The organism is Burkholderia sp. AU39826, from assembly GCF_020419965.1.
Lineage (GTDB): Bacteria > Pseudomonadota > Gammaproteobacteria > Burkholderiales > Burkholderiaceae > Burkholderia > Burkholderia semiarida.
In genome coordinates, this window is sequence record NZ_JAIZQG010000013.1 from 112,610 (window position 1) to 169,442 (window position 56,833).

At 68.2% G+C, this 56,833-nt stretch carries 50 protein-coding genes, 1 tRNA gene and 1 pseudogene (1 of these 52 only partly in view); 23 read left to right on the plus strand and 29 right to left on the minus strand.

What is annotated here, in order from left to right; genetic code table 11:
* The 6 genes from LGM42_RS21500 to LGM42_RS21525 form a co-directional block, all read right to left on the minus strand.
* Positions 1–491 carry the 5' portion of a 50S ribosomal protein L25/general stress protein Ctc gene (locus LGM42_RS21500; protein ID WP_059575641.1) on the minus strand. 115 nt of this gene lie to the left of the window's left edge, so the window shows 491 of its 606 coding nt (coding positions 1–491); the start codon lies at positions 489–491; the stop codon falls past the left edge of the window.
* Between the two features lie 161 nt (positions 492–652).
* Positions 653–1,615 carry a ribose-phosphate pyrophosphokinase gene (locus LGM42_RS21505; protein ID WP_059575643.1) on the minus strand — a complete coding sequence of 321 codons (963 nt, stop codon included), beginning with the start codon at positions 1,613–1,615 and terminating at the stop codon, positions 653–655.
* Positions 1,616–1,659: 44 nt separating this feature from the next.
* A tRNA-Gln gene (locus tag LGM42_RS21510) sits at positions 1,660–1,736 on the minus strand.
* Positions 1,737–1,791: 55 nt separating this feature from the next.
* Positions 1,792–2,673: a 4-(cytidine 5'-diphospho)-2-C-methyl-D-erythritol kinase gene (gene ispE, locus LGM42_RS21515; RefSeq protein ID WP_226233127.1), complete on the minus strand. Its 882-nt coding sequence runs from the start codon at positions 2,671–2,673 to the stop codon at positions 1,792–1,794.
* A gap of 28 nt (positions 2,674–2,701) precedes the next feature.
* The gene (gene lolB, locus LGM42_RS21520; protein ID WP_226233128.1) at positions 2,702–3,322 is read right to left on the minus strand and encodes a lipoprotein insertase outer membrane protein LolB; all 621 of its coding nucleotides are present in this window, start codon (positions 3,320–3,322) and stop codon (positions 2,702–2,704) included.
* Positions 3,322–5,145, minus strand: a complete 1,824-nt coding sequence (locus LGM42_RS21525) for a tetratricopeptide repeat protein (RefSeq protein ID WP_059575650.1) — start codon at positions 5,143–5,145, stop codon at positions 3,322–3,324. The genes lolB and LGM42_RS21525 overlap by 1 nt, the downstream gene beginning before the upstream one ends.
* Before the next feature lie 246 nt (positions 5,146–5,391).
* On the opposite strand from LGM42_RS21525, the gene mutM reads away from it, so the two are divergent.
* Positions 5,392–6,219: a bifunctional DNA-formamidopyrimidine glycosylase/DNA-(apurinic or apyrimidinic site) lyase gene (mutM, locus tag LGM42_RS21530; RefSeq protein WP_059575651.1), complete on the plus strand. Its 828-nt coding sequence runs from the start codon at positions 5,392–5,394 to the stop codon at positions 6,217–6,219.
* 24 nt (positions 6,220–6,243) lie between these two features.
* On the plus strand, positions 6,244–7,350 hold the full coding sequence (mutY, locus tag LGM42_RS21535; protein ID WP_226233129.1) for an A/G-specific adenine glycosylase: 1,107 nt from the start codon (positions 6,244–6,246) through the stop codon (positions 7,348–7,350).
* Positions 7,351–7,469: 119 nt separating this feature from the next.
* On the opposite strand, the gene LGM42_RS21540 is transcribed toward mutY, so the two are convergent.
* The 11 genes from LGM42_RS21540 to kdsD form a co-directional block, all read right to left on the minus strand.
* Positions 7,470–8,105: an LON peptidase substrate-binding domain-containing protein gene (locus LGM42_RS21540; protein ID WP_011546241.1), complete on the minus strand. Its 636-nt coding sequence runs from the start codon at positions 8,103–8,105 to the stop codon at positions 7,470–7,472.
* A gap of 27 nt (positions 8,106–8,132) precedes the next feature.
* Complete coding sequence (rapZ, locus tag LGM42_RS21545) at positions 8,133–9,041, minus strand: RNase adapter RapZ (RefSeq protein ID WP_059575656.1); 909 nt, start codon at positions 9,039–9,041, stop codon at positions 8,133–8,135.
* 74 nt (positions 9,042–9,115) lie between these two features.
* The gene (hprK, locus tag LGM42_RS21550; RefSeq protein ID WP_006483133.1) at positions 9,116–10,084 is read right to left on the minus strand and encodes an HPr(Ser) kinase/phosphatase; all 969 of its coding nucleotides are present in this window, start codon (positions 10,082–10,084) and stop codon (positions 9,116–9,118) included.
* 129 nt (positions 10,085–10,213) lie between these two features.
* Positions 10,214–10,726, minus strand: a complete 513-nt coding sequence (locus tag LGM42_RS21555) for a PTS sugar transporter subunit IIA (protein WP_179231743.1) — start codon at positions 10,724–10,726, stop codon at positions 10,214–10,216.
* Between the two features lie 194 nt (positions 10,727–10,920).
* On the minus strand, positions 10,921–11,280 hold the full coding sequence (hpf, locus tag LGM42_RS21560) for a ribosome hibernation-promoting factor, HPF/YfiA family (RefSeq protein ID WP_006477786.1): 360 nt from the start codon (positions 11,278–11,280) through the stop codon (positions 10,921–10,923).
* Positions 11,281–11,439: 159 nt separating this feature from the next.
* Complete coding sequence (locus LGM42_RS21565; RefSeq protein WP_059575657.1) at positions 11,440–12,945, minus strand: RNA polymerase factor sigma-54; 1,506 nt, start codon at positions 12,943–12,945, stop codon at positions 11,440–11,442.
* 172 nt (positions 12,946–13,117) lie between these two features.
* On the minus strand, positions 13,118–13,894 hold the full coding sequence (gene lptB / locus LGM42_RS21570) for an LPS export ABC transporter ATP-binding protein (RefSeq protein ID WP_059575659.1): 777 nt from the start codon (positions 13,892–13,894) through the stop codon (positions 13,118–13,120).
* Positions 13,891–14,556: a lipopolysaccharide transport periplasmic protein LptA gene (gene lptA, locus LGM42_RS21575; protein WP_006483139.1), complete on the minus strand. Its 666-nt coding sequence runs from the start codon at positions 14,554–14,556 to the stop codon at positions 13,891–13,893. Before lptA ends, lptB begins: the two co-directional genes overlap by 4 nt.
* 20 nt (positions 14,557–14,576) lie before the next feature.
* Positions 14,577–15,191, minus strand: coding sequence for an LPS export ABC transporter periplasmic protein LptC (lptC, locus tag LGM42_RS21580; protein WP_226233130.1), 615 nt, complete (start codon positions 15,189–15,191; stop codon positions 14,577–14,579).
* Positions 15,192–15,194: 3 nt separating this feature from the next.
* Positions 15,195–15,731 carry a KdsC family phosphatase gene (locus LGM42_RS21585; RefSeq protein ID WP_059575662.1) on the minus strand — a complete coding sequence of 179 codons (537 nt, stop codon included), beginning with the start codon at positions 15,729–15,731 and terminating at the stop codon, positions 15,195–15,197.
* Positions 15,731–16,714, minus strand: a complete 984-nt coding sequence (kdsD, locus tag LGM42_RS21590) for an arabinose 5-phosphate isomerase KdsD (protein ID WP_059575664.1) — start codon at positions 16,712–16,714, stop codon at positions 15,731–15,733. The genes LGM42_RS21585 and kdsD overlap by 1 nt, the downstream gene beginning before the upstream one ends.
* A gap of 125 nt (positions 16,715–16,839) precedes the next feature.
* Between kdsD and LGM42_RS21595 the strand changes: the two genes are divergently transcribed.
* The 5 genes from LGM42_RS21595 (at position 16,840) to purU (ending at position 22,006) form a co-directional block, all read left to right on the plus strand.
* Positions 16,840–18,846 carry a monovalent cation:proton antiporter family protein gene (locus LGM42_RS21595; RefSeq protein WP_059575688.1) on the plus strand — a complete coding sequence of 669 codons (2,007 nt, stop codon included), beginning with the start codon at positions 16,840–16,842 and terminating at the stop codon, positions 18,844–18,846.
* Positions 18,847–18,923: 77 nt separating this feature from the next.
* Positions 18,924–19,490: an adenine phosphoribosyltransferase gene (locus LGM42_RS21600; RefSeq protein ID WP_059575666.1), complete on the plus strand. Its 567-nt coding sequence runs from the start codon at positions 18,924–18,926 to the stop codon at positions 19,488–19,490.
* A 76-nt stretch (positions 19,491–19,566) separates the two neighbouring features.
* Complete coding sequence (locus LGM42_RS21605) at positions 19,567–20,181, plus strand: LysE family translocator (RefSeq protein ID WP_059575668.1); 615 nt, start codon at positions 19,567–19,569, stop codon at positions 20,179–20,181.
* A gap of 5 nt (positions 20,182–20,186) precedes the next feature.
* Entirely contained in the window at positions 20,187–21,050 is an 864-nt protein-coding gene (locus LGM42_RS21610; RefSeq protein ID WP_059642785.1) for an NUDIX hydrolase, read from the plus strand.
* Positions 21,051–21,121: 71 nt separating this feature from the next.
* Entirely contained in the window at positions 21,122–22,006 is an 885-nt protein-coding gene (purU, locus tag LGM42_RS21615) for a formyltetrahydrofolate deformylase (protein ID WP_226233131.1), read from the plus strand.
* A gap of 93 nt (positions 22,007–22,099) precedes the next feature.
* Here purU and LGM42_RS21620 read toward each other — a convergent pair whose 3' ends face one another.
* The gene (locus tag LGM42_RS21620) at positions 22,100–23,182 is read right to left on the minus strand and encodes an AI-2E family transporter (RefSeq protein WP_059575670.1); all 1,083 of its coding nucleotides are present in this window, start codon (positions 23,180–23,182) and stop codon (positions 22,100–22,102) included.
* A 223-nt stretch (positions 23,183–23,405) separates the two neighbouring features.
* Positions 23,406–26,291, minus strand: a complete 2,886-nt coding sequence (uvrA, locus tag LGM42_RS21625; RefSeq protein WP_226233132.1) for an excinuclease ABC subunit UvrA — start codon at positions 26,289–26,291, stop codon at positions 23,406–23,408.
* A 264-nt stretch (positions 26,292–26,555) separates the two neighbouring features.
* Here uvrA and LGM42_RS21630 point away from each other — a divergent pair, with 264 nt between their 5' ends.
* The 9 genes from LGM42_RS21630 to LGM42_RS21670 all read left to right on the plus strand — a co-directional run bounded on the left by LGM42_RS21630 (position 26,556) and on the right by LGM42_RS21670 (position 39,241).
* Positions 26,556–27,749, plus strand: a complete 1,194-nt coding sequence (locus LGM42_RS21630; protein ID WP_059575675.1) for an MFS transporter — start codon at positions 26,556–26,558, stop codon at positions 27,747–27,749.
* Positions 27,750–27,846: 97 nt separating this feature from the next.
* The gene (locus LGM42_RS21635) at positions 27,847–28,398 is read left to right on the plus strand and encodes a single-stranded DNA-binding protein (RefSeq protein ID WP_124658692.1); all 552 of its coding nucleotides are present in this window, start codon (positions 27,847–27,849) and stop codon (positions 28,396–28,398) included.
* A 503-nt stretch (positions 28,399–28,901) separates the two neighbouring features.
* Complete coding sequence (locus LGM42_RS21640; protein WP_081066387.1) at positions 28,902–30,677, plus strand: ShlB/FhaC/HecB family hemolysin secretion/activation protein; 1,776 nt, start codon at positions 28,902–28,904, stop codon at positions 30,675–30,677.
* Between the two features lie 62 nt (positions 30,678–30,739).
* Positions 30,740–34,267 (plus strand): GLUG motif-containing protein, encoded by a 3,528-nt coding sequence (locus LGM42_RS21645; RefSeq protein ID WP_060312557.1) that lies wholly within the window; start codon positions 30,740–30,742, stop codon positions 34,265–34,267.
* A gap of 351 nt (positions 34,268–34,618) precedes the next feature.
* Positions 34,619–35,383 (plus strand): ParA family protein, encoded by a 765-nt coding sequence (locus LGM42_RS21650; RefSeq protein ID WP_060312559.1) that lies wholly within the window; start codon positions 34,619–34,621, stop codon positions 35,381–35,383.
* Between the two features lie 497 nt (positions 35,384–35,880).
* Positions 35,881–36,465: a TIGR01841 family phasin gene (gene phaP, locus LGM42_RS21655; RefSeq protein WP_059575684.1), complete on the plus strand. Its 585-nt coding sequence runs from the start codon at positions 35,881–35,883 to the stop codon at positions 36,463–36,465.
* A gap of 289 nt (positions 36,466–36,754) precedes the next feature.
* Positions 36,755–37,936 carry an acetyl-CoA C-acetyltransferase gene (locus tag LGM42_RS21660; RefSeq protein ID WP_060966968.1) on the plus strand — a complete coding sequence of 394 codons (1,182 nt, stop codon included), beginning with the start codon at positions 36,755–36,757 and terminating at the stop codon, positions 37,934–37,936.
* Positions 37,937–38,155: 219 nt separating this feature from the next.
* Positions 38,156–38,899 (plus strand): acetoacetyl-CoA reductase, encoded by a 744-nt coding sequence (gene phbB, locus LGM42_RS21665; RefSeq protein ID WP_226233133.1) that lies wholly within the window; start codon positions 38,156–38,158, stop codon positions 38,897–38,899.
* 108 nt (positions 38,900–39,007) lie between these two features.
* The gene (locus LGM42_RS21670) at positions 39,008–39,241 is read left to right on the plus strand and encodes a hypothetical protein (RefSeq protein ID WP_226233134.1); all 234 of its coding nucleotides are present in this window, start codon (positions 39,008–39,010) and stop codon (positions 39,239–39,241) included.
* A 58-nt stretch (positions 39,242–39,299) separates the two neighbouring features.
* On the opposite strand, the gene LGM42_RS21675 is transcribed toward LGM42_RS21670, so the two are convergent.
* From LGM42_RS21675 to LGM42_RS21720, 10 genes are all read right to left on the minus strand, one after another.
* Positions 39,300–39,629, minus strand: coding sequence for a hypothetical protein (locus tag LGM42_RS21675; protein ID WP_089465150.1), 330 nt, complete (start codon positions 39,627–39,629; stop codon positions 39,300–39,302).
* Entirely contained in the window at positions 39,626–40,129 is a 504-nt protein-coding gene (locus tag LGM42_RS21680) for a hotdog family protein (RefSeq protein WP_226233135.1), read from the minus strand. The genes LGM42_RS21675 and LGM42_RS21680 overlap by 4 nt, the downstream gene beginning before the upstream one ends.
* Entirely contained in the window at positions 40,129–40,944 is an 816-nt protein-coding gene (locus tag LGM42_RS21685; RefSeq protein ID WP_226233136.1) for a beta-ketoacyl synthase chain length factor, read from the minus strand. Before LGM42_RS21685 ends, LGM42_RS21680 begins: the two co-directional genes overlap by 1 nt.
* Positions 40,945–40,952: 8 nt before the next feature.
* On the minus strand, positions 40,953–42,164 hold the full coding sequence (locus tag LGM42_RS21690) for a beta-ketoacyl-[acyl-carrier-protein] synthase family protein (RefSeq protein WP_060317995.1): 1,212 nt from the start codon (positions 42,162–42,164) through the stop codon (positions 40,953–40,955).
* A gap of 73 nt (positions 42,165–42,237) precedes the next feature.
* The gene (locus LGM42_RS21695) at positions 42,238–43,113 is read right to left on the minus strand and encodes a polysaccharide deacetylase family protein (protein WP_226233137.1); all 876 of its coding nucleotides are present in this window, start codon (positions 43,111–43,113) and stop codon (positions 42,238–42,240) included.
* Positions 43,110–45,578, minus strand: a complete 2,469-nt coding sequence (locus LGM42_RS21700; protein ID WP_226233138.1) for an MMPL family transporter — start codon at positions 45,576–45,578, stop codon at positions 43,110–43,112. The genes LGM42_RS21695 and LGM42_RS21700 overlap by 4 nt, the downstream gene beginning before the upstream one ends.
* Positions 45,578–46,222, minus strand: coding sequence for an outer membrane lipoprotein carrier protein LolA (locus LGM42_RS21705; RefSeq protein WP_226233139.1), 645 nt, complete (start codon positions 46,220–46,222; stop codon positions 45,578–45,580). The genes LGM42_RS21700 and LGM42_RS21705 overlap by 1 nt, the downstream gene beginning before the upstream one ends.
* Positions 46,219–47,196, minus strand: coding sequence for an acyl-CoA synthetase (locus LGM42_RS21710; RefSeq protein WP_226233140.1), 978 nt, complete (start codon positions 47,194–47,196; stop codon positions 46,219–46,221). Before LGM42_RS21710 ends, LGM42_RS21705 begins: the two co-directional genes overlap by 4 nt.
* A complete protein-coding gene (locus tag LGM42_RS21715; RefSeq protein WP_226233141.1) occupies positions 47,193–48,968 on the minus strand; it encodes an acyl-CoA synthetase family protein in 1,776 nt (591 codons plus the stop codon). The genes LGM42_RS21710 and LGM42_RS21715 overlap by 4 nt, the downstream gene beginning before the upstream one ends.
* A 59-nt stretch (positions 48,969–49,027) precedes the next feature.
* On the minus strand, positions 49,028–49,681 hold the full coding sequence (locus LGM42_RS21720) for a hypothetical protein (RefSeq protein WP_226233142.1): 654 nt from the start codon (positions 49,679–49,681) through the stop codon (positions 49,028–49,030).
* Positions 49,682–50,227: 546 nt separating this feature from the next.
* Here LGM42_RS21720 and LGM42_RS21725 point away from each other — a divergent pair.
* The 7 genes and pseudogenes from LGM42_RS21725 (at position 50,228) to LGM42_RS21755 (ending at position 56,783) form a co-directional block, all read left to right on the plus strand.
* Positions 50,228–50,512: a phosphopantetheine-binding protein gene (locus tag LGM42_RS21725; protein WP_081066508.1), complete on the plus strand. Its 285-nt coding sequence runs from the start codon at positions 50,228–50,230 to the stop codon at positions 50,510–50,512.
* Positions 50,513–50,636: 124 nt separating this feature from the next.
* On the plus strand, positions 50,637–51,353 hold the full coding sequence (gene fabG, locus LGM42_RS21730; protein WP_059580749.1) for a 3-oxoacyl-ACP reductase FabG: 717 nt from the start codon (positions 50,637–50,639) through the stop codon (positions 51,351–51,353).
* 103 nt (positions 51,354–51,456) lie between these two features.
* The gene (locus tag LGM42_RS21735; protein ID WP_226224950.1) at positions 51,457–52,698 is read left to right on the plus strand and encodes an endoribonuclease L-PSP; all 1,242 of its coding nucleotides are present in this window, start codon (positions 51,457–51,459) and stop codon (positions 52,696–52,698) included.
* Positions 52,699–52,823: 125 nt separating this feature from the next.
* Positions 52,824–53,603, plus strand: coding sequence for a glycosyltransferase family 2 protein (locus LGM42_RS21740; protein WP_226233143.1), 780 nt, complete (start codon positions 52,824–52,826; stop codon positions 53,601–53,603).
* 202 nt (positions 53,604–53,805) lie between these two features.
* On the plus strand, positions 53,806–54,567 hold the full coding sequence (locus LGM42_RS21745) for a M48 family metalloprotease (RefSeq protein WP_226233144.1): 762 nt from the start codon (positions 53,806–53,808) through the stop codon (positions 54,565–54,567).
* 130 nt (positions 54,568–54,697) lie between these two features.
* Positions 54,698–55,061, plus strand: a pseudogene (locus LGM42_RS21750) (hypothetical protein); the annotation flags it as partial.
* A gap of 99 nt (positions 55,062–55,160) precedes the next feature.
* On the plus strand, positions 55,161–56,783 hold the full coding sequence (locus LGM42_RS21755; RefSeq protein ID WP_226233145.1) for a phospholipase D family protein: 1,623 nt from the start codon (positions 55,161–55,163) through the stop codon (positions 56,781–56,783).
* The last annotated feature ends 50 nt before the right edge of the window (positions 56,784–56,833 follow it).

Sequence of the window (56,833 nt, forward strand, 5' to 3'; positions counted from 1 at the left end):
GGCAGTGCGATGTCCTTCGCGTGCAGCGACTGACCGGCTTCGATCTTCGACAGGTCGACTTCGAGGAACTCCGGCAGGGCAGCCGGCAGGCACTCGACTTCGATTTCCGTCGCGACGTGCGAAACGACCGCGCTCGACAGCTTGACGGCCGGGCTGACTTCGGCGTTCAGGAAGTGCAGCGGCACCTTCGTGTGCAGCTTTTTCTTCGCGTCGACGCGCTGGAAGTCCACGTGCAGCACCAGTTGCTTGAACGGGTGGTATTGCACGTCGCGCAGCAGAACCTGTTGCGACTGGCCGGCCACTTCGAGATCGAGGATCGACGAGTGGAAAGCTTCCTTCTTCAGGGCGTGCCACAGGGCGTTGTGATCGAGTTCGATCTTTTGCGGGGCGGCTTCGCCACCGTAAACGATACCCGTGGTCTTACCGGCGTTGCGCAGGCGGCGGCTCGCACCCGTACCTTGCTGTTGGCGCTCGAAAGCGACGACTTTCATGTGATTCTCCAATGGCTGCCCGCGACCAGGCAGTAAAACGGGGCCATCAAATGGCGGCCCCCGATGAAACGGCCGGGGTTTCGTCTATCCCGTCCGATTGTGCAAAAAGCGAAGCGTTGCCGCTTCGCTTTTCGCGCATGCTTTGTTGCGTCGATTCGCGATCAGGATTCCGCGAACAGCGACATCACCGAATCGCCGCGGCGAATCCGCGAGAACGTCTCGGCCAGCAGGCTCGCGCTCGTCAGCGAGCGGATCTTCGAGCACGCCAGCGATTCGGCCGACAGCGGGATCGTATCGGTGACGACCAGCTCGTCGAGTGCCGATGCGGCGATGCGGTCCGCGGCGCCGCCCGACAGCACCGGGTGCGTCGCGTAGGCGAACACCTGCTTCGCGCCGCGGTCCTTCAGCACTTGCGCGGCCTTGCAGAGCGTGCCGGCCGTATCGACCATGTCGTCCATGATCACGCAGGTGCGGCCTTCGACTTCACCGATGATGTTCATCACTTCGGCGACGTTCGCCTTCGGGCGACGCTTGTCGATGATCGCGAGATCGCAGTTGAGCTGCTTCGCGAGCGCCCGGGCACGCACCACGCCGCCGACGTCCGGCGACACGACGAGCAGATCCGAGTAGTTCTGCTTGCGCAGGTCGCCCAGCAGGATCGGCGTCGCGTAGATGTTGTCGACCGGGATGTCGAAGAAGCCTTGAATCTGGTCGGCGTGCAGATCCATCGTGATGATCCGCTCGACGCCGGCGATTTCCAGCATGTTCGCGACGACCTTCGCCGAGATCGCGACGCGCGCCGAACGCGGGCGGCGATCCTGACGGGCATAGCCGAAGTAGGGGATGGCAGCGGTGATCCGGCCGGCGGATGCGCGCTTGAGCGCATCGACCATGATCATCAGTTCCATCAGGTTGTCGTTCGCCGGTGCGCACGTGGATTGCAGGACGAAGACATCCTTGCCGCGCACGTTTTCCTGGATCTCGACCTGGATCTCGCCGTCGGAGAAACGGCTGACCATTGCTTTGCCGAGGGGAATACCAAGGATACTGACGACTTCCTGGGCGAGCGCGGGATTCGCGTTGCCAGTAAAGACCATCAGGCCATCATGGCTGTGGCTGCTCATCGTGCACCTGCTTCAGGCTTGGGCGGGAAATGCGGGAAAATTTTTGGCAGGGGAGGAAGGACTCGAACCCTCGCATGCCGGAATCAAAATCCGGTGCCTTGACCAACTTGGCGACTCCCCTACACTTAACTGACAACTTCACCGAACTCGTGTAGGCCGTTCGGCAAAGTAAAACTTCATGACGCGAAAGCGAAGAGCGGATGCTCGTTCAGGCTCTCGGCAACTGCGCCATTCCAACTGGCGGGCAGTTTGGCTTTCGCCGCTTCTGCCTCGTGCTTGCTGCGAAACGCTGCAAACACGCTTGCTCCGGAGCCGGTCATCCTCGCGGGGGTCACATCATACAACCATTTGACCACCTGTGCAACTTCCGCGTACTTCCTTGTTACAACTTCCTGCATATCGTTCCGGCCGAAGCTATCTGGCCATCCCGCATCGCTGGTTTGCTGTGCAAGAAAGTCAGCAATTGTGACGGGCTTCGTATCTCTTGTCAACAACTCATCTGAAAATATTTCAGCGGTCGGGACATGAACGCGTGGCGTCACAACCAGGAACCAGCGAGTCGGCAATTCTACCTCAGCTAATTCTTCTCCGATACCCTCCGCGAACGCATTTTTTCCGAAAATAAAAAACGGGACGTCGGCGCCGAGTTTGACCGCGAGCGACTGGAGTTCCGCGCGCGGCAGATCCAGTTGCCACAGGCGGTTCAGCGCGAGCAGCGTCGTCGCCGCGTCGGAGCTGCCGCCGCCGAGGCCGGCGCCCATCGGCAGGATCTTGTCGATCTCGATGTCGACGCCGTGCGCCGCGCCCGTATGCGCTTTCAGCAGATTGGCCGCGCGCACGACGAGATCGCTTTCCTCGGGCACGCCGGGCACGTCGGTCACGCGTGCGACGCGGCCGTCGTCGCGGCGCGTGAAGTGCAGCGTGTCGCCCCAGTTCAGCAGCTGGAATACGCTCTGCAGATCGTGATAGCCGTTCGGACGGCGGCCGGTGATGTGCAGGAACAGGTTGAGTTTCGCGGGCGCCAGGCAGTTGCGCAGCGAGCGGGTCGAATCGGTCATGCGGGTATCGAGGCTTAAGCGCGCGTGCTCACTGATCGAGCACGAGCTTGATGTCGAGCGGCGGCGTCGCGCGCACGAGGTTGACGCGTTTGACGCCCGTGGCCGGGGCATCCGCGTAGGCAAGGTAGTCGATCGTCCAGCCGTCCTGGCGGAGCTGCTTGATGCGCGTGCCGTCGGCCGGGTCGCGCACCGTTTCCGCGGGCGTCGCCGGGGCGGCGGTAGGCAGCAGCCAGTAGCGCAGGCCCGCGAGCGGCAGCTCGAAGCCGAGCGCTTTCTGCATCAGGTCGCCGACGTCCGGCGCATATTGGGTCGGGCGGTTCGGCAATTCGAGCGACGCCGCGCGCGGCGTCGATTTCACGACCGCGAGCGTCTGGCCGAGCGGGCTGCGCAGTTCGAGCGACACGTCGTCGCCGTGCTCTTGCCAGTCGAAGTTGCCGTACACGTTCTGCGGGTTGCCGAGACGATCGTCGTACCGCACCGCGAAGCGGCCGTGGTACGCATGGGTCGCAGCCGTCTGCAGCGCGGCGCCCGTCGGCGCGTTGGCCGACGGCGGCGTGCTCGCGCAGCCGGCGAGCGCGAGCGCCGCGCCGGCCGCGGCCAGCGTGCGCTGCGCGCGCGAGGGCAGGGAAAACATCGGGAACATCCGCATCAAAGGTCGTTGATCTGCAGGCGTTTCAGCGTCTGCACGAGCGTTTCGTTGTCGGGTTCGAGCTTCCGCGCGGCACGCCACGCGTTGCGCGCGTCGTCCTGCGCGCCGCTCTTCCACAGCACTTCGCCGAGATGCGCGCCGATTTCGGCGTTCGGCTGCAGTTCGTATGCGCGCTGCAGCACCTTCGTCGCGCCGGCCGTGTCGCCCATCCGGTACTTCACCCAGCCGAGGCTGTCCATGATGTATGCGTCGTTCGGCGCGAGCGACATCGCCTTGTCGATCAGCTTGCTGGCCTCGGGCAGGCGCTGGTTGCGGTCGGCGAGCGAATAGCCGAGCGCGTTGTAGGCCTGCGGGTTGTCGGGCTGCGTACGGATCAGCTCGCGCAACTGCTTTTCCATCGTCGCGTAGTGGCCCGTCTTTTCGGCCGCCATCGCGTAGTCGTAGCGCAGGTCGGGATCGTCCGGGAAGTCCTGGACGGCCTGTCCGAGCCGCGCTTCCGCTTCCGGATAGCGCTTCGCGGTGAACAGGATCGACGCATCGGTGCGCGCCACCACGGCCGCGTCGCGCGGATCCGTGATCGGCAGGTTGTCGAGCACCTTGCGCGCCTCGTCGGTCTTGCCCTGTTTCTGCAGCAGTTGCGCGCGCGTGATCTGCGCGGGCAGGTAATGCTGGCTCGTCTGGTCGACCTTGTCGAGCCATTGCGACGCCTGCGCGTCGTTGTTCTGGTCGATCGCGATCTGCGCGAGGTAGATGTAGCCCTGGCCGACGTCGAGGTTCGGCTGCTTGTCGCCGAGCTGCACGTACTGCTTCAGGTAGCCGGTCGCCTCGTCGAGTTTCTTCTGCTGGATCTTGATCAGCGCGAGCGCCATCAGCGGCGTCGGATCCTTCGCGTCGAGCTTGCGCATCGTCTCGAACTGCTTCTGCGCGTCGTCGAGGCGGTCGTCGGCGAGATAGAGCTGCGACAGCGCGAGCCGTGCGTCGCGCGACTTCGGATTCTGCTGAACATACTTCTCGAACGACGCGATGCCCGCCGCGCGTTCCGCCGGCCCCATCTGCGACAGCATCAGCGCGGCCGGCAGGTAGTCGGGACGAATCTGCAGCGCCTGCTTCAGCGACTGCGCGGCGCCGTCCTTGTCGTCGACCGCGAGCTGCTGGCGTGCGATCGCGAGCTGCGCCTCGGGGCGGCTCAGGTCGTTCTTCAGCATGTCCTTCAGCACCGCGAGGCCGCCGACGCGGTCGGGGCCGCGCACGAGCAGCGCCTGCAGCGCGAGGATCGCCGGGCCGCGCGTTTCGCCGGTCGCGCGGGCCAGCTCGCGCGCGAGCATCGGCTGCGCGTCGGCCGGCTTGCCGGCAAGCACCAGCAGCGCGGCGTCGACCTGCGACGCGCGGTTCGAATCCGGCGCGTACTGACGCCACAGATTCGCGGCGGACAGCGCGTCGGCCGGGCTCTGCGCGCCGAGCGCGATTTCGGTCGCGCGCTGCGCCATGCGCGGATCGCGCGTGTCGCGGGCAAGCGCGAGGTAGGTCTGGTAGGCCGGCGCCGGCTGGTTGCGCTGGAGCGCGACCTCGGCGGCGAGCACCTGGTAGACGATCTGGCTCGTCAGCGGCACGCCGGGGAGATTCTTCTGCTCGTCCGGCATCACATGCTCGAACGCACCCTGCGGCTGCGCGTCGTCCGATGCCGGATCCTGCGCGTGGGCCGGGAAGGCGGTGAGGGTCCAGGCGGCAAACAGCGCGGCGCCGAGTGCACGACGGACCGGGAAGGCGCGCGCGCCGCGCACGGCGGCGGGGCGCTTCTGAAGCAGCTTCGAGGGCAGAGTCATGGAAATCCGTTCGATGTTTCAACCGATTGTAACGCGCTCGCTACAATACACGCACGATCGTGATAGGGTCCGCTTGCCTGTGGAATCCCCATGCGAATGCCCGAAATCGCGCGCCTCGCGTGCTGCCGGGCGGGCGATTTCGGGCATTCCCGTGTTTCATTCGGGGGAGTCGCGAGAGCGGCCGCTCGCGCGGCGGCGCATGCGCGTTCCCCATGCAAGCAGACCGTAGCCTCAGACCCGCAAAACATGCCAGAGTTGCCAGAAGTCGAAGTCACGCGCCGGGGCATCGAGCCCTTTGTCGCGGGCCGCCGCGTCGAGCGTGTCGACGTCCGTACCGCGATGCTGCGCTGGCCCGTGCCGGCGGGGCTCGCCGAGCAGTTGCGCGCGCGAGAGGTGCTCGCCGTCGAGCGCCGCGGCAAGTACCTGCTGTTCGAAGTCGATGCCGGTTGGTTCATCGTCCATCTCGGGATGACCGGCACGCTGCGTGTGCTGCCCGCGGCCGGCGTGCCGGTCGCCGCGAAGCACGACCACATCGACTGGATCTTCGACGAGTTCGTGCTGCGGTTTCGCGACCCGCGCCGTTTCGGCGCCGTGTTGTGGCACCCGCGCGAAGCAGGCGACGTGCATGCGCATCCGCTCCTCGCGAGCCTCGGCGTCGAGCCGTTCTCGCCGGCGTTCACCGGCGCGCTGCTGCACGCGCGCACGCGCGGCCGCACGGTATCGGTCAAGCAGGCGCTGCTCGCGGGCGACATGGTCGTCGGCGTCGGGAACATCTATGCGTCGGAGAGCCTGTTTCGCGCCGGCATCCGGCCGACGACGGCCGCCGGCAAGGTTTCGCTGGCGCGCTACGAGCGGCTGGCCGACGCGGTGCGCGCGACGCTCGCCGACGCGATCGAGCGCGGCGGCAGCACGTTGCGCGATTTCGTCGGCAGCAACGGCGAAAGCGGCTACTTCCAGCTCGACTGCTTCGTCTATGATCGTGCGGGCCAGCCGTGCCGCGTCTGCGGCACGTCGGTTCGCCAGATCGTGCAGGGCCAGCGGTCGACCTATTTCTGCCCGACGTGCCAGCGTTGAAACCCTTTTCCACGATCAGATAACTTGAAGCCGCCCCGCATCGCCCCCGCTCCGTTCCCCGTCACGCCGCTGCACCGCACGTTCGCCACGCGTCTCGTCGCGTGGCAGCGCGAGCATGGTCGCCATGACCTGCCATGGCAGAACACCCGCGATCCGTACCGGATCTGGCTGTCGGAAATCATGCTGCAGCAGACGCAGGTATCGACCGTCATTCCGTATTACACGCGTTTTCTCGACCGCTACCCCGACGTCGCCGCGCTCGCGGCCGCTCCGAGCGACGACGTGATGGCGCTGTGGGCGGGGCTCGGCTACTACTCGCGCGCGCGCAACCTGCACCGCTGCGCGCAGGTCGTCGTCGCCGAGCACGGCGGCGCGTTTCCGGCGACGCCCGACGCACTGGCCGAACTGCCGGGCATCGGCCGCTCGACGGCCGCCGCGATCGCGTCGTTTGCATACGGCGCGCGCGCGACGATCCTCGACGGCAACGTGAAGCGCGTGCTCGCGCGGGTATTCGGCGTCGAGGGCTTTCCGGGCGAGAAGCGTGTCGAGAACGACATGTGGGCGCTCGCCGAATCGCTGGTGCCCGATGCCGCGAACGCGGCCGACGTGAGCGCGTATACGCAGGGGCTGATGGATCTGGGCGCGACGCTGTGCGTGCGCGGCAAGCCCGACTGCGCGCGCTGCCCGTTCGCGGGCGACTGCGTCGCGCAATCGACCGGCCGCCAGCGCGAACTGCCGGCCGCGCGGCCGAAGAAGGCCGTGCCGACGCGCAAGACCTGGATGCTCGTGCTGCGCGACGGCGACGCCGTGCTGCTGGAGCGACGGCCGCCGACCGGCATCTGGGGCGGGCTGTGGAGCCTGCCGCAAGCGGACGGCGATGCCGCGCTGGCCGATCTCGCGCGCGGCTTCGGCGGCGGCGGCACGGTGCCGCTCGCGCCGCTCACGCACACGTTCACGCATTTCCGGCTCGAGATCGAGCCGCGGCTGAGCGATGTGGCGGACGGCGGCGGCCTGCCGTCGCAGGCGCGGGACGCGGACACCGCGTGGGTGCCGCTGAGCCGGCTCGACGCGTACGGCGTGCCGGCGCCCGTGCGCAAGCTGCTCGACGCGCTGAGCGGGCCGCTGCTGTAACGAGCGGGAAGGGCGCGGCGCGGGCCGCGTGCGGGAAGGCGCCGGGTGCCGCGCGCAGGAGAGGTTTTCGGGCGGGCGCGACGCGCGACGCGTGATGCGCGACGGAGCGGGCGCGGGCGTTACAGCCAGCCGTGCCGGTCGAGCACGTGGTGCACGGCGTCGATGCGCGCGCCGACGTCCGGAAACTCCATCAGCTTCTGCCGCGCGCGCAGGTCGAGCGGCAGCAGTTCCGCGAGACGGTTCGATACCCAGCTCGGATCGTCGAGGCGGAACGGTTCGCCGAACGGCATTTTCTCCGGATCGGACTTCTTCAGCGCGTCGATGATGCGCTCGAGCACCTCGGCGCACGAGCCGAACTGCGCGAGCGCCTGTTCGCCTTCGAGCGGGATGTCGTCGGGCAGCGGCTCCGCGATGCCGACCAGCAGCCCGTTGCCTTCGACGCGATACGACAGCAGCTCGAAACGCTGCGTGCCGACCGCCTGCAGATACAGCATCCCGAATTCGCCGGTATCGCACTCGGTGATGCGCGCCATGCAGCCGATGGTTTCGGGCACCGACACCGCGCCGTCCTGCGCGACTTCGGGCCCGCTCTTGAGCAGGCACACGCCGAACGGTGCGTCGTCGCGCAGGCAGGCGCGCGACATGTCGAGATAGCGCGCCTCGAACACCTTGAGCGGGAGCAGCCCTCCCGGAAACAGCACCGTGTGCAGCGGAAACAGTGGCAGGTCGATCAGGGTGGTCGATAGGGAGGACATGGCGCGCGGGCGTGGGGGCGGGTGTCGCTAGGGTCGGTCGACCTCGGAGACGAGCCGCGACGACGCGTCGACATCCACTGGCGCGTCACGATGCCGCACGATCACGTTCGCCTCGCGCGCCAGGCGCGCGGCGAGCGTTTCCGCGATGAACACCGAGCGATGCTGGCCGCCCGTGCAGCCGATGGCGACGGTCAGGTAGCTGCGGTTGTCATCGCGGAAGTGCGGCAGCCATTTCATCAGGAACGCATGGATGTCGTCGATCATCTGGTGGACGATCGGCAGTGCGTCGAGAAAGGCGATGACCGGCTGGTCGAGCCCGGTGAGCGGGCGCAGCTCATGGTCGTAGTACGGATTCGGCAGCGCGCGCACGTCGAACATCAGGTCGGCGTCGAGCGGCACGCCGCGCTTGAAGCCGAACGATTCGAACATCACCATCAGGTCGTTGTTCTTTTGCTCGATGAAGCGCTTGACCCAGGTGCGCAGCGCGTTCGCGCGCAGCGTGCTGGTATCGATCTGATGGCCGAATTCGGCGAGCGGCGCGACGAGCTCGCGCTCGCGCTCGATTGCCTCCTCGAGCGACGACAGCAGGCCGACGTCCGCATCGTGCGACCGCGAGCCGGACAGCGGATGGCGGCGACGCGTTTCGGAGAAGCGCTGGATCAGCGCCTGCGTGCTGGCGTTGAGGAACAGCACGCGCACGTCGTGCTCGCGGGACAGCTCGCGGATCAGGCCGGGCATTTCATCGAGCGACGCGCTCGAGCGCGCGTCGATCGCGACCGCGAGCCGGCGCTGGCCGTCCTGCGCAAGGTAGCGGGCGAGTTCGGGGAGCACGTGCGGCGGCAGGTTGTCGACGCAGTAATAGCCTGCGTCCTCGAGCGCGTTCAGCGCGACGGACTTGCCTGAGCCGGAGATGCCGGTGATGAGGACGATGCGCATGGGAGCAGAGAATCCTGACGTTTCATCATAGCACCGGCTCGACGCGTCGGCGTTGCGCGGCCGGCGCGTGCGGGTTACACCAGTTTGCCGGGGAACTGACTGTCGGGATCTTGCATCGCGAGTCGTTGCCGATCCATGAAATCGCGCAACGTGTCGATTCCGCGCAACTGCAGGATCGTGTTCCGGACGGCCGCCTCGACGAGCACCGCGAGGTTGCGGCCGGCCGCGACCTGGATCGTGACCTTGCTGATCGGCAAGCCGAGCACGTCGACGGTCTGGCTTTCGAGCGGCAGGCGCTGGAATTCGCCGTCGGGGCGCCGCACGAGCTGGACGATCAGCTTCAGCTTCATTTTCCGCCGCACCGCGGTTTCACCGAAGATCGTCTTGATGTCGAGCAGGCCGAGGCCGCGCACTTCGAGCAGGTTCTGCAGCAGCGGCGGGCAGCGCCCTTCGACGAAATCGGGGCCAAGACGGACGAAATCGACCGCGTCGTCGGCGACGAGGCCGTGGCCGCGGCTGATCAGCTCGAGGCCGAGCTCGCTCTTGCCGAGGCCCGAATCGCCGGTCAGCAGCACGCCCATCCCGAGGATGTCGAGGAACACGCCGTGCAGCGTCGCGCGCGGCGCGAGGATGCGCGACATGTAGAGCCGCAGGCTGTCGATCACCGCGGCGGCCGACATCGGCGTCGTGAACAGCGGCGTGGACGAGCGCGTGCAGCGCAGCACCAGTTCGGGCGGCGCCGCCGCGCCGCCGGCGACGACGAGGAACGGCGGCTCGAGCGCGATCAGCTCGGCCATGTGGCGCGAGCGGTCTTCGTCGGTCTGACGCTGGTAGTAGTCGATTTCGGCTTCGCCGAGCACCTGGATCCGGTTCGGGTGGATCAGGTTCAGGTGGCCGACGAGGTCGGCGCTCGACGTTGCATTGCCGACCGTGTCGGCCGAAAAGCCGCGTTCCCAGCCTTCATGCCCCGTCAGCCAGCTCAGTTTCAGCGTGGCTGCGTTGTCGTCGAAGATGCTCTGGGCGTTGATGCTGGACGTATCCATGACTCTCGTCACTCCAATGGGCCGGTGCGGGCGCGCGGCGACGGACGTCGCCATGCCGGGCCGGCGCCGGGCGGCCCTGGACGGCGGCATGCGCCGCCTCGTACGGGGAAATATTCCGCCCGGAACAACTCAAGGTTGCCACTGAGTGAGCAGGCGATGCAACTCGGCGATATCCGTTTCGTTGTGCAGACGCTCGCGCGCGTCGCGATCGGACAGCAGTTGCGCGATCTCCGACAGGATCTCGAGGTGCTGCTGCGTGGCTTGCTCGGGGACGAGCAGGAAGATCAGGAGGCTGACCGGCTGGCCGTCGGGCGCTTCGAACGGAATCGCGTCGGCGAGGCGGACGAACGCGGCGAGCGGATGCTTGAGGCCCTTGATGCGGCCGTGCGGAATCGCGACACCTTCGCCGAGCCCGGTCGAACCGAGGCGCTCGCGCGCGAACAGGTTGTCCGTGACGGTGCTGCGGCCGATGCCGTTCTGATTCTCGAACATCAGCCCGGCTTGTTCGAAGACGCGTTTCTTGCTGGTGACCGAGAGGTCGATGACGACGTTCTCTATGGGCAGGATTTTGGCTAGGCGATTCATGTTGGCAGGCGATTGGGCGGCCTGGGGTCTCCTTGCGGCGGCGGACTGATTTTCCATGTTCGGCGATATCAAGGCATGTGGCATGGCAACCTGCAACGCCGCTACCGCATCCAACACCCCCCGGCGATAACCGGGACATTATAGAGCACAGCCGCGCGCGTGGCGCAGCACGGTCGGACCGGTTGCACCTGCGCTCGGAGTGGCAAAAAAAACGCCCGGCGAACCGGGCGGCGTGCGTGTTGCGGTGATGATCACTGCGGCGGCAGTTCGATCTGGTCGATCGACGGTTGAAGCTTGATCGGGTCGTGCGCGTGCGTTTGCAGGCGCTCCATGTGCTTGACGACCTGGCGATCCAGCTTGTCGATCAGCAGATCGATCGCGGCGTACAGGTTGCCGTTCGCGCTTTCGACGAAGATGTCCTTGCCCTTCAGGTGCAGGTTGATTTCCGCGCGCTGCTGCTTGTCCTTTTCCTTGTGGTTGTCGACCGAGAGGATCACAGTGCCATCGATCACCTGATCGCTATGCCGTAGCACCCGGTCCAGCTTGGTGATCACGTATTCGCGAATTGCAGGGGTGACTTCGAGATGATGTCCACTGATCTTCAGGTTCATAGTGCTTCTCCAAGCGAGTGACCACCCGGCCGCATCGAGGCGGCGCTCCGGTCGACTTGCCCGTACCGCACGAAGGCGGCGTATCGCGGACAGGTCGCCCGGCCTGTTCCCCGTGTGCGCGGTGGTCGGGACACGCCTGCCGCCGGGCAGGCAGCAGGCTTAAAGAGACTTGCGCAGATTCACTGCCGGGATCTTGAGGGCTTCGCGATATTTCGCAACCGTGCGGCGCGCGACCACGAAACCCTGTTCTGCCAGCAGCTCGGCAATGCGGCTGTCCGAAAGTGGCGATTTTGGGTCTTCAGCTCCTATCAGTTGCTTGATGAGGGCTCGGATGGCGGTCGACGAGGCGGCGCCACCAGTGTCGGTCGAGACGTGAGATCCGAAGAAGTACTTAAATTCAAGCGTCCCGAACGGGGTCAGCATGTACTTCCCGGTTGTCACACGGCTGACAGTCGACTCGTGTAGGCCCAGCGTATCAGCTATTTCCCGCAAAACCAAGGGGCGCATGGCAATTTCACCGTGCGCGAAGAAATTCTTCTGACGCTCGACAATAGCCTGCGCGACACGCAGGATCGTGTCGAAACGCTGCTGGATGTTCTTGATCAGCCAGCGCGCTTCCTGGAGCTGCTGTTTCAACGATCCGGCCGACGGGTCGCCGCGGCTGTTGCGCAGGATGTTCGCGTACAGGTTGTTGATCCGCAGGCGCGGCACGACCTCCGGATTGAGCTCCGCGAGCCAGCCCTGGCCGGCCTTCTTCACGATGATGTCGGGCACGACGTAGTCGGCCTCGGCCTTCCCGTAAGCGGCGCCGGGGAACGGCTCCAGCGAGCGGATCAGCGCGTGCGCGTCGCGCAGCGCGTCGTCGGTCGCCTTCAGGTGCTTGCGCAACCGTGTGAAGTCGCGTGCGGCGAGCAGTTCGAGATGCTGCGACACGATCTCGAGCGCGAGCGTGCGCGTGGGGGACGGATCGAGACGCAGCAACTGCAGCTTCAGGCATTCGGAGGCCGAGCGCGCGCCGACGCCGGCCGGGTCGAAGCTGTGCAGCAGCGCGAGCGCCGCGTTCAGTTCGTCGCAGTCGATTTCCAGCTCGGGCGGCAGATCGGCGAGCACTTCGTCGAGCGTGGCGGTCAGATAGCCGTCGTCGTCGAGCGATTCGATCAGGAACATCACGAGCGCGCGATCGCGCGGGCCGGCCTGCGTGACGCGCAACTGCGCGGACAGGTGGTCGCGCAGCGACGTCGCGGCTTCCTGCACCTGCAGCGGCGGCAGATCGTCGTCGTCGGACGCGCCGCTCGAGCGGCCGTATTCGTCGAGATTCCACTGCGGGCCGTCGTTGCCGTCGCCGGACGCATAGCCGTCGTATTCGTCGGCGCCTGCCGGCTCGTCGCGTTCCGCGCGATCGCTGGACGTACTGGTGCCGTTGGCCGCGGCGGGTTCGGTGTTCGATGCGGGTGGCGTCTGCGCGATCAGCGATCCGTCCGCGGCGACGCGCAGCGGGCTCGCGATCCATTCGTCGTCGTTCTCGAGCAGCGGGTTCTGCGCGACGGCCATCGCGACTTCCTGCTGCAATTCGAGCGTCGACAACTGCAGGAGCCGGATCGACTGCTGCAGCTGGGGCGTCAGCGCAAGATGTTGCGACAGGCGGAGTTGAAGGCTGGCTTTCATGGCAAGGAGGGAGTCATACCGGCAGTTTGCCACGACCCAGGCGCGTTGAGCCATCCGCGATTACGCGTGGCGCGCCGCCCGGCCGCGGGCATGCCCGCGGGCGTGGATGCAAAGCGGGGCGCAGCCCCGCGCGGCGCTGCCGGGCGGGGTGCAGCCAGCCACGAGGAGGACGTTACATGCGGAAGTGCTCGCCGAGGTACACGCGGCGCACGCTTTCGTTTTCGATGATTTCGCTCGGCGCGCCGGCGGCCAGCACCGAACCGTCGCTGATGATGTAAGCGTGGTCGCAGATGCCGAGCGTTTCGCGGACGTTGTGGTCCGTGATCAGCACGCCGATGTTGCGCTGTTTCAGGAACTTGACGATCTTCTGGATCTCGAGCACGGCGATCGGGTCGACGCCGGCGAACGGTTCGTCGAGCAGGATGAAGCTCGGGTTGGTCGCGAGCGCGCGCGCGATTTCGACGCGGCGCCGTTCGCCGCCCGACAGCGACAGCGCGGGGTTCTCGCGCAGGTGGCCGATCTGCAGCTCGTCGAGCAGCGCTTCGGTGCGCGCCGAGATCGCGTCCTTCGACAGCCGCTTGCCGTCTTCGCCGTGCTGCAGCTCGAGCACCGCGCGGATGTTTTCCTCGACGGTCAGCTTGCGGAACACGGACGCTTCCTGCGGCAGGTACGACAGGCCGAGCGACGCGCGCTTGTGGATCGGCAGCAGGCCGATCGAGCTGCCGTTCAGCGAGATTTCGCCCGCGTCCGTCGGCACGAGGCCGACGATCATGTAGAACGACGTCGTCTTGCCGGCGCCGTTCGGGCCGAGCAGGCCGACGACTTCGCCGCTCTTCACGTCGAGCGACACGTCCTTGACGACCGTGCGCGAGCCGTAGCGCTTCTTCAGGTTGCGAACGACGAGCGAGCTCGTGGTGCCGGCCGGCTGGCGGTTGGGGAGCGCGTTCATTGGCCCGGCGCTCCCTGGATCGTGGTCGACGGCGACAGCTTGGCCGGCGCCCCGTTCAGCGGCGCGGGGCCGCCGTTCTTCGGCGACAGCATCGCGCGCACGCGGCCGTTCGGGTTGCCCGGCGCGGCGACGTCCTTGCCGCCCTTCGCGGTGTAGAAGTCGCGCTGGCCGTCGTACGTGATCACGCTGCCGTGCACGGTGTCGGCGACCGTCGACGTGCCCTGCAGGCGGCGCACGGTCGCGGCGGTGGTCAGCGTGGTCAGGTCCTGCTTGCCGTCGTAGTCGATGCGCTCGGCGTCGCCGTCGATGTACTCGTCGAGGCCTTCGCGCTTCTGGCGGAACGTCGCGTGCTTCTTGCCGCTGCCGAACGACGTCGCGTACTGATAGCCTTCCGGGTCCTGGCGCACTTCGACGCGATCGCCCTTGATGATGATCGTGCCCTTCGTGATCACGACGTTGCCGGTCGCGACCGTGACCTGCTTCAGATCGTCATAGGTCAGGTTGTCGGCCTCGACGTTGATCGGCTTGTTCTGGTCGGCCTTCTCGGCATGGGCGAGCGGCGCCAGCCCGACGAGCGGGAGCGCCACGAGCGTCGCGGCGAGCGCGGCGCGGACGGCGCGCGCAGCGCCGCCGGAAATCTGTCGAGGGAACGGTTCGTTCATGCAGTCACGTGAGGGATGCGTCACTTGGGTTGACCTTTCGAGCCGCCGGACGTGTCCTCCGCGGCGATCGTGCCGCGCACGTTGCCGTAAAGCTCGATGACCCGGGTGACGTTGTTGTACTTCATGCCGTCGGTCGCGTTGACGAGCGACAGGCCGCGCTGAAGTTTAACCGGCTTTTCGGTCTGGATCACATCGTCATTGACGAAGATCCGGAAATGCTGGGAATCGGCCTGCATCTGCGGATCGCCGCCGCCGGCCGCGCGCAGGATGCGCGCGTCGTCGTACAAGTCGACGATCGACACGTCGCCGTTGACGGTGCCGCGCTTCGCGGTGGTCGTCACGACCGGCTTGCCGGGCTGGAACGCGCGCATGGCCGGATCGGTCAGGTCGCTGCTTTCGGTATCTTCGTAATGGACCAGCTTCGCGGCCGTCAGCCGGTACTGGGTCGTGCCGGACTGGTCGAGCTCGGTGACCGAGAAGTTATCCGCGAAATAGTCGGGCGTGTGGCGCTTCGGCTGCGCGGCGCCCTCGCCGGGCGGCGGCAGCGTGGCCTGCAGCAGCCACCACGTGACGCCCGCGAGCGCGGCGACCGCGGCGAGCGGCAGCATCTGGGTCCAGCGGAAATGCGTGCTCATCGGTCAGGCTCCGCAGGCGGCGGCGAGCAGCGCGTCGTAGCGGCGCTGCGCGCGCAGGACCGCGTCGCAGACTTCGCGCACGGCGCCGTGGCCGCCACGGGCCTCGGCGACCCAGTGCGCGCGGGCGATCACCTCGGGGTGCGCGTTCGCCGGGGCCGCGGCGAAGCCGCAGCGCAGCATCACCGGCAGGTCGGGCCAGTCGTCGCCCATGTAGCCGCATGCGTCGGCCGTCAGGCCGAGCGATGCGATCAGGTCGGCGAACACGGCGAGCTTGTTCTCGACGCCCTGGAACAGGTGCGCGATCTTCATTTCCTTCGCGCGCGCCGCGACGATGTCGGAGCGGCGGCCCGTGATGATCGCGGTCGCGATGCCGGCCTCGCCGAGCAGCTTCACGCCGTGGCCGTCGAGCGAATTGAACGACTTCATCGTGTCGCCGGCCGCGGTAAACAGCAGGCCGCCGTCGGTCAGTACGCCGTCGACATCGAAAATCATCAGCTTCACGCGGCTCGCGCGTTCGGCCGCAGTCAGCGCTGCGCTCATCAGATCACCTTCTTCGAAAACAGGTCGTGCATGTTCAGCGCGCCGATCAGCGCGCCGTCGGCATCGACGACCAGCATCTGGTTGATCCGGTGGCGCTCCATCAGTTCAACGGCCTCGACCGCCAGATGATCCGGCGCGATCGTGCGCGGCTCGCGCGTCATGACTTCGGTGATCGGCAGCGTGCGGAAATCGCCGTCGCGCGCGAGCACGCGGCGCAGGTCGCCGTCCGTGAAGATGCCGGCGACCTTGCCGTCGGCGTCGACCACGGCCGTCATGCCGAGGCGCTTCGCGGTGATCTGGAACAGCGCATCCGACAGCGTCGCGTCGAGCCCGACGGCCGGGACGTCGTCGCCCGAGCGCATCACGTCGCGCACGTAGGTGAGCAGGCGCCGGCCGAGCGCGCCGCCCGGATGCGAGCGCGCGAAATCTTCCGAGCCGAAGCCGCGCGCGTCGAGCACGGCGACGGCGAGCGCGTCGCCGAGCGCGAGCGCGGCGGTCGTGCTCGCGGTGGGCGCGAGGTTCAGCGGGCACGCTTCCTTCGAGACCGCGGCGTTCAGGTTCACGTCGGCGAGCGTGCCGAGGCTCGACTCCGCGCGGCCCGTGATCGCGATCAGCTTCGCGCCGATCCGCTTCACGAGCGGCAGGATCGCGACGAGTTCTTCCGATTCGCCGGAATAGGAGATGCCGATGAAGACGTCGTCGGAGGTGACCATCCCGAGGTCGCCGTGGCTGGCCTCGGCAGGGTGGACGAAGAAGGCCGGCGTGCCGGTGCTGGCCAGCGTGGCCGCGATCTTGCGGGCGATATGCCCCGATTTGCCGATGCCCGAGACCACGACGCGGCCGCGGCAGCCGAGCAGCAGCGCCACGGCCTGGACGAAGCCGCCGTCGAGCTGGTCGCGCAGCGCGCGCACGGCGTCCGCCTCGATGTCGAGCACGTCGCGGGCGAGCGCGAGCGCCCGGTCATCATTGATTTTCGCTATCATGCGCGGAGTATAGCAAAGGCGTTTGTTCGCCGCGCCGCGCCTTCGGACTCGTCCGATGTCGCGTGTCCACCGCCACCACCCGCGCCCGCATTGCCGTGGCCCCGACGAACGAGGACGCTTCGCCCGTGATTTCCCCGCTCGAAATGACCCTGCTGCTGCTGCTGGCCTCGGTGGTGGGCGTCGTCGTATTCCGCTCGTTGAACCTGCCGCCGATGCTCGGCTACCTGACCGTCGGCATCCTGGTCGGCCCGCACGCGTTCGGCGTCGCGGCGGATCTCGAACGGGCCGAGCATCTCGCGGAGTTCGGCGTGGTGTTCCTGATGTTCTCGATCGGCCTCGAATTCTCGCTGGCGAAGCTGAGGGCGATGCAGCGGCTCGTGTTCGGGCTCGGCCTGCTGCAGGTCGTCGCGACGCTCCTGCTCGCGCTCGTGCTGGGCGCGCTGTTCGAGCACTGGGTGCACATCACGTGGCAGGGCAGCATCGCGCTCGGCGGCGCGCTCGCAATGTCGTCGACGGCGATCGTGTCGAAGATGCTCGCCGAGCGGCTCGAGATCGAGACGGAGCACGGCCGCAACATCTTCGGCGTGCTGCTGTTCCAGGATCTCGCGGTCGTGCCGCTGCTGATCGTGATCGCCGCGTTCGGCGCCGAATCGTCGAAGGATCTCGCGCTCACGCTCGGCTTCGCGGCGGTCAAGATCGTGATCGCGCTCGCGCTGCTGCTGGTCATCGGCCAGCGCTTCATGACGCGCTGGCTCAACGTGGTCGCGCGGCGCCGCTCGCAGGAGCTGTTCGTGCTGAACCTGCTGCTCGTCACGCTCGGCGCGGCGTTCATCACCGATCGCTTCGGGCTGTCGCTCGCGCTCGGCGCGTTCATCGCCGGGATGCTCATTTCCGAGACGCCGTTCCGCCATCAGGTGGAGGAAGACATCAAGCCGTTTCGCGACGTGCTGCTCGGGCTGTTCTTCGTGACGACGGGGATGCTGCTCGATCCACGCGTGATCTGGGAGCATCCGTTGATCGTGCTCGGCTTCTTCGTCGGGCAGATCCTATTCAAGGCGACGATGATCGCCGGGCTCGCGCGGCTGTTCGGCGCGACGCCGGGCGTCGCGATGCGCACGGGCATCGGCCTCGCGCAGGCCGGCGAATTCGGCTTCGTGCTGCTGAACCTGATCCTCGACCGGCATCTCGTCGACTCGACGCTGCTGCAGGCGATCCTCGCGTCGATGCTGCTGTCGATGCTCGCCGCGCCGTTCCTGATCCAGAACGCCGACCGCATCGTGATGCGGCTGTCGTCGACCGAATGGATGCAGCAGTCGCTGCAGATGACGCGGATCGCGACGCAAAGCCTCAAGCAGCGCGGCCACGTGATCATCTGCGGCTACGGCCGCGCGGGCCAGAACCTCGCGCGCATGCTCGAGCAGGAAGGCATTTCGTACGTCGCGCTCGACCTCGACCCCGATCGCGTGAGCGCGGCCGCGACGGCCGGCGAATCGGTCGTGTTCGGCGACGCGGCGCGCCGCGAGTCGCTGCTCGCGGCCGGTATCCACCGGGCGGCGGCCGTCGCGATCACCTACGCGAACACGCCGTCCGCGCTGCGCGTGCTGCATCACGTGCACGAGCTGGAGCCGACGCTGCCGGCGATCGTGCGCACCGTCGACGATGCCGATCTCGAAAAGCTGCTGGCGGCCGGCGCGACCGAGGTGATTCCGGAGATCGTCGAGGGCAGCCTGATGCTCGCGTCGCACACGCTGGTGCTGGTCGGCGTGCCGATGCGCAAGGTCGTGCGGCGCGTCGAGGAGATGCGCGACGAGCGCTACAGCCTGCTGCGCGGCTATTTCCGCGGCGCCGATGACGCGGACGACGACGATCACGAGCAGGTGCGGCTACAATCGGTGCCGGTCGATGCGCGCGCGGACGCGGTCGGGCGGTCGCTGGAAGAACTCGGGCTGTACGCGCTCGGGCTGGAGGTCACGGCGATCCGCCGGCACGGCATCCGCGGCGTCGAACCCGATCCGCAGACCAAGCTGCGCGCGAGCGACATCGTGGTGCTGCGCGGGCTGCCCGAGGCGCTCGCGCTCGCGGAGGAGCGGTTGTCGCGCCATCGGCGCGATCCGCCGGCCGCGGCTGCGTGAGCCGCGATTCGCAACCCGACCCGTATTGATCAGAAACGGTGCCCGATCTTCGCGCACCGTTTTTTTCGGAGAGTTTCATGCCGCATTCGTCGCCGGGCGCACCGCTCGATCCGGTCGCCTTCATCCACAGCCAGATCCGCACGGTGCCGGACTGGCCGCAGCCGGGCGTGCAGTTCCGCGACATCACGACGCTGCTGCAGAGCCCGAAGGCGCTGCGCATCCTCGTCGACCTGTTCGTCGAACGCTATGTCGATGCGAAGCTCGACTACGTCGCGGGCCTCGACGCGCGCGGCTTCATCATCGCGCCGATCGTCGCGTACGAGCTGAGCGTCGGTTTCGTGCCGATCCGCAAGGTCGGCAAGCTGCCGTACAAGACGCGTTCGGAATCGTACGACCTCGAATACGGCAGCGCGACGGTCGAGATCCACGAAGATGCGTGCCGCCCCGGCGACCGCGTGATCATCATGGACGACCTGATCGCGACCGGCGGCACGATGATGGCGGGGCGCAACCTGCTGCAGCGGCTCGGCGCGGTGGTCGTCGAAGGTGCGTCGATCATCGATCTGCCCGATCTCGGCGGCTCGGCGCTGCTGCGCAACGCCGGGTTGCCCGTCTATACCGTTACCGAATTCTCCGGCCACTGAACGCCGGTCCGTCGGGGCCGGACGCCCCGGTTTGCGCTGGTTCGCGCCAGGTTCAGCTTTCGCAGCGAGGTTCACGATGCCCAACTTCATGCTGTTTCTCGCCACGTCGATCGCGATCACGTTCGCGCCGGGTCCCGACAACCTGCAGGTGCTCGCACGCGGCATCTCGCAGGGCCGCGCGGCCGGCTTCGTCGCCGCGCTCGGCTTCACGGCGGGGATCCTGTTCCACACGACGCTCGCGGCGCTCGGCGTCGCGGCCGTGCTGCGTTCGTCGCCGGTCGCGTTCCAGATCCTGAAGCTCGCGGGCGCCGCGTACCTCGTGTGGATCGGCATCAAGGCGCTGCGCAGCCAGGGCCTCGCGAACGCGCATGCGCGCCCGCCGCAGCCGCTCGGCACGATCTTCCGGCAGAGCGTGATCGGCAACCTGATGAACCCGAAGGTCACGCTGTTCTTCGTCGTGTTCCTGCCGCAGTTCGTCGATCCGCACGGCGCGCAGGGCGTGACGCTGCAGATGTTCGAGCTCGGCGCGCTGTTCATGCTGCAGACGGCCGCGGTCTTCTCGCTGTTCGGCGTCGGCGCGGGCATGATCGGCGCATGGCTGAAGCGCCGCCCGAAGGCCGGCGTGTGGCTCGACCGGATCGCCGGCGCGACGTTCATCGCGATCGGCATCCGCGTCGCGCTGAAGGATTGAGCGCGATGACGTTTCCGTGCATCGCGGCCGCGCGCCGCTTCGATCCGGCCGCGCACCTGCGTTTCGAGATCGCCGGCCAGGCGGTGGGCTGGGTGCGCCGCCAGGACGTCGCGAAGCTCGCGCGCTGGCCCGACGTGTTCGAGCTGACCGGCGAGCGCGTCGTGCTGTCGGCGCGCTACGATTCGGTCGATGCGCGCAGCATGGCGCTGGCCGGCGCGATCGGCGCGCTCGCGGCGGAAGGCGCGATTCCCGGCTGGCGCGACGAGATCTACGCGATCCGCAACCGCTTCGACGATCCGCCGCTCGCGTACATCGAGCGCGCGGCGTCGCGCTTCTTCGGCACGCAGACCTATGCGGTGCACGTGAACGGCATCGTAGAATATGCGGTTACGCCCGGCGAGCCCGCCGCGGCCGCGCCGAAGATGTGGCTCGGCCGCCGCAGCGAGACGAAGGCCACCGACCCCGGCATGCTCGACAACGTCGTCGCGGGGGGGATCGGCTGGGGGCTGGGCGTTCACGAGACGCTCGCGAAGGAGTGCTGGGAAGAAGCCGGGATTCCGGCCGACCTGGCGGCGCGCGCGATCGCGGGCCGCACGGTGCAGGTGCTGAACTCGCTGCCGGAAGGCACGCAGTCGGAACTGATCTTCGTGTACGACCTGCCGCTGCCGCACGACTTCGCGCCGCGCAACCAGGACGGCGAAGTGGCCGAGCACCTGCTGGCCGGCGTGCCCGAGGTGATCGGCTGGCTGCGCGAAGGCCGCGCGACGATGGATGCGAGCCTCGCGACGCTCGATACGCTGCTGCGCCACCGCTGGCTTGCGGCGGCCGACGCGGCCGGCATCGACGCGCTGTTCGTGCCGGGCGCATGACGCGCGCCGCGCGCGGCCTGGCGGCGCGAACGGGCAATTTGACGAATACGGAAACAATGGGAGTCGCGGTCATGCCGACCGATCACAGCTTTATCTTGAAACTGTCGTGCCCCGACCGGCACGGCATCGTCCATGCGGTCTCGGGCTTCCTGTTCGAGCGCAGCAACAACATCCTCGATTCCGCGCAGTTCGGCGACAGCCGCACCGGCGAGTTCTTCATGCGCGTGCACTTCGAGCAGGACGGCGGCGGCGTGGATGCCGCGTCGGCGCTCGACACGCTTCGCAACCAATTCGCGCCGCTCGCCGAGCAGTTCTCGATGCGCTGGGAATTGCACGATGCGGCCGTGAAACCGCGCGTCGTGATCATGGTGTCGAAGATCGGCCACTGCCTGAACGACCTGCTGTTCCGCTATCGCACCGGCCAGTTGCCGATCGAGATCCCGGCGATCGTGTCGAACCACAAGGAGTTCTACCAGCTCGCCGCGAGCTACAACATTCCGTTCCATCACTTCCCGCTCGTCGGCGGTTCGTCCGATGCCGCGAAGGCCGCGCAGGAAGCACGCGTGCTGGAAGTGATCGACGAGCACCAGGCCGATCTCGTCGTGCTCGCGCGCTACATGCAGATCCTGTCGCCGAACATGTGCGAGCAGCTCGCCGGCCGCGCGATCAACATCCATCATTCGTTCCTGCCGAGCTTCAAGGGCGCGAAGCCTTACTACCAGGCATTCGACCGCGGCGTGAAGCTGATCGGCGCGACCGCGCACTACGTGACGACCGATCTCGACGAAGGCCCGATCATCGAGCAGGAAGTCGAGCGCGTCGACCACAGCATGACGCCCGACCAGCTGACCGCGATCGGCCGCGACGTCGAGTGCGTGACGCTCGCGCGGGCGGTGAAGTGGCACGTCGAGCACCGGATCGTGCTGAACGGGACGAAGACGGTCGTGTTCCGCTGATCCGTCGGCCGTGGAAGGCTGGCTCCACAAGCGAAAACGCCGCGCCCTTCACGGGGCGCGGCGTTTTCGTTTGCCGTTGGCGAGCGGGCGGCGTCAGATCAGCCGCAGCAGGTACAGCTCGCGTTTCAGGTACGCATAGAAGATCGGTGCGGCGATCACGCCCGGCAGCCCGAACGCGGCTTCCATGATCAGCATCGCAAGCAGCAGCTCCCACGCGCGCGACTCGATCTGGCCGCCGATGATCTTCGCGTTCAGGAAGTATTCGAGCTTGTGGATGACCACGAGAAACGCGAGCGACGCGATCGCGGTGCCCATGCTGACCGACAGCGACACCGCGACGATCAGCGTGTTCGAGATCAGATTGCCGATCACCGGCAGCAGGCCGACGATGAACGTGATGAGCACGAGGGTCTTCGACAGCGGCAGCCGCTGGTGGAAGATCGGCAGCGCGACGAGCAGGTAGATGCCGGTGAAGGCCGCATTGATCGCCGAGATCTTGATCTGCGCGAACACGATCCGGCGGAACGCGTCGGCGAAGCGCGACACGCGCGTGACGAGCGCGGTCGACAGCGGCCGGCGCACCTTGCCCTGCTCGACGCCGATCGCGATCATCGCGCCGATGATCATCCCGAACAGCACGTGGCCGAAGCCGCGCGCGACGCTCTTGCCGCTTTGCTGGAGCTGGTCCATGTGCGAATGCATGAGCACGGCCGCCTTCGTCTTCATCTGTTCGACGTCGACCGGCAGCAGGTTCGCGATCCAGGCCGGCGTGCGCGCGCGGGTTTGCTCGACGATCTGCATCAGCTGGCCGAGCAGGCTCTGCAGGTTCGGCACCGTGTGCTCGAAGTGCTCGATGATGCCGAGCGTCAGGCCGGTGAGCGCGCCGACGATCGCGATCGACAGCAGCACGACGGCGACCCAGCGCGCGCGCATGCTGGTGGTATGGCGTTCGATCACGGGCGCGATCGTGTGGATCAGCTGATAGACGAGCAGGCCGGCCAGCATTCCGCCGAGCAGCCGCAGCTCGAGGACGAGCCACATCATGACGAGCGCGAAGAGATAGCTGCCGATCTCGAGTGCCGACAGCTTCGGCAGGCTCAAGTCGCTGGTCAGCCGCACGCTGCGCAGGTGCGGCTCGCGGTTCTGCGTGTCGCGCGACTCTTGTTGCTTCTCCATCGTGGATTCCTGTCGTCCGTGTGTCGTGCCGCGGAGCGCGCGGCAGAGCGCGGGCCGCCCGGCGCCGCACCGGATTGGTGCGGATGGCGAACCTTACGACCGTAAAGTATAGCTGCCATTATGGTCCGCAAACGGGCCGTTTGGCGCGTGGTGTAAACGCAGAAGGGAAAACGAGGGGGCGCGCGGCCGGGCGGCCGCGCGCGGGAACGGCGGAACGGAGGCGTCAGCCGGCCGCGACCTTGCGGGTGGGACGCTTCAGCAGCGGCGCGAGGTACTTGCCGGTGAAGCTCGCCTTCGTCTTCGCGACCTGCTCGGGCGTGCCCTGCGCGATGATCTGGCCGCCGCCGGCGCCGCCTTCGGGGCCGAGGTCGATCACCCAGTCGGCGGTCTTGATCACGTCGAGGTTGTGCTCGATGATCACGACCGTGTTGCCCTGGTCGCGCAGCCGGTGAATCACTTCCAGCAGCAGCGCGATGTCGTGGAAGTGCAGGCCGGTGGTCGGTTCGTCGAGGATGTACAGCGTGCGGCCGGTGTCGCGCTTCGACAGCTCCAGCGACAGCTTCACGCGCTGCGCCTCGCCGCCCGACAGCGTCGTGGCCGACTGGCCGAGACGGATGTAGCCGAGGCCGACGTCGAGCAGCGTCTTCAGCTTGCGCGCGATGACCGGCACCGCGCTGAAGAACTCGTACGCGTGCTCGACCGTCATGTCGAGCACTTCGCTGATGTTCTTGCCCTTGTACTGCACTTCGAGCGTTTCGCGGTTGTAGCGCTTGCCGTGGCACACGTCGCACGGCACGTAGACGTCCGGCAAAAAGTGCATCTCGACCTTCAGCACGCCGTCGCCCTGGCACGATTCGCAGCGGCCGCCCTTCACGTTGAACGAGAAGCGGCCGGGATCGTAGCCGCGCTCCTTCGACGTCGGCACGCCCGAGAACAGCTCGCGGATCGGCGTGAACAGGCCCGTGTAGGTGGCCGGGTTCGAGCGCGGCGTGCGGCCGATCGGCGACTGGTCGACGTTGATCACCTTGTCGAAGTGCTCGAGGCCCTCGATCGCCTCGTGCGGCGCCGGCTCGGCGGCCGAGCCGTACAGGTGGCGCGCGACCGCGTGATACAGCGTGTCGTTGATCAGCGTCGACTTGCCGGAGCCCGATACGCCGGTGATGCAGGTCAGGAGGCCGACCGGCAGATCGAGATCGACGTGCTTCAGGTTGTTGCCGTGCGCGTCGACGATGCGCAGCATCCGCTCCGGATCGGGCGCGAGCCGCTCGTCCGGGTACTCGATCACGCGCTTGCCGACGAGGTACTGGCCCGTCAGCGACTGCGGGTTCGACTGCACCTGCTTCGGCGTGCCTTCGGCGACCACCACGCCGCCGTGCTCGCCGGCGCCGGGGCCCATGTCGACGACGTAGTCGGCCGTGCGGATCATGTCCTCGTCGTGCTCGACGACGATCACCGAGTTGCCGAGGTCGCGCAGATGCTTGAGCGTCGCGATCAGGCGGTCGTTGTCGCGCTGGTGCAGGCCGATCGACGGCTCGTCGAGCACGTACATCACGCCCGTGAGGCCCGAGCCGATCTGCGACGCGAGCCGGATGCGCTGCGCCTCGCCGCCCGACAAGGTCTCGGCGCTGCGCTCGAGCGACAGGTAGTCGAGCCCGACGTTGTTCAGGAACGTCAGGCGCGCGACGATTTCCTTGATCACCTTGTCGGCGATCTCGCGCTTCGCGCCGTCGAGCGTCAGCCCGTCGAAATAGCCGAGCGCGTCGCGCAGCGGCCAGCCGCTGATCTCATAGATGCCGCGTGCATGGTCGCCGGTGCCGATCCGCACGTGGCGCGCCTCGCGGCGCAGGCGCGTGCCGTCGCACGACGGACACGGCTGGTTGTTCTGGTACTTCGACAGCTCTTCGCGCACCGCGACCGAATCGGTCTCGCGGTAGCGGCGTTCGAGGTTCGGGATGATCCCTTCGAACACGTGCTCGCGGATCGTCGTGCGGCCGCGCTCGTTGATGTACGAGAACGGAATCGTCTGCTTGCCCGAGCCGAACAGCAGCACCTTGCGGATCTTTTCGGGGAGATCCTCGAACGCGGCGTCGATGTCGAATTCGTAGAACGCCGCGAGGCTCTGCAGCATCTGGAAGTAGAACTGGTTGCGGCGGTCCCAGCCCTTCACCGCGCCGGCGGCAAGCGACAGCGACGGGTGCGCGACGACCCGCTTCGGGTCGAAGAACGTGATCTGGCCAAGGCCGTCGCATTCCGGGCACGCGCCCATCGGGTTGTTGAACGAGAACAGGCGCGGCTCGAGCTCCTGCAGCGAGTACGAGCAGATCGGGCACGCGAACTTCGAGCTGAACAGGTGCTCCTTGTCGGTATCCATCTCGAGCGCGATCGCGCGGCCGTCGGCGAGGCGCAGCGCGGTTTCGAACGATTCGGCGAGCCGCTGCTTCATGTCCGGGCGCACCTTCAGGCGATCGACGACGACGTCGATCGTGTGCTTGTCGTTCTTTTTCAGCTTCGGCAGCGACTCGACCTCGTAGATCTTCGCGGCGCCTTCGTTCGCGGCGCCGCCGCCCGAGCGCACGCGAAAGCGCACGAAGCCCTGCGCCTGCATGTCCTCGAACAGCTCGACATGCTCGCCCTTGCGATCCACGACGACGGGCGCGAGGATCATCAGCTTGGTTTCCTCGGGCAGCGCGAGCGCCGCGTCGACCATCTGCGACACGCTCTGCGCCTCGAGCGGGATGTCGTGATCGGGGCAGTACGGCGTGCCGACACGTGCGTACAAAAGTCGCAGGTAGTCGTGGATTTCCGTGACCGTGCCGACGGTCGAACGCGGGTTGTGGGACGTCGCCTTCTGCTCGATCGAGATCGCCGGCGACAGCCCCTCGATCAGGTCGACGTCGGGCTTCTCCATCAGCTGCAGGAACTGGCGGGCATAGGCGGACAGGCTCTCGACGTAGCGGCGCTGGCCCTCGGCATAAAGGGTGTCGAACGCGAGCGACGACTTGCCCGACCCGGACAACCCGGTAATCACGACCAGCTTGTGGCGCGGCAGGTCGAGATTGACGTTTTTCAGGTTGTGGGTGCGTGCCCCACGGATACGGATCTGTTCCATGAACCTGGCGAAAATGGAGGAAACCAAACCTGCTACTATAACGGCTTTTCGAGACCGTCGTTTACGGCCCCCAGCCCTTGCGGCAGGTGGCAGCAAGGCGACACCTGCGCCGGGGAAAGCGGTCGCGCCGCACGGTTCCGGGCGGCCCGCAGGCCATCCGCATCCGGCCCCGACGTGTCGCCCGAAAGGCCGCCAGGCCGCCGGCCCTGATCTTCCGCCGCCCGCTGCCGGGCGGACATTCCGATCATTCGAAATTCATTCCCGATGTCCAATCCGTCTGCCACGTCTTCCCGCATGACTGCGCCCGAACTGCGCGCGACCACGTCGCTCGCGGCGATTTTCGCGTTGCGCATGCTCGGCCTGTTCATGATCATGCCGGTGTTTTCGGTCTACGCGAAAACCATCCCGGGCGGCGACAACGTGCTGCTCGTCGGGATCGCGCTCGGGGCCTACGGCGTCACGCAGTCGCTGTTCTACATCTTCTACGGCTGGGCGTCCGACAAGTTCGGCCGCAAGCCGGTGATCGCCGCGGGTCTCGTGATCTTCGCGCTCGGCAGCTTCGTCGCCGCGTTCGCGCACGACATCACGTGGATCATCGTCGGCCGCGTGATCCAGGGCATGGGCGCCGTGTCGTCGGCGGTGCTCGCGTTCATCGCCGACCTGACCTCCGAGCAGAACCGCACGAAGGCGATGGCGATGGTCGGCGGCTCGATCGGCGTGTCGTTCGCGGTCGCGATCGTCGGCGCGCCGATCGTGTTCCACTGGGTCGGGATGAGCGGGCTGTTCGCGATCGTCGGCGTGCTGTCGATCCTCGCGATCGGCGTCGTGCTGTGGATCGTGCCCGATGCGGCGAAGCCCGTGCACGTGCCGGCGCCGTTCGCCGAGGTGCTGCACAACGTCGAGCTGCTGCGCCTGAACTTCGGCGTGCTGGTGCTGCATGCGACGCAGACGGCGCTGTTCCTCGTCGTGCCGCGCCTGCTGGTCGACGGCGGGCTGCCGGTCGCCGCGCACTGGAAGGTGTACCTGCCGGTGATGGGGCTCGCGTTCGTGATGATGGTGCCGGCGATCATCGTCGCGGAAAAACGGGGCAAGATGAAGCCGGTGCTGCTCGGCGGCATTCTGGCTATCCTGATCGGTCAATTGCTGCTGGGCAGCGCGCCGCATACCATCCTGATTGTGGCGGCGATTCTTTTCGTCTACTTCCTCGGGTTCAACATCCTGGAAGCGTCGCAGCCGTCGCTCGTGTCGAAGCTCGCGCCGGGTTCGCGCAAGGGCGCGGCCACGGGCGTCTACAACACCACGCAGTCGATCGGGCTCGCGCTCGGCGGCATCGTGGGCGGCTGGCTGCTGAAGCACGGCGGCGCGAACACCGTGTTCTACACGTGTTCGGGGCTCGTGGCCGCGTGGCTTATAATCGCGGCCAATATGAAAGCGCCGCCGCGCAAGGCCGGAACCTGATTGTCGGGTAGGCGCCGGCGGCGTTCGCCGGCTCCCCCGGCGGGCTGCTCCGACGGCTGTCGCGGGCGGCCCGGCATCGAATTTACTGGAGAAACACATGGCATCCGTCAACAAGGTCATCCTCGTCGGCAACCTCGGCGCCGATCCTGAAGTCCGTTACCTGCCGAGCGGCGACGCGGTTGCGAACATCCGCCTCGCGACGACCGACCGCTACAAGGACAAGGCAAGCGGCGATTTCAAGGAAATGACCGAGTGGCATCGCGTCGCGTTCTTTGGCCGTCTGGCGGAAATCGTCAGCGAATACCTGAAGAAGGGGTCGTCGGTCTATATCGAAGGCCGCATCCGCACGCGCAAGTGGCAGGGCCAGGACGGCCAGGACCGTTACTCGACCGAAATCGTCGCCGAACAGATGCAGATGCTCGGCGGCCGCGGCGGTTCGGGCGGCGGCGGTGGCGGCGGTGACGAAGGCGGTTATGGCGGCGGCTACGGCGGTGGTGGCGGTCGCGGCGAGCAGATGGAGCGCGGCGGTGGCGGCGGCGGTCGTGCCGGCGGCGCGGCGCGCGGCGGGGCAAGTGGCGGCGGCCAGAGCCGTCCGAGCGCGCCGGCAGGCGGCGGCTTCGACGAGATGGACGACGATATTCCGTTCTGACTTCCCGTAACCAAAAACTGTAAAGATCAACCCCGCCTTTTGGTGGGGTTTTTTTTAGCCTTTTTAGCCCATGGCGGATCAAATCTGATTCGATTTTCAGCGGCGATTTTTATTTTGCTTCGGGACCCTTCGCCCCGAGTGGCGGCGGCAGGTAGCGCTTTCGCGCTGGGCCACGTCTCCGGCTGATCAATTGTCCGGACGGCCTGTACGCGGTCCGCATTCCTTCACTTTCGCATGCCCGATCGACGCTAGAGGACCTTGTTGCGCCAGTATCGTTAGGACCCCGTCTGAGTTCGATGGCCGGCGCGGTCATGTCGGTGATGGAATCGGGCGGTGGGAGTCGACAAGAAAGCCGAATGATGCGCAGTTTTTTCGGGGAGTATTAGGAATTTATCGAAGGATTTCGTTTTTATAAAAATAAATCGTACTTGTATTATTTATCTTGATAGGACTGAAAATTATGATTCGGTAGCGAATGCAAATGGTGGTTTACCGAATTGATAATGGATCGTTACGGCCGAGGCTTCTGGTATTTTCTTGCGACCCGGCATCCAGGCGTCACGCATCATCGAGACGCACGGCCAGCGGCGGCGCGCGCGCCCGTTGCCGGCCTCGGCGGCGGTGTTCCATACGCGCTGGGCTGTTGCGCGGCGATGGGGCTGTTCCTGCCCGGTATCGCGTTTTCGCAGTTGCCGAACGCGGGCCAGTCGATGCGCGAAATCGAGTCCGTGCGCCCGGCGCTCCCGGCCGCGTCCGCGCCCGAGTTGAGCATCGAGCGTACGGAGCAGGCCGCACCCGCGCCAGAGGGCGTCGATGCGGGGCCGCGCGTGACGGTCCGCGCGTTCGCGATCGGCGGCAACCGGGTGTTCACGTCGGCGCAGCTCGAGCCGCTCCTCCAGGACCTGACCGGGCGGGAGCTGAGTTTTGGCGAGCTGCAGGCGGCTGCGGCTCGCATCACTTCCTACTACCGCGAGCACGGCTATGTGCTCGCGCGTGCCTATCTGCCGCGTCAGGACATCGACGACGGCGTCGTCCGGATCGACGTGCTGGAAGGCCGCTACGATCGGATCGAACTCCATAACCGCTCGCGCGTGCTGGACGGCGTGGTGCGCCAGCCGCTGTCCGCGCTGCGTCCGGGCGAGGCGGTGCGCGGTGTCGATCTGGCGCGCAGCCTGCTGCTCGTCGGCGACCTGCCCGGCGTCGACGCCAAGGGCACGTTGCGCTCGGGGCGCACGCAGGGCTCGACCGATCTGGTGATCGACGCCGATCCCGGGCCGATCGCGACGGGAACGCTGGAGGCGGACAACTACGGCAACCTGTCGACGGGGCGCTACCGGCTTACCGGCAGCGTCGCCGTGAACTCGCCGCTGCGCATCGGCGATCGGCTCACGTTGCGCGGCATGGGAAGCGACACGCTGCAGCGCTACTACAGCGCGTCGTACCAGTTGCCCGTCGGGCCGTGGTCGACGCGCGTCGGCGTCGGCTACTCGAATCTGCATTCGAAGGTCGGCGAAGGCTTCGAGGAACTCGATCTTCACAGCCGCGCCAACATCCAGAGCGCATTTGTCGTTCAGCCGCTGCTGCGCGGCCGCGCGTTCAACCTGAACGCGCAACTCCAATACGAGAACAAGAACCTTCACGACGACTATCGCGCGTTCCAGATACAGGACGACAAGAACGTCGGTCTATGGACTTTCACGCTGAGCGGCAACGGCGACGACGCATTGCTCGGCGGCGGCACCACCGCCTTCTCCGTGTCGGCCGGCGCGGGCCGCCTGCGCACGGCCGACGTGCTTGGCGCGCAGGGGTTCGTCAAGACGCGCGGCACCTTCAAGAAACTCGGCGTCAGCGTGATGCGCCTCCAGGCGCTCGGCTCGCGTTTCCAGTTCTACACACAGTTCAGCGGCCAGTTGTCGTCGGGCAATCTCGACGCGTCCGAGCAGTTCAGCCTCGGCGGCCCTTACGGCGTGCGCGCCTACACGCTCGGCTCGGGCAGCGGCGATCAGGGGTGGCAGGCGAGCGCGGAATTGCGGTATGCGGTGGCGCCCGGCTGGCGGGTCAGCACGTTCGTCGACGCCGGCCGGGTCGGCATCAACAAGCATCGCGTGTTCAAGGACACCAACATCATCCGCATGCAGGCCGCGGGGTTCGGCGCGGGCTGGTACGGGAAGGGGCATCAAGTCACGGTGGCGGCCGCCTGGCCGTTCGCCTCAAGCGAAGGGCTGGCGTCGTCCGCCGGCTCTCCGCGAATCTGGTTTCAGGCGACTCAGTATTTCTGAGCGTCTGGACGGGCGCCTGCATTACGCAGGGTTTGGCAGTCAATACAACAAGGAAACCAAAGATGAACAAGGCTTATGCATTGGTCTGGAATCAAGCGAACGGATGCTGGAGCGTGGCGGGCGAGAACGCGCGTCGGCGCGGCAAGGCGGGCGGCCGCCGGGTAATCGCGGCGGCCGTGTCGCTGCTGGGCTTCGCGGCGTCGAGCGCATATGCGCTGCCCACGGGCGCCGAGATCGTGTCGGGCAAGGGCGACTTCGCGACGTCGGCCGACAACAAGACGATGTCGATCAACCAGCATACGGACAAGCTGATCACGAACTGGCAGGACTTCAGCGTCGCCGGCGGCGAGCGCGTGTCGTTCAATCAGCCGACGAACCAGTCGCTGGCGCTGAACCGGGTGGTCGGTGCGAACGGCAGCAACATCGAAGGCCGCATCGATGCGAACGGCAAGGTGTTCCTGGTGAACCCGAACGGGGTGCTGTTCGGATCGGGCGCGCAAGTGAACGTCGGTGGCCTCGTGGCGTCGACGCGCGACATCTCGGACAAGGATTTCCTGAACGGCAACTTCCGCTTCAACGGTAAGTCGGCAGGCCAGGTGGTGAACCAGGGCACGATCACGGCGGCGGACGGCGGCGGTGTCGCGCTGCTGGGCGCGCAGGTAACGAACAACGGCGTGATCCGGGCGCAGATGGGCACGGTCGCGCTGGGCGCGGGCAATGACGTGAAGGTGAACTTCGACGGCAGCAAGCTGCTGAGCCTCGAGGTGAACGGCGCGGCGGTGGACGCGCTGGTGAGCAACGGCGGCCTGCTGAAGGCCGACGGCGGCCAGGTGCTGATGTCGGCACGATCGGCGAACAGCCTGCTGGACACGGTGGTGAACAACAGCGGGACGATCGAGGCGAAGGGGCTGAACAACGTCGCGGGCCGGATCACGCTGGACGGTGGCGACGGCGCGGTGCAAGTGGCCGGGACGCTGGACGCGAGCACGCTGGCGGGCGCGGAAGGTCACGGCGCCGTGGTGACGAAGGGCGCCGCGGTGCGGGTGGCGGACACGGCGGCGGTCGACACGCGCGGGCACGATGGTGTGGCGGGCAAGTGGACGATCGAGTCGGCGAATGCCGGCGTGGGTCGGAGCGCCGCGTCGCGCGCGCTCGTGATCGGCGGCCAGCAGGTCGGCGGTTCGGGCGGTTCCGATGCCGCGATCGGCGCGGACACGCTGGCGCGCAATCTCGGCACGACCAACGTCGAACTCGCTCGCACGACCGGCACGCTGAAGGTGGACGCGCCGGTTACCTGGAGCAGCGACAACGGGCTGACGCTGACGTCGCGTCAAGGCGACGTGGAACTGCACGGGCCGGTGACGGCGACGGGCGACAACGCGGGCGTCACGGTGAACGCGGCGCGGCAGATCCGCGTGAACGACAAGTTGACGCTCAATGGCCAAAACGCGAAGCTGGAACTGAATCCGGGTAGCGGTCTCGCGGTGAACGGTGAAGGCGCCGTCACGCTGTCGGGTGCGAATGCGTCGTACCGTTCGAATGGCGAAGCCTATCGCGTGATCAACAGCGTCGATGAACTGCGTTCGATCGACAACGACCTGTCGGGCCGCTACGTGCTCGGCAGCGCAGTCGACGGCGGTGGCCGCCAGTTCCGGAGCATTGGCAACGACTACACGTTCATCGGCAAGTTCGACGGCCTGGGCAACACGATCAGCAACCTGTCGGTGTTCGGCACCGGCCCGTACATCGGCCTGTTCTCGGTGAACGCCGGCTACATCGGCAACCTGAAGCTCGCGTCGGTGAACGTGACGGGCGCGCGTTCGTACACGGGCAACGGGCATGCGCTGATCGGCGGGCTCGCGGGCGTGAACATGGACTCGGGCATCATTTCCAACGTGCGGGCGACGAACGTCACCGTCAACGCCGGGACGTTGTCGCGCATGCAGACCCTGGGCGGCCTGGTAGGTTCGAATCTGGGCGGCGACATCGATCGGTCGTCGGTCACGGGGCGCATCGTGGGCAACCGGTCCACGTTGGCGATGGGCGGGCTCGTCGGCGAAAGCTACACGATTCGGGGTAACCCGAAGAAGCTCGCGATGATCAGCAACAGCTCGGCCGATATGGCCATTTCGGGCGGCATCGCGGATCAAGGTTGGTTCTACGGCGGCGTGGGCGGTCTGGTCGGCGTCAACCGGGGCGGTGCGATCTCCAATTCGAGCAGCGCGGGCAGCATCACGCTCGCGCAGGCCAACGCAAAGGTCGGCGGTCTGGTCGGCGTGAACAGCGTGAACGGTGACGTCGGCACGGGTGCGATCCAGAATTCGTCGTCGAGCGTCAACGTCTCCGTCAGCGGCGGTAACGGCAGCATCGGTGGCCTGGTGGGCGACAACGACGTCGGCACGAGCATCGCCAATTCTTCGGCGAGCGGCACTGTCCGCGGCGCTGGCAATTCCACGATCGGCGGTCTCATCGGTGTGAACCGCGGTTCGCTCTCGAATGTGTCGGCGAGCGGCGCGGTCAACGGCACCGCGTCCGGTTCCACGATCGGCGGCCTCATCGGCCGGCATCTTCTCGGCACGGTCGCCAATGGAACGGCGACGGGCAAAGTCTCGGGCGTCGGCTCGGCCGCGATCGGCGGTCTCGTCGGCGTGAACGAAAGCGTCCTCACGAACGGGACGGCAACGGGCGACGTGACCGACAAGTCGGCTGCGCTTATCGGTGGCCTCGTGGGTCAAAACAAGGGGCAAATCACGGTGGGGATCGCCCGCGGCGACGTCAGCAGCGGCGGAGCCAGCCATGTCGGTGGTCTGGTCGGCAATAACGACAAGGGCACGATTTCCGGATCGGAAGCTTACGGCCAGGTGACGGGCGGCGCTTTCAGCCTCGCGGGCGGTCTCGTCGGCGTCAACACCGGCGCCATCAGCGGGTCCCACGCGAAGGGTAACGTGAGCGCCGGCACGAAGAGCACCGTAGGCGGCCTCGTCGGCATGAGCGGCGGCACCATCGCAAATAGCAAGGCGTCAGGCAAGGTGGTGGCGGGCGCCTCCGCGAGCGTCGGCGGTCTGGTCGGCAAGAACGCGAACGGTGACATTTCGAACAGCAAGGCGATCGGCATGGTGGAGGGCGGCAACTCCGCGTACGCCGGCGGCCTGGTCGGCCACAACGACGGTCGAGTGTCGAACTCGGAAGCGTCCGGCGCGGTGACTGCTGGCGCGAGTAGCACTGTAGGCGGTCTGGTCGGCATGGGCGACGTGGCGGGCCGCGTTGCGGGTAGCAAGGCGACAGGCGACGTGACGGGGGGGAATTATGCGAGCGTCGGCGGTCTGATCGGCACTAATGGCAGCCTCGTTTCGGACTCGGAATCTTCGGGTACGGTGAGCGCCGGTAGGGGCGCGCGCCTCGGCGGTCTCGTCGGCTATAACGTGGCTACGGTGAAGGACTCGAAGACGAGCAGCCGCATCAACTATGTCTCCGGGTATGACCAAATCTACGGTGGTCTGGTGGGCCTGAACTATGGGCGTATTCAGACGACTGTGGCAACGGGGCCGGCCGCGGAGGTGCAACGGATCGGCGGTGGCATTACCCGGTAAGCGCACCGGTTTCGACGCGGGGGGCGGGCTTTTTGCCGGCCACCCGCGAAGCTGACCGTCGCCTATCGTAGTCACTGAAGGCGGGGCATCGGAGTGATCCGGTGCCCCGCCTTCGTCGTTCGGCGGCGCGACTCGAGCGGGCCGGCGTAGCGGGGCCGCGTGCCCGGCTGTCTGTCTGGATCACGCAACCATCGAAGGCGGGCGGCAGTGGATGCGTCCGCGGCGGGCGCACATCGATGCCCGCACGGGGCTCGGCGATTCGCCGCCCAATCCCGATGCACGTCGCGATACGGCAGCCAACCTGTCTCGGGTATGCTGGTGTCTTCCGTTGGCTTCGATCGAGAGGGGACTATGCGGCGTGTCGTATTCAACCAGAAGGGGGGCGTGGGCAAATCGACGATCGTCTGCAACCTGGCGGCGATCAGCGCGAGCGAAGGGTTGCGTACGCTCGTCATCGATCTCGATGCGCAGGCGAACTCGACGCGCTACCTGCTCGGCGACGCCGCGGCCGATGCGCAACCGGGCGTCGCCGGCTTCTTCGAAACCGCGCTGACCTTCAACTTCCGTCCGATCGACGTCGCGTCGTTCATCCACGCGACCCCGTTCGACGGGCTCGACGTGATGCCCGCGCATCCGGATCTCGACACGCTGCACGGCAAGCTCGAATCGCGCTACAAGATCTACAAGCTGCGCGACGCGCTGAACGAGCTCGCCATGTACGACGCCGTGTACATCGACACGCCGCCCGCGCTGAATTTCTATACGCGCTCGGCGCTGATCGCGGTCGAGCGCTGCCTGATCCCGTTCGACTGCGACGATTTCTCGCGCCGCGCGCTGTACACGCTGCTCGAGAACGTGAAGGAAATCCAGCAGGACCACAACGCGGCGCTCGAGGTGGAGGGGATCGTCATCAACCAGTTCCAGCCGCGCGCGAGCCTGCCGCAACGGCTGGTCGACGAACTCGTCGACGAAGGGCTGCCGGTGCTCGCGTCGCGGCTGTCCGCATCGGTGAAGATCCGCGAGTCGCATCAGCAGTCGAGGCCGGTGATCCATCTCGAGCCGACGCACAAGCTCGCGCAGGAGTTCCGCGCGCTGCATCGCGAACTGGCCGGCTGATTTCGCGCGTGACCGCATCGACCGAGGCCGCTTCGAGCGGCTTTTTTGTCGCGACCGGCAATTCGTCCGATTATTGATTTCGTCATTAATAATCAAGAAAACGATTTCACAAGAAATCCAGAAAAAATATGACATAAATGGTTGCCCCATTTTCAATGGGGCCCGGTTTTCTAATAAGCGGAATAATGAATTGGCAAATATTGCGCTACGTCATGATGCGCTATGCTGCAAAAGGTAAAAATGCGTCGCCGGCCGGTGAGGGGTACTGTCTTGTCTGAGATTTCGGCGTGCCCGCAGCTTCGGCGGACGGCTCAAAGGGTAATAAGGGTTTACACCTATCATTAATGCCATTTAATTGACAATTAATCGATCTAGAATGACTTCCCTCTACCGCCCGTTCCCACGCAGGTGACGGGTTTCAATAAGGAAGCAGCTGTTTACCCGAGCTTCCATTTTTCTTTACGTCGTCTCTCGCATAGCCAACAGGAGCGTGCCCGATGTCCGTATTTGCCCCCGAAAAACTCACCGCCGATTATCAGTCCGGTATCGCCGCGTGGTTTGCAATCGCCCGTCCGGCGATCCACGGTTTCGAGGCTGTCGTCGAACTCAACCTGCAAGCGGCCCGGACGGCGCTCGAGGACTACGAGGACAAGCTGAAGAACGCGTTCACCGGCAGTAACCCGGCCGCGGGCTTCGCGCAGCAGGTCGCCGCGCCGCAGGAAGCGGCCGGCAAGGTCGCGTCGTACGGCCGCCATCTGTTCGAGATCGCGGTGTCGACGCAGTCCGAATGGGCGAAGGTCGCCCAGGCGCAGTACGAGCAGAACGACAAGCGCCTGAAGGACGTGCTCGGCGAGCTGTCGAAGCATGCGCCGGCCGGCTCGGCGCCGGTGGTGGCCGCGCTGAATTCGGCGCTGTCCGCGGCGAGCGCCGCGGCCGACTCCGTGCGTGAAGCGACGGGGCAGGCGATCGAAGCGGCGAAGAGCGGCTTCGATGTGGTCAGCGAAACGGCCACGCGCGGCGCGAAGCAGACGGCGGCCGCCGCGCGCAAGGACGCAGCGGCCGCGCGCGAATCGGCTGCGTGACGGCCCGAACGGGCACGAACGCGCATGAATGCGTGTCGCGTGCGGGCGCGACACGATTGATTGGCGCCGGCGCCGCGTGTGCCACGCGGGCCCGGCGAGCTTCGGTTCGCCGCAAGACGCCCGTGCACGGTTGCCCGTGTCACGGTGCGAACGGATGCCGCCCGCCGTATGGCGTACGGCGGCGTGTGGCCGCGATCGCGCCGGATGGCCCGACACGCGTCATCGCCGTGTACAGCACGCCTCAAGCGGGCGTCAGAACCACACACTGATTTCGATGCAGGAACTGAACATGACGGACGTAGTGATCGTATCGGCCGCGCGGACCGCGGTCGGCAAATTCGGCGGCTCGCTGGCGAAGGTGGCGGCGCCGGAACTGGGCGCGACGGTGATCCGCGCGGTGCTGGAGCGTGCGGGCGTGAAGCCCGAGCAGGTCAGCGAAGTGATCATGGGCCAGGTGCTGACGGCCGGCTCCGGGCAGAACCCGGCGCGGCAGTCGCTGATCAAGGCGGGGCTGCCGAGCGCCGTGCCGGGCATGACGATCAACAAGGTGTGCGGCTCGGGCCTGAAGGCCGTGATGCTGGCGGCGAACGCGATCGTCGCGGGCGACGCGGACATCGTGATCGCGGGCGGCCAGGAGAACATGAGCGCGGCGCCGCACGTGCTGCCGGGCTCGCGCGACGGCTTCCGGATGGGCGACGCGAAGCTGGTCGACACGATGATCGTCGACGGCCTGTGGGACGTGTACAACCAGTACCACATGGGCATCACGGCGGAGAACGTCGCGAAGGAATACGGGATCACGCGCGAGGAGCAGGACGCGTTCGCGGCGCTGTCGCAGAACAAGGCGGAAGCCGCGCAGAAGGCCGGGCGCTTCGACGACGAGATCGTGCCGGTGTCGATCCCGCAACGCAAGGGCGAGCCGCTGCAGTTCGCGACCGACGAGTTCGTGCGTCACGGCGTGACGGCCGAATCGCTGGCCGGGCTGAAGCCGGCGTTCGCGAAGGACGGCTCGGTGACGGCGGCGAATGCGTCGGGGCTGAACGACGGCGCGGCGGCGGTGCTGGTGATGTCGGCGCAGAAGGCGGCGGCGCTGGGCCTGACGCCGCTGGCGCGGATCAAGGCGTACGCGAACGCCGGCGTGGATCCGAGCGTGATGGGCATGGGTCCGGTGCCGGCCTCGCGCCGGTGCCTGGAGCGTGCGGGGTGGACGCCGGGCGACCTGGACCTGATGGAGATCAACGAGGCGTTCGCGGCGCAGGCGCTGGCGGTGCACAAGCAGATGGGCTGGGACACGTCGAAGGTGAACGTGAACGGCGGGGCGATCGCGATCGGCCACCCGATCGGCGCGTCGGGCTGCCGGATCCTGGTGACGCTGCTGCACGAGATGGCCAAGCGCGATGCGAAGCGCGGGCTGGCGTCGCTGTGCATCGGCGGCGGGATGGGCGTCGCGCTCGCGGTCGAGCGTGTCTGAGCGTTGATTGACGGCGCGGCGCGCTCGCGGCGCGCGCCAGCGCCGCGGGTGAGCCGCGCGGGTGTCGCGCAAGACGGGAAATCGACAATAAGCGCGAGGTACCGATGCGTGCCGCGCCCGCGACGCGGGGCGGCCGTGCATCGAAGCGGTGGGGCAACAGCAGATGCGATGCCGTCGCCCCGCCTTTCATCGATTACTTTTTTGTCGGTAATTCATAGTATGACTAAGCGAATCGCAGTTGTGACAGGTGGGATGGGCGGTCTCGGCGAAGCGGTCAGCATCCGGTTGAACGACGCGGGCCACCGGGTCGTCGTCACGTATTCGCCGAACAACGCCGGCGCGGACCGCTGGCTGACGGAGATGCATGCGGCCGGCCGCGCGTTCCTCGCGTACCCGGTGGACGTGGCCGATCACGACTCGTGCCGGGAATGCATCGAGACGATCGTGCGGGACGTCGGCCCGGTCGATATTCTCGTGAACAACGCGGGCATCACGCGCGACATGACGCTGCGCAAGCTCGACAAGGTCAACTGGGACGCGGTGATCCGCACGAACCTCGACTCCGTGTTCAACATGACGAAGCCGGTCTGCGACGGCATGGTCGAGCGCGGCTGGGGCCGCATCGTCAACATCTCGTCGGTGAACGGCTCGAAGGGTTCGATCGGCCAGACCAACTACGCGGCCGCGAAGGCCGGCATGCACGGCTTCACGAAATCGCTCGCGCTCGAGGTCGCGCGCAAGGGCGTGACGGTGAACACGGTGTCGCCCGGCTACCTCGCGACGAAGATGGTCACCGCGATCCCGCAGGACATCCTCGACACGAAGATCCTCCCGCAGATTCCGGTGGGCCGGCTCGGCAAGCCCGAGGAAGTCGCGGCGCTGGTGGCGTACCTGTGCTCGGAGGAGGCCGGCTTCGTGACCGGCTCCAACATCGCGATCAACGGCGGTCAGCACATGCACTGACGCGCGGCGGCCCGCACGGCATTCGCGCGCGTGCGGGCAGCATTGCGCACCATCCCGGGCCGGAGCGACGGTAGGCGCGCCGCTTCGGCCTCGCATTCCGGAGGACGCATGGGCGACACCTGGATGGGACTCGTGATCGGCGGCACGGCACTGACCGTCGCGCTGACGATGGCGATTTCGCTCTACCGGCTCGAGCGGCGCCGCGCGCGGCTGTTGCGGAATTTCGATCATCGCGATTGCGGGCTCGCGGCGTACGGCAAGTGCTTCGCGCGCAGGCCGGCCAGGCCGCTGCGCCGCGCACGTTGGCCGTCGCGCCGACGCGTTGCGATCGATGATCGATGAGCGGTCGATCGGCGGTCACGTCCCGCGCGCATGCCGTCCGCGACGCGTGGGCGCGGGATCAGTCGTTCCTTTCGCCCTTCCCGGCCGATTCGCCCGAGTCGTTCTTGTGGAAGATCCGCTTCGTCGTGCGCTTGGTGGCTTCCCAGCCTTCGCGCGACGCATGGGCGACGCCGTGTCCGACCGCCTTCGCGGCGCTCGCGGTCGCGTGGCCGAAGCTGCGCGCCGCTTCGCCGGTCTTGTGCGCGGCTTCCTTCGAATCGCGCTTGATGTCCTGCTTCACTTCCGACAGGTCCGCGTGGGCGAGCGGGCTGAGCAGCGCCAGAACGAGCGCGGCGCCAATGAACTGACGAACTTTCACGACCGGGTTCCTTGAGGTAAGCCTCGTCATCGAGGTTTCGGGTTGCCGGCAGGCGCCGGTTGAAACGCGCCGGCGGCCGATGCGTCGAGCATCACCGCCGCGCGGCCGGACAGCAGCACGCGCTCGCCGCAGCGCAGCGCGAAGCCGTACAGCACCGAGCGGCCGTCGCCGCTCACGCGTTGCGCGTCCACGGTGAGCGGCTGCGCGAAGATGTCGAGCCGGTCGACGAACGCGTCGACGTTGCGCACGCTCGCGAGATAGCCCGCGCGCGGGCGTGCATCGTGCGCACCGAGCAGCGCGCCGTGCACGGCCATCGCCTGCGCCGCGTATTCGATGCCGCAGACCGACGCGAGCCGCCCGTGCGCACGCAGCGGGTTTTGCGGATCGCGGTGGCTCGTCGCGGTGCAGCGAATGCGTTCGGCATCCCACGCATCGACCGAATCGAGCACGCACATCGCGCCGGCGTGCGGAATGTGCGCGGCAATCCACGCGTGGTCGAGCGGCGGGGCCGGTGCGGCGGTTGCGTTCATCACGCGCGCTCCGCGAAGGTCCCGGGCATCGCGACGTCGACCTGCACGCGCGTGTCGTCCAGATAGTCGAGCACGACGCGCGTCGTACGTTGCGTGGCGAGCGCCTCGAGCAGCGGCAGCACGCGCGCGGCCGGATTGCCGGTGCGCAGTGCGTCGAGCCCGGCGTGCGCGAGCGCGGTCGCGGGTGCGTCGGTGAGTTGGACGTCGATACGGGCGAGCGCGCGCTCGCTGGCTTCCGGCGCCGACACGAGCGCGACGCCGAACGCATCGCCGATCGGCCGCACAGCGCGCAGCGGTTCCGGATAGTCGGTGTCGTACGCGATCAGCAGGCTCGGCACGCGATCGACGACGATCTGGCACAGGCTTTCGAGCAGGCCGGCGGCAAAGCTGCCGTCGTGCGCGCACAGCACGTTCGACGTCGCCATCGCGCGGGTCGCGATGCTCCAGTAGCCGGCGGGCGCGTTGTGCACCGAGTTGTGGAAGCGGGTCGGCGACAACTGGCGATCGTCGCCGGCCAGCGTTTCGCAGATCGCGTGGCAGTTCTGGCCGTCGCCGCCGGATGCGCTGAACACGGTCGCGAGCGTCGCGGCGTCGCGGCCGCTCGCGGCCACCGCTTCGTGACCGACCGCGAGCGCGGCGCGCACGACGGGGCCCGTGCGACGCCGCTCGGCCGACGGCAGGCCGGCGGGCGGCGGCAGCTCGGTGCGGGCAGGCACGTAGGGCGCACGGCCCGCGAGCACGTCGGCCGCGTGCGGCCAGCCGTTCAATCCCGGGCCGACGAGGCCGATGCTTTCGATGAAGGCGGTGAGCGTCATGGCGGGCCTCAACGGCGGTCGTGATCGGCGCGGCCGAGGATCAGGCTGCAGTTCGTGCCGCCGAAGCCGAACGAATTGGAGAGGACGGCGCGCACGCGCGTGTCGCGGCTCGCGAGCACGTAATCGGCGACGAGCGCCGGGTCGGGCTGCGTCGTGTTGACGCCGGCCGGCACGAATTGCTCGCGCAGCGCGAGCGCGGCGACGATCGCTTCCAGCGCGCCGGCCGCGCCGAGCGTGTGGCCGGTCGCGCCCTTCGTCGAGCTGCACGGCGTGCGCGCGAACAGCGCGCCGACCGCGCGGCTTTCCGCTGCGTCGTTGCTTGGCGTCGCGGTGCCGTGCAGGTTCACGTAATCGATATCGTGCGCGCCGAGGCCGGCGGACGCGAGCGCCTGTTCGATCGCGGCGCGCGCGCCGAGCCCTTCCGGATGCGGCGACGACATATGGTGCGCGTCGCTCGATTCGCCGATGCCGAGCAGCAGGATCGCGTCGGCGTCGAGCGCGACGGGCGCGGCCGGGGCGCGTTCGACGAGCGCGAACGCGGCGGCCTCGCCGATCGAGATGCCGTCGCGCGCGACGTCGAACGGCCGGCACGGCTGGCGCGACAGCAGTTCCAGCGAATTGAAGCCGTACAGCGTGGTCAGGCACAGCGAATCGACGCCGCCGACGACGGCCGCGTCGATCAGCCCGGCCTCGATCATGCGGCGCGCGGAGCCGAACACCTTCGCGCCCGACGAGCACGCGGACGAGATGGCCATCGCCGGCCCGCGCAGCGCGAAATACGCGCGCACGAACGCGGCCGGCGAATACGGGTTGTGCGTGTGCGCATAGCGGAAGTCGGCCGGCAGCGCGCCGCTCGTCGGGTCACGGCGCCGGTACGCGCGTTCGGTTTCGAGGATGCCGGCCGTGCTCGTGCCGACGAACACGCCCACGCGTGCGGCGCCGTAGCGCGCGACCGCCGCCGCGACGCGCGCATCGAAGCCGTCCTGCGTCAGGCCGAGTTGCGCGAGGCGGTTGTTGCGGCACTCGAAGTCGGCGAGATCGGCGCGTACGGGCCGCGCATCGACGCCGTCCACCGCGCCGATCCACGTGTCGAGATCCGCACGCTCGAAGTTGCACGGCACGAGCCCCCCGCGGGCGTGGCGCAGTGCATCGAGGGTCGCGTCGAGGCCGCGGCCGATGCAGCTGGTGGCGGTGAAGTGCGAGAGCAGGAGAGGGTTCACGAGAGTCGCATCCGGTGGCCGGAATGGGCGCTGCCGCAGGGCTGGCACGCGCGCCGTTCGAGGTCAAATCTTATCAAACGGGGGGGGCCGGAACGCCCGGCTGGCCGGGCGGTTCGGGCGCGAGCGCCGCGCGCAAGGTGGTCCAGTGCAGTTGCGCGTCGGCGGCTGCGCGCAGCACCGCGGGCAGCACGTCGAGCACGACCGGTTCGCCGCGCGCATCGCGCGCCGCGTGACCGTCGTGCACGAGCAGGATGTCGCGCGCATCGAGCCCGTGCAGCAGGCGGCGCGTGACGGTCGCGGCGTCGCGCGCACGCGTGTCGAAGCCGCGCCGCGTCCAGCTCGCGAGTTGCAGGCCGAATTCGCACAGCACGGGTTCGAGAAACGGATTGCGCAGGCCGGCCGGTGCGCGGAAGAACAGCGGGCGCGTGCCGGCGACGTCGGTCAGCGTCTGCTGCGCGGCGGCGACTTCGCGCCGCAGCGCAGCCGGCCCCGACAGCGAGAACGTATGGCGGTGCCGCTGGCTGTGGTTCTCCACCGCATGGCCGCGCGCGACGATCGCCTCGATCCACCGCGGATGACGGCGTGCGAGATCGCCGATGCAGAAGAACGTTGCGCGCGCGTCGTAACGGTCGAGCAGGTCGAGCACGCGCGGCGTGACGTCCGGGTCCGGGCCGTCGTCGATCGTCAGCGCGATGCGGCGGCCCGCGCCGGCCGGCAGGCGCGTCCAGTTCGGACCGAGCAGCGTGCTGCGCGGCCACAGGCCGGCCGCGGTCAGCGCGAGATGCGACGCGACCACGCCGCCGACGGCCCACGGCCACGCGGCCGGTTGCGCGATCATGGCGGCGGCCGCGCCCGCGTGCAGCGCGGCGGCGCCCGCGATCAGCGGCGTCGGCTTCCAGCGGCGTGCGTCGCCGGTATCGCGCGGGGGGATAAAAGGCGGCACGTTCATGCGCGGCCTCCTTGCTGGTGATTGCCGACCGCCGCCGCGGCGCGCGGCGCGAGAATCGCCGCGAACGCGAGCGCGAGTATCGCGCCGGGGCCGACGGTCAGCCCGAACGTTTCGAGCAGCGGCACGCGCGACAGCGCGAGCAGCCCGAAGCCGGCGACCGTCGCGAGGTTCGCGATCAGCAGCGACACCAGCGTGTACGGCGTGACGGGCTGCGCGTCGCCGCGCCGGCAGAAGAACAGCGCGTAGTTCGAGCCGACCGCGACGATCAGCAGCATCCCGACGAGGTGCAGGATGGTCAGTTGCACGCCGGCGAGCGCGAAACCGGCCGTCACGACCAGCACGGCCGCGACGAGCGGGGCGAGCGCGCGTGCGGCGAGCCGGGGCGAGCGCAGCGCGATCAGCAGCAGCACGGCGATCGCGGCGAAACCCGCGAGCGACAGCCGGATGTCCTCGTGCACGTAGCTCACGTACAGGCGATCGGCTTCGGCCTTCATGTCGACGAACAGCGCATCGGGCACGCCCGCGCGCGCGACGGCGGCGCGAATCGGCGTGGCGTCGAGGGTCGACGCCGGCTGCGCGGTGCGCGCGGCGTCCGGTGCACGCAGCGGCAGCATCGCGCTCCAGCGGCCGTCGCGTTCGGTCAGCAGCGCATCGACGGCGAGCGCCATCGACGTGCCGCGCAGGTCCGCGCGCGTCAGCAGCGGCGCGCGACGCGCGGCGTCGACGTCGGCGACGAACGGCGCGAACAGGTCGGGTTTCACCGAGATCGGCTGGTTCGCGACGGCAACGCGCATCCGTTCGGCGAGTACGTTCGCATCCGGCAGGCTCGCCTGGCGCGCGCGCTGCGCGGCGTCGCTCGGCAGGTAGCGTGCGGGGTTGTCGAAACCGCCGAGCGTGCCGCGGTCGACGAGCGGCTGCAATTGCGCGGCCACCTTTTCCGCGCGTTCGAGTGCGGCCTGTTCGGTCGGCGCGGCAATCACGACGAGGTAGCGCACGTCGGGCGCGCCGACGTCGGCGCGCAGCCGTGCGTCGAGCGCCTGCGCCTGTGCCGGCACGGGGCTGAGCGCGGCGAGCTCGCGGCTCCACAGGCTGCCGCGATGCAGCGCGAGGGTCGCGCACGCGGCGACCACGAGCGCCGCGAGCGGCCGGCGCAGCCGCGGCGCGGCGTCGGCCGCGCGCGCGAGCATGGCGCCGACGCGCGATACGTCGCGGATCGCGACATGGTCGCCGCGCAGGTGCGGCAGCACGAAGCGCGTGACCAGCGCGGCGGCCGTCAGCCCGACGATCGAATACAGCCCGAGTTGCACGAGGCCCGGGAATCCGGAGAACAGCATCGACGCGAACCCGCACACCGACGTCAGCACGCCGAGCCGGATCGTCGGCCAGTACGCGGCGACCCACGCGCGCGTCGCGTCGGCCGGGCGCGCGGCGCCGCGCGTGCCGACCGATGCCGATTGCACGAACAGGTAGATCGAATAGTCGACGGCTTCGCCGATCAGCGTCGTGCCGAACCCGAGCGTCAGCCCGTGGACCGTGCCGAACGCGACGCCGACCGCCGCGATCCCGGCCGCGACGCCCGTCAGCACCGGCAGCAAGCCGAGCGCGAGCGTGCGCGGCGAACGGTAGAGCGTGAGCAGCAGCGCGACGATCAGCACGACGCTCGCCGCTGACAGCCGCTCGACGTCGTGCCGGATCGTGTCGCGCGTGTCGACCGAGAACACGCCGGGGCCCGTCATCGCGAGCGTCGCCGCGTTCGCATTCGGCACGGCCCGCGTCGCGGCCGCAAACGCGCGGCGCACGGCGTCGATCGCGCGGGCCTGCGCATCGGTATCGGAGCCGGCGGCGGCCGTCTGCACGACCAGCACCGCGCGCGTGCCGTCGCGCGACGCCCACACGCCGTCGCGGCTCGCGGGCTCGGCCGCGCCGTCGAGGCCGTCGACGAGCGCGGCGACTTCGCCGGTCGGATCGCGCGGCAGCATCGCCTTCGCGACGAGGCCGGCCGACGAACTCAGCAGGTCGAGGCTGTCGCCGAGCGCCTGGTGCAGGCCGTCGGCGCTGAAGCGCCGCGGCGTGACGGCCGGGCTCAGCAGATAGCGGTGATCGAAGATGAACTGCCGGTCGCGCGCGTCGTTCGCGGCTTCGCCGTTGTGAACGGCCGCGAACCGCGGATCGGCGCGCAGCGTGCCGGCGACGCGCCGCGACAGCGCGGCGCGCGTGGCCGCATCGCCGCCGTCGATCGCGACGAGGATCAGGCGCGACACGATGCCGTCGCGCAACTGGTCGACGAGCACGCGCTGCCCGGCGCTCGGCGCGTTCGGCAGGAACGCGGACAGGTCGGCCGTGAAGTGCGCGCGCCCGATCGCGACGCCGCACGCGACCAGCGCGAGCAGCCACACGAGCACCGCGCGCTGCCGCCATGCGGGCACGCGGGGGGCGACGGGGGAGGAGCGCATGCGATCGTCCATCAGTTCGCGTTCGCCGCGGCGGGTTGCAGGCGCATCACCGAACGATCGCCGTCGGCCTGCCGGATCGTGACGCCGCGCAACGTGTCGCGCGTGCCGTCGAGCGTGATCGTGCTGACGACCTTCAGCATCCGCGAGTCGAGCGGCGTGAGCGTCAGCGTCCAGTCGTCGCCGCGTCCGGAAACGGCGACCTTGTACACCTGTTCGAGCGCCAGGCGGTTGCCGGCAAGCGTCGCGCGGATGCTGTCGATGAACGCGCCGAGTTCCGGATAGCGCGCGAGCGCGAGCGTGTACTTGCGGTCGTTGCGCTCGACGGTGAGCATGTCGCCGTCGACGACGAGGTGCTCGGGCTTCGGGCTCAGCGTGTGCTTTTCCAGATGATCGGGCGCGACGAACACCAGCTCACCCGACGATTCGACCGGCTGCGTGGTGATCGACAGGTGCTTCGTCTCGGTGAAGGTCGCGCGGCCCGACTTGTGCTGCGCGAGCGTCGACATCAGCCGGTCGAGAGTCCAGGCCGAACCGGCATCGGCCGCGTACGCGGGCACGGCCAGCGCGATCGCGGCGGCGCTGGCGGCGAGCACGCGCGCGGTGCGCGCGGCCATGGGCAACGAGAACGGGAACAGGCAGCGGCGAGCGGCGGTCATGCGTCGGAATCCCTCGTGGCGGGCAGGTCGGCGCCGGCGCGCACCGGCTCGCGGCGCGCGGGCGCGGCGTCGCCGCCTTGCCAGAAATCGAAATAGTTGAACCAGTTGTACGGCGCCGCGCGGCAGTACCTGTCGAGCAGCGCGACGTAGCGCGCGAGCGCCGCGTCGACCGCCGCCGCGCGCGTGTCGCGCCGCACGCCGGAGAAATCGGCGAGCGTCTCGAAGTGCACGTCGTAGCGGTTGCCGTCGCGATAGAGGCCCGTCATGAAGATCACCGGGCGTTTCAGCATTGCGGCCATGTAAAGCGGGCCGACCGGGAACGCGGCCGGCGCGCCGAGCAGCGGCAGGCGCCGCAGCGACGCGGCCGCGTCGTCGAGCAGCGTGCGGTCGGCGAGCATGCCGACCATGCAGTTCGCGTCGAGGCGCTCGCGCACCTTCAGCATCGAGTCGACCTGCCCGAGCGGAATCACTTCCGGCTGCGCGGCCGGGTTCACCGCCGCGAGCGTCGCGTTGATCTTGCGCGCGTTCTGCTCGTACATCGTGACCACCACGCGCAGGTCCGGGCGCGTGCGGCCGATCGCGCGCACGACCTCGAAGCTGCCGAGGTGCGCGCCCATCAGGAACGCGCCGCGTCCGCCCGCGAGCGCGTCGTCGACGAGCGTTTCGCCGTGCAGCCGGATGTCGAACAGGTCGAAGCGCCCGTTCATCAGGTACACGCGATCGTGGATCGTCGCCGCGAACGTGAACACGTGCCGGTACACGTCGCGCCAGCGCACGGGGCGGCCGAGCACGCGGCGCAGGTAGTCGCGCGACGCCGCGCACGCGGCCGGCGAGAACAGCACGAAATACGTCGCGATCAGGTGCAGCACGATGCGCGCGCGCCGCCGGCCGAAGCGCAGCGAGATCCACGTCATCGCGCGCAGCAAGCCCGCGTTGCTGCGCTCCTGACGCTCGGCCCACGCGGTGCGCTTCATGGCTGCGCGCCATCCCGCGCGGCCGGTGGCGCGGACAGCACGCCGGTCGCGACCTCGCGCGACCCGGCGCGCACCGTGAAGCGGATCGCGCCGCCGGCCGCGGCGTCGTACGCGAGATCGAGCGGTTCGCCGGGCGCGACCGGGCTCAGGAATTTCGCGGCGCCGAGCCGCCACGCGTGCAGCGGACGGTTCAGCGCCGCGCCGATCGCATGGATCGCGTGATCGAGCAGCACGACGCCCGGCACGACCGGATGGCCGGGAAAGTGGCCGGGCAGCGCGGGATGGTCGGCGGCGATCGTGAACGCGAGCGAGGGCGACGGCGTGCCGGCCGGGTCGCCCTCGGCCGGCGGACCGACCGTCGTGGCCGTCGCGGCCGCGGCGCGCGCATGGTGCGCGACGAGCGCGGCCAGCACGTCGCGCGGCAGCTTGCCCGTTTCGTTGCGCGGCAGCGCATCGACGAACACGAGCGGGCGCGGCATGAACGCGGGGTCGATTCGCTCGCGCAGCGCGCGTTGCAGATCGGCGGCCGCGAGCGTCGGCGCGACGACCAGCGCGACGAGCCGCGTGACCGGTTCGAGCGCCGTGTCGCCACGCGCGGGCGCGGCTTCGTCGGGCATGAAGAACACGCCGTCGACCACTTGGGGGATCGCGTTGAGCTGATGATTTAGATATGCGAGCGACGTGCGCTTGCCGGCGATGTTGACGAGGTCGGCCTTGCGGCCGTGCAGCAGGAACCGGCCGTCGCCGAGCAGCTCGAGCGCATCGCCCATCGGCACGGGCGCCTCGACGTGCCCGCCCGATACCCAGACCGTCGGCCCGCTGTCGTCGCCGGCCGAATCGTCGCGTGCGTCGCGCGCGTCGAGCCGGATACCCGGGAACGGGTCCCACGCCGCGCCTTGCGACGTGCGACGGGTCGCGATCTGGCCGGTCTCGGTGCTGCCGTAGATCTCGACGAGCGGCGCGTCGAGCGCGGCCTCGGCTTCGCACGCGAGCTTTTCCGACAGCGGCGCGGTGGCCGACAGCACCAGCGCCGCGCGCGGCAGCGCATGGCCGGCCGACAGCAGCGCACGCAGGTGGATCGGCGACGTGACGAGCACGCGCGGCTGCGGGATCGCGTCGAGCTCGTCGCGAATGTCGCCCGGGTAGAACGGCTGGCGGTTGCTGAACGCGAGGCCGCCGATCAGCGCGAGCAGCACCGTCGACTCGAAGCCGTACATGTGCTGCGCGGGCACCGTGCCGATCAGCGTGGCCGCGCGCCCGTCGAGCAGCCCGAGGCGCTCGGCCGCCGCGCGCACGCAGCCGACCAGGAAGCCCCAGGTCTTGCGGTGCGGCACCGGCGCGCCGGTCGAGCCGGACGTGAACACGTAGGCCATGATCCGCGCCGCGTCGATCTGCGGCACGGCGAACGGCGCATCGCCCGTGCATTCGCCGGGCGCGGCGTCGGGATACGCGAAGCGCGGCAGGTCGATCGCGCAGTCGGGCGCATCGTGCAGGCAGAACGCGTCGGGCGCGAACGACGCGAGCTGGCGGACCATTTCAGGCGTATGCGTCGACGGCAGCAGGCTGATCCTGCCGGCGACGAGCGCCGCGCACAGGCTGACCGCGAAGCGATAGCGGTCGCGGCACACGTTGAACACGTGGCCGCCGGGGGGCAGCGCGGCGGCCACGCGCGCGACGTCGGCGACGAAGGCGCGCACGGTGACGGGCGAGCCGTCGCGCCAGGCGATCGTCTGGTCGGGCGAGGCATGGAATACCAGCGGGTGAGTCGGCATAAATCGGTCAAGACGGGAACGAAGGCCGGCGCGGCCGTGAAGCCACGCCGGTCATGAATTCATCGCGAGGCCTGCGATGCGTGGGTCGACGCGCGATACGCGCGCACCGCGTCGATCATCCGCGGCCGTGGCTCGTGCGGCAGCGCGAAACGCCGGCATGCATGCTCGGCGGCGAACATCACGGCGACGAGCGGCAGCGACAGGTAGTTCGCGAACGTCGACCACGTGACGATCGGCGCGGTCGCGAACAGCAGCGTCGACACGGCGGCGGTCGCGACGAAGAACAGCGTCCACGCGAGCGTGATCCTCCGCGTGTAGCGCTCGACGGCCGGCGTGACGGCGCCGTGGATCATCGCCGCGAAGCGCGTGCACAGCGGCACCTGGCCGGCCACGAGCGTGCGGCCGAACAGCAGCGCCATCGCCACGTTGAAGCTCGCGTGTTCCAGATACAGGCCCCATTCGAAGTGCTGCGCGAGCGGCGCGCGCGCGACCCACAGCGCGGCGGCGGCCAGCAGCCATGCCGGCACGAGCCATGCGCGCCGCGGCGAGCGCAGCGCCGCGCCCAGCGCGAGCAGCAGCGGCGGCACGAGCGCCATCGCGAGGCCGAAGCCGTGCGCGCCGGGTGTCGCGCTCGCGTAGTGCGCGCCCACCTGGTAGGCGGCCACGGCGCCGGCCGCCGCAATGCCGCGCACGACGGGCAGCCGCCGCCTCATCGGCGGCCTCCGCGCGCGCCGCGTGTGCACCGGCCGGCGGCCGGATGGCGGCGGCGGACGGGCGGGCGAACCGGAACGGGGCACAAGAGCGGACGCGGCATGACTGGAGACATCGGGTGGATCGTCGGCGGACGCGCGGTCGGGCCGTCAAACATCATATGAATGGCGGCCCGGACGCGGGTCCGGGCCGGTGGTCGGGCACGCTCATTTTAGGGCCGCGGCAGCGCCCGTTCGGGGCGGCCGCGACCGGCTTTTGTAACCGATTGTATGGCGCGGGACGAACGGTTTCGCGGAGTCGGTGCATTTCCATCCAAAGCGGCTCAAGCGTCTCGTGCATTCGTGGCCGAAACGGGCCGCGGCGGCGGCTCGCCAGTCTTGTAACCATTCGCGGTATACGGCCCGATACCCTTCGTCTAGAATCCGCGTAACTTTTACAAACGATCCCCAAACGACGCAGGCGGGGAAGCCGGCAGAGGCCGGAGGGACGGAGATTCGCACGCGCCGGGCGTGCACGACGGTTGCCGTTTCCGGACGCCTCCCGCTGCCATGGGCCGCCTGCACGCACGCATGATGAACGCACTGGAACAAGAGCTCGCCACGCTGATCATCGGCGAACTGAATCTCGAAGACGTCTCGCTCGATACAGTGACGGCCGACACGCCGCTGTATGGCGAAGGTTTCGGGCTCGACTCCATCGACATTCTGGAAATCGCGCTGCTGATTTCGAAGCAATACGGCTTCGAGCTGCGCTCGGACAATCCGGACAACCAAAAGATCTTTGCGACGCTCGGCGCGCTGGCGGCGTACGTCGCCGCGCATCGCACGAAGTGACGGTGTTGTGCACGGGCGTAGCGCGCGGGCGCGGCGCAACGATGAAGACGGCGCGCGGCGGCGCTCGACGGACGATGCGCGGCCGCGTCGATCGAGGTGAAAACGCGATGAACGGAGCCATTCGATGCGGGCGCTTGTGACGGGCGGCAGCGGCGCGCTCGGGCAGGCGATCTGCACGGCGCTCGCGCAGGCCGGCCATGAAGTGTGGGTGCATGCGAACCGCCATCTCGCGCACGCGCAGGCGGTCGCGCAGCAGATCGTCGCGGCCGGCGGCGCCGCGCACGCGATCGCGTTCGACGTGACCGACGCCGACGCGACGCTTGCCGCGCTGAAGCCGTTCATCGACGAGGCGCCGGTGCAGATCCTCGTCAACAACGCGGGCATCCACGACGACGCGCCGATGGCCGGCATGTCGCGCCAGCAGTGGCGCAGCGTGATCGACGTGACGCTCAACGGCTTTTTCAACGTCACGCAGCCGCTGCTGCTGCCGATGATCCGCACGCGGCACGGACGGATCGTCAACATCGCGTCGGTGGCCGGCGTGACCGGCAATCGCGGGCAGGCCAACTACGCGGCCGCGAAGGCGGGGCTGATCGGCGCGACGAAGTCGCTGTCGCTGGAGCTCGCGTCGCGCGGCATCACCGTGAATGCGGTGGCGCCCGGGATCATCGCATCGCCGATGGCCGAACAGGCGTTTCCCGCCGAACGCATCAGGCAGCTCGTGCCCGCGCAGCGCGCGGGCCGGCCCGACGAAGTCGCGGCGATGGTCGCGTATCTGGTATCCGACGCCGCGGCCTATGTGACGGGGCAGGTGTTGTCCGTCAACGGCGGGCTCGCATGACGCGGCGTGTCGCGTGGGCCTGACGGCATTGGCCTGATGTAACGCACCGCGGTGCAGGGCCGCGTCGTCGTTCGGCCTGCGCCCCCATAGTGAGGAAATCGAAGTGTCCGTGCAACCAGTCGACGCCGAACGGCACCCGTGTTCGCCGTCCCCCGCCGCCGCGCCGTTCGCGCACGGCGGCGACCGCGCGCTGCGGCTCGTCCAGATGAGCGATGCGCGGCTCGTCGCGCTGCTGCACGATGCGCGCGGCCGTGGCGACGCGCTCGATCGCGTGTTTCCCGGCGCGCTGGGCGCGGTATGCATCGGCGCGGCGGGCACACCGGACGAATCGCGCGCGCAGGCGCTGGCGCGGATGCTGACCGATGTTGCGCCCGGCTTGCCGGTCGCGCCGGTGCAGATGGCGCTGCTCGGCGCCGAAGTCGCGCCGGGCGATGCCGTCTGCGAACTCTGGCAATGCGACGCGCACGACTTGCGCAGCGAACGGCGCGGTGCGCTGCACTACCGCTACAGCGAAGCGGCGGGGCTCGTGTTCGGCAGCCTCGTCGTGCACGAGACGGACGCGGCGTACGACGCGCCGCGCGACGGCGGCACGCCGCTCGAACGCGCGACGTTCGATGCGTACCGCGCGCTGTTCGGCCTGCTCGATACGCTCGGCATGCCGCATCCGCTGCGGATCTGGAACACGGTGCCGGCGATCAATGCGGTGCAGTTCGGGATCGAGCGCTATCGTCAGTTCAATATCGGCCGTCAGCACGCGTTCGATGCGTGCCGGCGCGCATTGACGGGCGGCGTGCCGGCCGCATGCGCGCTCGGCTCGGTCGTGCCGGTCGCGGGCGATGCGCCGCCGGCCGCGCCGCTCGCGATTCATTTCCTCGCGAGCCGTACGCCGGCCGATGCCGTCGAGAATCCGCGCCAGGTCAGCGCGTATCACTATCCGGCGCAGTACGGCCCGCGTGCGCCGACGTTCGCACGCGCCGCCGCATGGGCCGATGGCGATGCGGCGCCGGTGCTGTTCGTATCGGGCACCGCGAGCATCGTCGGGCATCGCACCGTGCATCGCGGCGACGTCGTCGCGCAGACGCGCGAGACGGTCGCGAATCTGGCGGCGGTGCTCGAGCAGGCCGCGCGGCAGGGGCACGGCCCATACTCGCTCGCCGACCTCGGCTATCGCGTCTACGTGCGCGACGCCGGCGACACCGCGGCGCTGACCGAGATCGACCGCGTGCTGCGCGATGCGGCCGGTTCTCACGTGCGGCCGCTGTTCGTGCATGCGCACGTGTGTCGCGACGACCTGCTGGTCGAGATCGAGGCCAGCGCCGGTCATGCGATGGAGTGGCTGCCATGAAGCGCGAGAGCCTCGCGATCCGGCAACCGGCCCGGCATGCAACCGAGGTCGACGACGCGTGCGAGCGTTCGTCGGCAAGTCATACAATTTTGTCAGGATCCCCGTCTTCGTCATCGGCTGTTCCCATGTCCAGGCTGCACGCGTCGTCCACCCATCTCGTCCTGATTCCGAGCTACAACCCGGGCGCCAAGGTCGACACGACCGTGCGCAATGCACGCGCGCAGTGGAACCCGGTGTGGGTCGTCGTCGACGGCAGCACCGACGGCAGCGCCGAACGGCTGCAGGCGATGGCCGAGCGCGATCCCGGCTTGCGCGTGATCGTGCTGCCGGAGAATCGCGGCAAGGGCGCCGCGGTGCTCGCGGGCCTCGACGCGGCGGCCGCGAGCGGCTTCACGCACGTGCTGACGATGGATTCCGACGGCCAGCATCCGGCCGACCTGATTCCCGCTTTCATGGCGGCATCGCAGGCCGCGCCCGACGCGATGGTGCTCGGCGTGCCGAAGTTCGACGCGAGCGCGCCGCAGTTGCGCGTGCAGGGGCGCCGGCTGTCGAACGCGTGGGCCGACCTCGAGACGCTTTGGGCCGGCATCGGCGATTCGCTGTACGGCTTTCGCGTGTATCCGGTCGCGCCGCTGGCGGCGATCATGCGGCGCCAGCCGTGGATGCGCGGCTTCGACTTCGATCCCGAAGCGGCCGTGCGGCTGTGCTGGGCCGGCGTGCGTCCGATCCGCATCGACGCGCCGGTGCGCTATTTCGGCCGGCACGAAGGCGGCGTGTCGCACTTTCACTACGGTCGCGACAACGCGCTGCTCGCGTGGATGCACTTGCGTCTTTTCACCGGCTTTGCAGTGCGCCTGCCGATGCTGGTCGCCCGCCGCCTGACGCGCCGCCGCCAGACGGCCTGAGCGACACCGGTTCCGGCTTCCGTTCCGGCCGTCGCCCGAGCGCGACGATTGCGGCGCTTTTTGTCGTCAATTCGGCCCTGTTTTGACACTTATTTTCAATCTACCGAGTAATAGACATGTCATGTGATGTAAACATCTGGTAATTTTCCGCCGGATTATGCAAAATCGCCGCTCCCAAATACAACTATCGAGGGATTCCGGGATGCAACTCAAGAAAGCGGTGGCGGTGTGTGGCGTGGCGTTTCTGTTGAGCGCGTGCGGTGGGGTACAGAACCTTGACGCGAACAGCCTGACGTCGGCGGGGACCAACCTGTACAAGGCGGCGACGCTGTCGGACAGCGACATCGCCGCGCTGTCGAACGAGTCGTGCAAAGCGAGCGACGCCGAATCGAAGATCGCGCCGCCGAACAGCGCGTACGCGAAGCGCCTGACGAAGGTGATGAAGGGCTTCGGCGACATGACGCTGAACGGCCAGAAGATCAACTCCAAGGTCTACCTGACCAAGGACGTCAACGCGTGGGCGATGGGCAACGGCTGCGTGCGCGTGTACAGCGGCCTGATGGACATGATGAACGACGACGAGCTGCGCGGCGTGATCGGCCATGAAATGGGCCACGTCGCACTCGGCCACTCGAAGAAGGCGATGCAGACGGCGTATGCGGTGAGCGCGGCGCGTACCGCGGCCGGCGCGGCTTCGCCGGGCGTGGCGGCGCTGACGAGCTCGCAGCTCGGCGACATCACCGAGAAGTTCATCAACGCGCAGTTCTCGCAGTCGCAGGAAAGCGCGGCCGACGATTACTCGTTCGACCTGATGAAGCAGAAGAACATGAGCCAGAAGGGCCTCGTCACCGCGTTCCAGAAGCTCGCGAAGCTCGACGGCGGCCAGAGCTCGATGATGAGCTCGCACCCGTCTTCGTCGAGCCGTGCGCAGCACATCGAGGATCGCATCGCGAAAGGTAGCTGATTCCGCAGCCGATCGCGCGGCCGATCGCCGGCCGTCCGCGCCGGCGATTGGCAAGCGACATGAAAAACCCCACGCTCGTTGGTCGGGCGTGGGGTTTTGTTTTTTCGGCGTGCCTGCCGCCGCTTATGCGCTCGAAACCGCGCACGCCAACGGCGACGCGGCCGTCGCAGCCGCGACCGACGCGAAGCTGCACGAGGCGATCGCGCTCGCGTCGCGCAACACGATGTGCGTGCATCGACATACGGGCGTGGCGCGCATGCTGCGCGAGCACATCGGATCGACATGGCCGGGATGACGATGGAGGACGAGCAGGCACCCGGGTTGCTGTCATTGCGGCACCCGGTCGTGTGCGGGCGATTCGCACGCGCCGGCTCCAAGAGACGCGCCCCCGCGATGCAGACCATATCGACTACGTACGCAGCCATTTCGAACCGAGCGATGTACCGCGAGGTGGGTTGGAGCAACGGCGCGGCATGCTCGGCCCGCCCAATTGACCGGTTCGTCGGGCGCCCACTAGAATCGATCGGGACCGCCTGTCAGCCGCGCGCCGCGGCAATGACGTGCCCATTGATCCGACTGTCGAGGAAGCTTCCGTGCTCACGTCCTTGATCCGGCGCGCACCGGCCGCGCTGCCGTGGCGCGCCGCATGCCGCCAGGCCCGCGCGCTGATCGTCTGTGCGCTGCTGCCGCTCGCCGCCTGCGCGACGCATCCGCCTGCCACTTCGCTCGATCGCCCCGTCTCCCACGCGTTGCCGGCCGCTACCGCGACGCCGTTGCGCGATGCGCTGGCCGCGCCGGAGGCCGCGCATCCGGGGCAGTCGGGCTTCCGGCTGCTGGCCGACGGCGCCACCGCGTTGCAGATGCGCATCGCGCTCGCGCGTGCGGCGACGAAGACGCTCGACATGCAGTACTACATCGCGACCGAAGATACGACCGGCAAGCTGCTGCTCGGCGCGGCGCTGTACGCGGCCGATCGCGGCGTGCGCGTGCGGATGCTGGTCGACGACCTGAACTTCGACGATATCGACCGCGTGATGGCCGCGCTGAATACGCATTCGAACATCGAGATCCGCGTGTTCAACCCGTTCGGCGCATCGCAGCGCGGCATGGTCGAGCGTACGGCCAACTTCTTCACGCGGATCGACAGCTTCACGCGGCGGATGCACAACAAGGCGATGATCGCGGACAACCAGCTCGCGATCGTGGGCGGCCGCAATCTCGGCGACGAATACTTCAGTGCGAGCCCGACGCTGCAGTTCCGCGATCTCGACGTGCTGGCGGCCGGCCCCGTGACGCACGACATCTCGACGAGCTTCGACGAGTACTGGGCGAGCGCGAGCAGCTATCCGCTGCGCGTGCTCAATCATCAGACCTTCGATCCGAAGGATCTCGACGCGATGCGCGACGAACTGCGCGACCACTGGCGCAAGAATGCCGATCCGTACAACGCGAAGCCGCTGAACGCGACGCCGCTCGCGCGGCAGATCGCGCGCGACGAACTCGAACTCGTATGGGCGCCGGCCGAATTCAAGGTCGATGCACCGACCAAGGTCGCGCGGCCGACCGGCACGTACGTGAGCCCGCCGATGCAGCGCCTGGCCGAGCTCACGCGCGGCGCGCGCAAGGAATTCCTCGCGTTCTCGCCGTACTTCGTGCCGCACGACGCCGGCGTGAAGATCCTCGGCGAGACGGCCGCGCGCGGCGTGCGCGTCGCGATCGTCACGAATTCGCTCGCGGCGACCGACGCGGTCGCGGTGCAGGCCGGCTATGCGCCGTATCGCGTGCCGTTGCTGCGGCGCGGCGTCGAGCTGTACGAATTCAAGTCGCAGCCGGATCAGCAGCCGGCGCGGCTGTTCGGCTCGCGCTCGCGTGCGAGCCTGCACGCGAAGGCATACGTGATCGACCGGCAGATTCTCGTGATCGGCTCGCTGAATCTCGACCCGCGTTCCGCGTACCTGAACACCGAGCTCGCGCTCGTGATCCACAGCCCGGTGCTCGCGCAGCAGGCCGCGGCGATTTTCGCGCGCGTGACGCAGCCGGACGAAAGCTATCGCGTCACGCTCGCGAAGGGGGCCGACGGCAGCCCGCCCGCGCTCGAATGGACGGGCACCGAGGGCGGCCGGACCACCACCTATCACGTCGACCCGCATGCGGGGCTGCTGCGCAACGTGATGACGGGCATCTTCACGCTGCTGCCGGTCGACGATCAGTTGTAAGGGCGGGAACGGCTCCGGCAAAACCCGCGATACCGGCGCGTGGGGAAAGG

What these genes read in the sequence shown, in the direction of transcription:
- LGM42_RS21675 (WP_089465150.1), bottom strand. Translation starts at nt 39,629, where the DNA reads ATGACGAGGCTTACCTCAAGGAACCCGGTCGTGAAAGTTCGTCAGTTC.
- ispE (WP_226233127.1), bottom strand. Translation starts at nt 2,673, where the DNA reads ATGACCGATTCGACCCGCTCGCTGCGCAACTGCCTGGCGCCCGCGAAA.
- lptB (WP_059575659.1), bottom strand. Translation starts at nt 13,894, where the DNA reads ATGAACGCGCTCCCCAACCGCCAGCCGGCCGGCACCACGAGCTCGCTC.
- LGM42_RS21540 (WP_011546241.1), bottom strand. Translation starts at nt 8,105, where the DNA reads ATGTCCTCCCTATCGACCACCCTGATCGACCTGCCACTGTTTCCGCTG.
- LGM42_RS21670 (WP_226233134.1), top strand. Translation starts at nt 39,008, where the DNA reads ATGGGCGACACCTGGATGGGACTCGTGATCGGCGGCACGGCACTGACC.
- fabG (WP_059580749.1), top strand. Translation starts at nt 50,637, where the DNA reads ATGCGGGCGCTTGTGACGGGCGGCAGCGGCGCGCTCGGGCAGGCGATC.
- lolB (WP_226233128.1), bottom strand. Translation starts at nt 3,322, where the DNA reads ATGCGGATGTTCCCGATGTTTTCCCTGCCCTCGCGCGCGCAGCGCACG.
- LGM42_RS21585 (WP_059575662.1), bottom strand. Translation starts at nt 15,731, where the DNA reads ATGAGCGCAGCGCTGACTGCGGCCGAACGCGCGAGCCGCGTGAAGCTG.
- LGM42_RS21630 (WP_059575675.1), top strand. Translation starts at nt 26,556, where the DNA reads ATGTCCAATCCGTCTGCCACGTCTTCCCGCATGACTGCGCCCGAACTG.
- rapZ (WP_059575656.1), bottom strand. Translation starts at nt 9,041, where the DNA reads ATGCGCATCGTCCTCATCACCGGCATCTCCGGCTCAGGCAAGTCCGTC.
- LGM42_RS21650 (WP_060312559.1), top strand. Translation starts at nt 34,619, where the DNA reads ATGCGGCGTGTCGTATTCAACCAGAAGGGGGGCGTGGGCAAATCGACG.
- LGM42_RS21695 (WP_226233137.1), bottom strand. Translation starts at nt 43,113, where the DNA reads ATGAACGTGCCGCCTTTTATCCCCCCGCGCGATACCGGCGACGCACGC.
- LGM42_RS21565 (WP_059575657.1), bottom strand. Translation starts at nt 12,945, where the DNA reads ATGAAAGCCAGCCTTCAACTCCGCCTGTCGCAACATCTTGCGCTGACG.
- LGM42_RS21505 (WP_059575643.1), bottom strand. Translation starts at nt 1,615, where the DNA reads ATGAGCAGCCACAGCCATGATGGCCTGATGGTCTTTACTGGCAACGCG.
- LGM42_RS21645 (WP_060312557.1), top strand. Translation starts at nt 30,740, where the DNA reads ATGAACAAGGCTTATGCATTGGTCTGGAATCAAGCGAACGGATGCTGG.
- lptA (WP_006483139.1), bottom strand. Translation starts at nt 14,556, where the DNA reads ATGAACGAACCGTTCCCTCGACAGATTTCCGGCGGCGCTGCGCGCGCC.
- LGM42_RS21705 (WP_226233139.1), bottom strand. Translation starts at nt 46,222, where the DNA reads ATGACCGCCGCTCGCCGCTGCCTGTTCCCGTTCTCGTTGCCCATGGCC.
- LGM42_RS21610 (WP_059642785.1), top strand. Translation starts at nt 20,187, where the DNA reads ATGACGTTTCCGTGCATCGCGGCCGCGCGCCGCTTCGATCCGGCCGCG.
- kdsD (WP_059575664.1), bottom strand. Translation starts at nt 16,714, where the DNA reads ATGATAGCGAAAATCAATGATGACCGGGCGCTCGCGCTCGCCCGCGAC.
- phaP (WP_059575684.1), top strand. Translation starts at nt 35,881, where the DNA reads ATGTCCGTATTTGCCCCCGAAAAACTCACCGCCGATTATCAGTCCGGT.
- phbB (WP_226233133.1), top strand. Translation starts at nt 38,156, where the DNA reads ATGACTAAGCGAATCGCAGTTGTGACAGGTGGGATGGGCGGTCTCGGC.
- purU (WP_226233131.1), top strand. Translation starts at nt 21,122, where the DNA reads ATGCCGACCGATCACAGCTTTATCTTGAAACTGTCGTGCCCCGACCGG.
- lptC (WP_226233130.1), bottom strand. Translation starts at nt 15,191, where the DNA reads ATGAGCACGCATTTCCGCTGGACCCAGATGCTGCCGCTCGCCGCGGTC.
- hpf (WP_006477786.1), bottom strand. Translation starts at nt 11,280, where the DNA reads ATGAACCTGAAGATCAGTGGACATCATCTCGAAGTCACCCCTGCAATT.
- LGM42_RS21640 (WP_081066387.1), top strand. Translation starts at nt 28,902, where the DNA reads ATGGATCGTTACGGCCGAGGCTTCTGGTATTTTCTTGCGACCCGGCAT.
- uvrA (WP_226233132.1), bottom strand. Translation starts at nt 26,291, where the DNA reads ATGGAACAGATCCGTATCCGTGGGGCACGCACCCACAACCTGAAAAAC.
- LGM42_RS21725 (WP_081066508.1), top strand. Translation starts at nt 50,228, where the DNA reads ATGGGCCGCCTGCACGCACGCATGATGAACGCACTGGAACAAGAGCTC.
- LGM42_RS21720 (WP_226233142.1), bottom strand. Translation starts at nt 49,681, where the DNA reads ATGAGGCGGCGGCTGCCCGTCGTGCGCGGCATTGCGGCGGCCGGCGCC.
- LGM42_RS21525 (WP_059575650.1), bottom strand. Translation starts at nt 5,145, where the DNA reads ATGACTCTGCCCTCGAAGCTGCTTCAGAAGCGCCCCGCCGCCGTGCGC.
- LGM42_RS21685 (WP_226233136.1), bottom strand. Translation starts at nt 40,944, where the DNA reads ATGACGCTCACCGCCTTCATCGAAAGCATCGGCCTCGTCGGCCCGGGA.
- LGM42_RS21745 (WP_226233144.1), top strand. Translation starts at nt 53,806, where the DNA reads ATGCAACTCAAGAAAGCGGTGGCGGTGTGTGGCGTGGCGTTTCTGTTG.
- mutM (WP_059575651.1), top strand. Translation starts at nt 5,392, where the DNA reads ATGCCAGAGTTGCCAGAAGTCGAAGTCACGCGCCGGGGCATCGAGCCC.
- hprK (WP_006483133.1), bottom strand. Translation starts at nt 10,084, where the DNA reads ATGGATACGTCCAGCATCAACGCCCAGAGCATCTTCGACGACAACGCA.
- LGM42_RS21680 (WP_226233135.1), bottom strand. Translation starts at nt 40,129, where the DNA reads ATGAACGCAACCGCCGCACCGGCCCCGCCGCTCGACCACGCGTGGATT.
- LGM42_RS21620 (WP_059575670.1), bottom strand. Translation starts at nt 23,182, where the DNA reads ATGGAGAAGCAACAAGAGTCGCGCGACACGCAGAACCGCGAGCCGCAC.
- LGM42_RS21605 (WP_059575668.1), top strand. Translation starts at nt 19,567, where the DNA reads ATGCCCAACTTCATGCTGTTTCTCGCCACGTCGATCGCGATCACGTTC.
- LGM42_RS21600 (WP_059575666.1), top strand. Translation starts at nt 18,924, where the DNA reads ATGCCGCATTCGTCGCCGGGCGCACCGCTCGATCCGGTCGCCTTCATC.
- LGM42_RS21555 (WP_179231743.1), bottom strand. Translation starts at nt 10,726, where the DNA reads ATGGAAAATCAGTCCGCCGCCGCAAGGAGACCCCAGGCCGCCCAATCG.
- LGM42_RS21635 (WP_124658692.1), top strand. Translation starts at nt 27,847, where the DNA reads ATGGCATCCGTCAACAAGGTCATCCTCGTCGGCAACCTCGGCGCCGAT.
- LGM42_RS21715 (WP_226233141.1), bottom strand. Translation starts at nt 48,968, where the DNA reads ATGCCGACTCACCCGCTGGTATTCCATGCCTCGCCCGACCAGACGATC.
- LGM42_RS21660 (WP_060966968.1), top strand. Translation starts at nt 36,755, where the DNA reads ATGACGGACGTAGTGATCGTATCGGCCGCGCGGACCGCGGTCGGCAAA.
- LGM42_RS21700 (WP_226233138.1), bottom strand. Translation starts at nt 45,578, where the DNA reads ATGGACGATCGCATGCGCTCCTCCCCCGTCGCCCCCCGCGTGCCCGCA.
- LGM42_RS21740 (WP_226233143.1), top strand. Translation starts at nt 52,824, where the DNA reads ATGTCCAGGCTGCACGCGTCGTCCACCCATCTCGTCCTGATTCCGAGC.
- LGM42_RS21710 (WP_226233140.1), bottom strand. Translation starts at nt 47,196, where the DNA reads ATGAAGCGCACCGCGTGGGCCGAGCGTCAGGAGCGCAGCAACGCGGGC.